A 40,843-nucleotide genomic window follows, 5' to 3' on the forward strand; every position below is an offset into this window, starting at 1 on the left:
CCGAAGGGCTTGATCCCAACCAATTAGGCATCGGATTCACCTAAAATAACGGGGTAACTTCTCGGTGTGTTTTGCCCTGATTTATAATCGAACTCAGGTTAGAAAGACATATTTAATTCTGATTAGGCCCCGACCGGTCACCTATCAAAACTGAAATTGGAAACTTCCGGACAAACCGAAGTACTCTTCATTATCATCAAATTGAGCAAGTGCATTTACCTGCAGGCTTATGACTGAAGTAGCCTGGTGATTCCATCCAAGCACAAACAGATTTGAACTGACATCTGCCTCGCTATAGCTGATATGGTCTACCCGTGCGAGAAGCTGATCTTTTTCGGTTACATTGTTTCCAACGGTCACGTATGCGCCTGAAATCGTTTCATCATTTGGCAATTGGTTGGTTTCAAAGGATGACATCAGCAGTTCTGCCGCACCAAACCAGTTATCGCTTTCGTAATCCAGAAAAGCTCCGTAAATGAGACGATCGCCTTGACTCGTCAAAAAGCCGACAGGTTCATTTTCGGTTCCGTTCAGCCCTCCATTTGCTCCTAAGTAAAGCGTACCATCATTTTCAAGGTCAATTGTAAAAGCGCCCTTCGCCGCGAACATAAAGTGGTCGTCGTTACCCAGCGACCGTCCTGTCCCGTTAAATACAGATACCGTATAATCGAAGTTATCGAACGCCCCGGAGGCCGATACGCCAAGCTCACGAGAGTCTAAAATGGTGCCGATAAGACGGGCACGGTTAATAAAATCAGTATTTCCCGGATTAGGCTGAAGATCGAGGCCTATATCCGGTTTCTGAAGTCCCGCTTTAATGCCAAAACCTTCCGACTTCCTGTAGCCGATCGCTGCATCAAACACGCTTGCGGATCTGCGGAAATCCATCTGCAGATTATAGTTAAAACCCCCATCTACATTACCATTTATTTTCAGGCGAGTTGCACCGAGACCAAAACTATTCCCGCCATTGAAATTATCGTCTTGTAGCGTAAAATCAGCCGTTGACTGAAGCAACAGACCCACATTAAACGATTCGCTTTTCAGAAGGTTTCTCATTTCATCTGCAAGTGGTTCGTTCTCCTGAGCTTGGGCATTCTGAGCGGTTAGAGCTCCAACTGAACAAAGAAGAAATGATAAAATCGCTGTTAAAATTTTTTTTGATCGGTAGATCATCATTGTAAATATTTTTTTGATTGAGGTGCGTGATGGTTTATACACCTATTAAATTTAAAGTACACAGTTTGTTTTGCCGATAAATACGTGATCCTGCTAATTAAACAAGACGGTCTGACCTTAACGTTCAGGCGCACAATCTGTTACTAAGGCAATCATTGAAGATAAAATAAAATTTCTTCCTTAAACACCCTAAATCAGTACATCGATGTTGTCCGATTAGATTCTATAGGCATTGTATCGTACCTTTCACAAAATTTCTTAACCCGCAATCAACACCTGTTCAATGAATACGATTTCTTTCGGCACCGATGGATGGCGCGCTATCATCGCAAAAGATTATACATTCGACAATCTCTCTGTTGTGGCTCAGGCAACCGCCCGCTGGATTCTCGATGAAAAGGTTACCAAAAACGGGGTCGTGATTGGTTATGATGCCCGGTTTATGGGACGTGAATTTGCCGAACACGTTGCATCTGTTTTTGCGGCGATGGAGATTCCTGTTCGAATATCATCAGCCATCTCTCCCACCCCTGCCGTTAGCTGGGCAGCGCTGCACTACGACGCTGTGGGAGTTGTGATTACGGCAAGCCACAACCCACCAAACTATAACGGATATAAACTGAAGGCACCATTTGGCGGATCTGCCACGCCCGATCAGATTGAAGCCGTTGAACAGCGTCTATCCGACTTCGATGACTCTCTAAATGTTCTCCGGTTTGATGAGTGCCTGAAACTTGGGCTAATTCGGGAAATGACACTTACCGAACAATACCTCAATGTATTGCGGGAACGCATTGATATCGACGCCATCACGAATAGCGGCATCCGCATTGGCCACGACCCAATGTTTGGATCAGGCATGGGAGCGATCAAAAAACTCCTGGGCGACCAGGTATACGAGCTTCACGGAGAAGTGAACCCGTCATTTAAAGGAATCCCGCCGGAACCAATCGAAAAAAATCTGGATGAGTTTTCTGAATTTATCCCTGAAAATAACTGCCAAATAGGAATTGCCAACGATGGGGATGCCGACCGGATTGCTTTGTTTGATGAGACCGGATCATTCGTGGATTCTCACCGGATTCTGAGTCTTCTCGTTAAATATCTCCACAAAGAAAAAGGCCTGTCGGGCACCATCGTGAAAACGTTTTCCACCACAGATATGCTCAACAAGCAAGCTGAAAAGTACGATCTGCCGATTGAAGTGACGCCCATCGGGTTCAAATATATCGCCGAATTGATTGTCAACGGCGATGTGATAGCCGGCGGCGAAGAATCGGGCGGACTGTCTGTGAAAGGACATCTTCCTGAACGTGACGGACTTTATATTGGCCTGCTGATGACCGAGATGGTGGTGAAATCAGGCAAAAAACTAAGTGAGCTAGTGCAGGAGCTATTTGATGAATTTGGCGAACACGCCTACTATCGAAACGATCTGCATACCGAGGAATCCAAGAAACAGGCGATGATTGAACACTGCAAGCAGAAGAAACTAACCGAAATCAACGGGAAAAAAGTAGCCGATTGGCAATTTACGGACGGCATCAAACAGATTATGGACGATGGCTCCTGGCTGCTGGTACGAGCCTCAGGTACGGAGCCGGTTCTCAGAATTTACGCGGAAGCACCCACTGCCAAACAGGCAAAAGCGATGGTTGAGGATGTGTCAGAGATGGTGGATCAGTTTTAGGGTATTGGACGGGAGACGGGGGACGGTGGACCGAAGTTTAACACGAAAAAACTCGGAATTTCGGAATCCGCTAATCGCCTTTTCGTTTATTTACTTATGAACTACCAGCTTCCGTTTCAATCTAAGCTGATAATTTCCTTTCTTATTTACACTCTTCAACAGATTGTTGCGTTGTGAGTTTGGTCTACCTATTAACTTTATATGATTAATGTTATATGCGATTAATTGTAACCAGGGCTTTATCGGTATCATTACTTTTCCTTTTTATTCTTGCTCAATTTAATCCACTGCAAAGCCAGGTTCAGGAAGAACCTCTTCAGTATCAAAGTCTGCAGCACGCACTGTTTTCAGGCGGACAGCTGAGCGGTGAACGCGGCCCGCAAAATGTCCAGTGGATCGAAGGCGGAGATCGGTATTCATATATGGTTCAAAACCCGGAAACAGGGACGTCTGAAATCCGGGCTTACAGTCCGGCTGACGACAGCGATGAACTGCTGTTCGATAGCACTGAGCATACATTTCCCGCCACAGATAAAGCATTTCAGTTCCGGACGTTTCAATGGTCGGCTGACTTTCGCTACCTGGTTTTTCAAACCAACTTCACGCCCATCTGGCGCTATTCTGGTAATTCAGACTATTATTACTACTCCATCGAAGACAGCACGCTCGAATTAATCGCAGAAGATGCGTTCACAGCAGAATTATCGCCTGACGGCCAAAAAGTCGGCTACCACCGCAACGGAGAGATGTTTGTGTTTGATCTGGACTCGGGAGAAGAAACTCAGCTTACATTCGACTCTGCCGAAAACCTGTTTAACGGCCGGTTTGGATGGGTGTATGAAGAGGAATTTGGTTTGGTACAGGCATGGAAATGGTCGCACGACAGCCGGTACATTGCATTCTGGCAGAGCGATGAAGATCATGTCAAACGGTTTGAATCCACGAATTACGAGGGTCAATATCCTGAGTACACGAATATTCCGTATCCAAAAGTAGGTGCCGAAAACCCCTATGTTAAAATAGGTGTTATCGACACTCAAACTGGCAATAAGCAGTGGATGGACCTTGATATCGGAACCGGACTGATCCCCAGAGTTTACTGGACCCGTAACGAACAGGAACTCGCCGTTGTATGGATGAACCGGCAGCAAAATGAGCTTAGGTTATTTTTTCATGATGTGGCCGATGGTTCAGGCGAACTCATTTTAGAGGAATCGAGTGATGATGGCTGGATTGATGTATTTAGCTTCTCTGCCGGCATCGATGACTACTTCTTTTTTCCAGATTATAGGCAAGAGTTTATATGGATTTCCGACCGGGGCGGATTTCGGCATCTCTACCGATACGATTACGACGGCAACCTCATCAACCAGATAACCGATGGTGCATGGGAAGTAACGAATGTGCATGCCATTAACCCCGACAGCGAGAAAATTTACTACGAATCAACAGAAATCAGCCCTCTTGAACGGCATCTATATTCTGTTTCATTTGATGGTTCCGAAAAACGTCAATATACGGAAGATCCCGGCAATCACTCCTTTAGTATGGGCCAGGATGGTCGCTTCTTTATCGATACATGGTCGAACATCGACACGCCGACCCAGGTTGATCTCAGGACCACTGACAACGGAGGTGAGCTTCTCAAAGAGCTTGTGAATAATGAATCTGTTACTGAGTATATCAACGAATACAACTACTCGCCACGCGAACTCTTTTCATTTACACCTGGAAGCGGCGTGGCACTCGACGGATACATGGTTCGTCCGCCTGACTTTTCACCCGACAGCACATACAACCTGATCATGATGATCTACGGCGGCCCGGGCTCTCAGGGTGTGTATAACCAGTTTGAAACAAATCCCTGGGTTCAGTATCTCGCACAGGAAGGATATGTTATTGCAAATGTGAATAATCGCGGCAGTGGCGGCTACGGAAAAGAGTTTGAAAAAGCCGTGTATAAAAACCTGGGTGAGCTGGAAGCAGCCGATTATGTGCAAACAGCAACTTATCTCGCCTCAAACGACTGGATTGATTCTGATAACATCGCAATTCGGGGGCACAGTTACGGCGGGTATATGGCAGCTCTCTCAATGGTTCTTCACCCTGATGTATTCAATGTAGGGCTTGTTGGAGCTCCGGTAACAGACTGGCGTCTCTACGATACGATATATACCGAGCGATATATGGGCCTTTTGGACGAAAATTCTAAAGGATATCAAAACAGCTCAGTCATGTCCCATACAAGAAATCTGAAAGGAAATATGCTGGTCGCGCACTCATCAATGGATGAAAATGTACACATACAGAATACCATGCAGATGGTGACAGCCTTCACCAATGCCGGAAAAGATATCGACCTTAGAATATATCCACCGGGAGCCCATGGCGTAGCTTATAACCAGCAAAGCTACCTGCTATTGCACCAGGTATACACCAGTTATTTGAATAGGCATTTGAAGTAGGCAATGTTCAGGGTTCAGGGTGTGCAGGGTGCAAGATGTAGGACCCAGGACCTCCAAGCGTGTGATTCCGCGAACCGTCTGTAGAGCTCCTTGAAGCATCCGAATTCAAGAGCAGGGTGCAGGGCTCAGTGTGCACTTAACGCTTATCTACACTTTGAATATACTTGTATATCATTTTTCCAGTTTGATCCAGTTTTTCTGAAATTCTATTGAACTCTCTTTGATCGTTAAATGAGCCGGTTTCAAAAAGTGTTTCAAGGTGGTCTCGAGTTTCATCTACAGATGAATGAGCATAAACCAGAAATCTTATAAAATCTGCTTTATATCTCCTTCTTCCATACCCTTCAACTATATTTGAACGAATAGATTTCGAGGATCTCCTGATTTGACTACCCGATTCGTACAATTCAAATTTTGGCAGCTGCATTGTCATCGTATGAATTTCTACGGATAGCTCTCTTGCTAATTGCCAGATTTTTAACTTTTTGTAGCTCATGACAATTGGATTTATACTTACTATTTATATGAGTAAGAGGAAAATTCTGAAGATACCTTACACAAATTATCCACGATTTTTTCGCTTTACCCTATCTTGCAGCTTGCACCCTGACCCCTGTACCTTGAGCCTTGCACCTTGTACCCTGCTCCCTGCTCCTTGAACCTTTAATTCTCTTGCTGTTTTTCCTCAGTGGTTTTCTCTGGTTTCTTTTCGGCGTCTACGGCCGGGTTCACCATAGAGATCAAGATGTTTCCGGGTTGCGGGTCTGGTGGATTATCTGTTGTGAATGGTCGAATAGATTTATTATCAGTCACTAAAAATAGAGGAATGGCATCTTCGCCATGCGTCTCTTTGAAATTCTGAAATGTAAATTTCTCTGTGAGCTGTGTAGACTTGATCACTTTGCCTTCTTGGTATTCTTGAGTCAGAGAGTCATAATTTGCCTCTTCATCGAACAAAGTGCGACCCGTTTGTAAAATTCCATCTTCTTTATCATCTGAATCAACTGATTTCTTTTCAAGACCCGGTGGAAGCTTATAAACCAACGAACGGCCAAACAGCTCAGAAAAGCGTATAACAGTCAGCGCGTTAACCTCATCATTTGGAGTAACAGAAAGTAGTTTACCTATCCCGTCCAGGTTCAGACGGTCGAGAGCGTACTCAGACAGGACGTCTCCATAAAATGTCTCAAGGCCCTCGGATTTCGCGTTACTAATATTATTCCAGTTAGAATCTGCAATCGTAACTTTTACATCATATTTCTCCAACTCCTTAGCTATGTCAATAGCCCAATCTTGTGCTCCGATAATCAGGAATCCACGGGGCACCGGTTTAGCAACACCTAACTTTCTGGCTATCCACGGAGCTGTCAATCCATAAATAGCCACGGTGATTATGATGGTAATAAATACAATTGAAATAAGTTGATTTGCCTCCGGGTATCCATTTTGCACCAGAGAAATGGCAAAAATTGATGATATAGAGGCAGCCACGACACCCCGGGGGGCCATCCAGCAAAGAAACAGTTTTTCCTTCCAGCTAAGCGGGGAAAAAATAGTTGATAAATAGACTGCTGCCGGTCTGATCGCGAAGATTAATACCGCCAGAAATGCCATCATATTCAGGTTAAGATTACCCAAAAGGTTTGCAAGTTCAACTCTTGCCGCAAGTAGTATAAAGAGTGCGGAAAGCAATAAAAGCCTGATGTTTTCCTTAAATTCAATGATATGGTGGATTCGGGCGGCCTTTTGATTGGCCAACACAACCCCCATAAGTGTGGTTGCCCAAAGGCCCGACTCATGTTGAAAAATATCAGATATTGTGAAGATAAGAACAACAATCATCAGGCTAACCGGATTTTGAAGGAAATCTGGCAGCAGGTGTTTTTTAAGTAAAGCATATAAAACACCCGCACCGGCCAAACCTAATACAGAACCAAACAAGATGGTCTTGAAAATACTCATAAAAGCCAGGCTGGTTGCCTCAGAAAAACCGCTAGTTAAAATCACTTCATAAACTAAAACGGCAATCATCGCGCCAATAGGATCAATAACAATACCTTCCCATTTCAAGATGGAACCTACCTGACCTGAAGGCCTCACCTGTCTCAAAAGTGGTACAATTACTGTTGGGCCGGTTACGATGAGAATAGCCCCTAATAAAACAGCCAGCTCCCATCCAAACCCAAAAAACACATATGCTGATAAAGACGTTAATACCCAGGTGAGCAACGCGCCAATACTAACCAGGTTTCCAATGGCACCGCCCACATTCTTAAGTTCAGAGAACTTGAGGCTTAACCCCCCTTCAAATAAAATTATAGCAACTGAAACGTTTATAAAAGGCGTTAACAGGTCGCCCATCAACTGGTCAGGTTTTACCAATCCTAATACCGGGCCGGCCAGAAGTCCGGATAGCAACAATAACAAGATGGCCGGTAATTTAAACTTCCAGCCAACCCACTGAGCACCGACACCAAAAAAAATAACGCTGGTTATTCCAATTAAAATACTTTCTGTCATAAAAAGAAGTCTGGTGGTAACCTGGTGAGATTAAATATTTGTAGACTTAACTAAAAACCGAAGATAAACAAACTATATCACAAGTGATGAAATGTCCCCGGATAATATAACTACCTTTTGGTTTTTTATATTTGGTTAGAAGAGTATGGATTTTAGTGCCCGTTATGTTATCATTAACTTGTAATTAAATATTATTCAATGGACAAAAGTGATTCCAAAACATTATTAAGAGAATTGATGTGGCTTGGCGCCATTATTGGTATCTCAGCACTCATAGAATTCGCAATAATTGAGAATTTTGAGCTGCATCCTGTATTAAGCATAAAAATACAGGTACTGATAGGCTTGATAGTAATAGGTTATGGCATCAGAATGGGTGCCAGGTTATGGAAAAACTTTAGCGATTCCGAAGAATCTCAACCGGATCAAACCCAATCGCCTGATTAAGTGTTAAAGTCCAATTCTTAACTTTTCTAATAACGATTTTAACATGACTGAACCATTTTTACAGCACATGAAAGCTGCCATAGAAATAGCTGAAAAATGTGAAACACCTTTCGGTGCGGCACTGGCCATGGGGGATCAGCTTTTTGTTGCGGCGGCAAATCAGACCAAAAAATTGCATGATCCAACAGCACATGCTGAAGTAATGGCGATGCGCAAGCTGGGCGATCATCTCAAGAAAACAGACCTCTCAGGTTTTACGCTTTACTCTACGTGTGAACCCTGCCCGATGTGTATAAGTGCGGCACTGTGGGCCAAGATTGACACCGTGTTTTATGGATGTACCATCCCCATGATTTCTAAATATCTAGGCCAGATACATCTGCGAGCAGATAAAATTGCAGATTCAGGCTTTAAAGATACTTATATCAAAGGTGAGATCATGGTCAGCCAGTGCGAGCTGCTTCTCAAGAAATATAGCTAACGGGCAATAGCCGATTTTCATTAAATTGTAGTGATAGGCCACTGAAATAAATTTGGGCTAAAAATACAATCTGTTTGGTATCAAAGACCTGCCTCTCCCACCTTTTTATTATTTTGGCGCAGCAATCGTTGATGTCAAATATATCCTGAACCAATTTCGCCAAAAACTGTGTTAGTGTACAGTCTACACATTTGTTACTACCCTGATGCTTCAATCTGATTCGTAGAGTAAAATATGCGGTTTAAAATTCCTTATCACTGGCAACGAAAAATCCTGGGTTGGTTTGCACAGGTCAAAAACTTTTTTCGCTGGGTATCAAAGAAATTCAGCCACTTCCAGGATGATCTGTATGAATTTAACCGTAAGGCTAACCCCTGGCTCCACGGCATATCCATTTCGCTCAGCGTTGCCGTGATATTATCGTTGCTGATACCCCTATTTTTTGAGGATGCGTCCAAGTATAGATCTTTGAATAAAAGCATAGATCAGGCACTACTCATTGGTTTTGGTGTATATTTTTACATCCGTTTGATTCTTACAACCGATCGTTCCGGATTCTTGCTTTCCCGATGGCCGGAAGGTATTGCCGCAACACTCGCCTTGCTGTTTGGAATCGACCTGATGATGACAGGCGGAGACTATGTGATTAATTTGCTGGAAGCATTAGGCATATCAGGTGCAGAGAATACACTTCTTATCATTGTACAGGCATACCTTATTTTCGTAGTCGGTGTAAAAATTATACAGGCTATACCCAAGATTATTTCTTCAAATACCAATCCGGCCCGATTGGTATTAACGAGCTTCTTACTGGTAATTTTTGCGGGTATGCTTCTGTTGATGCTTCCGGCTGCGACAACAGACGGAGCCGGTTTGGGTTTTGTTGACGCACTCTTTATGGCAACCAGTGCTGTTTGTGTTACAGGGCTTATTGTCGTTGATACAGCCACTCATCTAACGACATTCGGGCAGGGCGTAATCCTTGTGCTGATACAGTTAGGGGGAATAGGTATTATTACGTTTGCCACGTTTCTGGCTATGTTTTTATCGGGAGGCGTCACTCTTGTCGGACGCAATGCCCTGCGTGAAGTGATTTCAGGTGAAGACGTAAGCACCATTGCTAAAACGATGAAACATATAGTTTTGCTTACCTTTACCATCGAGTTTATCGGGTTTATCGGGTACTATTTTAGCTGGACAGAAGCTATTCCGGACCAAGGCGAGAGAATTTGGTTTTCTGTTTTCCATTCGGTTTCGGCTTTTTGCAATGCCGGATTTTCACTGTACACCAACAGTTTAGCCGACCCAATAAATGCAACAAATCTCCCCGTTAATATCACTACGATGATACTTATCATTTTGGGAGGAATAGGATTTACCACATTGTGGGAAACCTTAAATCGAATCAAAGGCAAACCTTACAGTAAACAGTATTCAATTCACAGTATCATCGTTTATCGAATGACTGCTTTTTTAATAATAGCAGGAACAGTTTTAGTCGCAGCTCTTGAATGGAATAGTTTACTGGCTGATTACACCGTCGGTGACAAGCTTTTATTCTCTGTATTTCAAAGCGTAACGGCACGAACTGCCGGGTTCAATACGCTGGATACAAGTTCGCTTGGCGCAGGAGTGACACTGATTATAATCGTGTTAATGAGCATAGGAGCATCCCCCTCTTCTACAGCTGGCGGCCTGAAAACCACAACAATTTACGTCCTATTTAAATCTGTGATTGCAAACATAATCGGTGCTGATAATATAGAAATTTCAAATCGCACAGTTCCTACCAGGGTAGTTTTTCGTGCACTAACATCTGTATTTCTTGCAACCTTTGTTTTGATTTCCGGCTTGATTTTACTGACAATTTCTGAAGATTTTCCTTTTTTAGATATTCTGTTTGAGCAAGTTTCAGCGTTTATGACTGTAGGACTTTCCAGAGGTATTACAAGTAGCCTGAGCGACACCGGGAAATTAATCCTCGTCTTTTCAATGTTTGCAGGAAGAGTTGGCATGTTAACTGTCGCGGTTGCATTTGCCAAGAAAGTACTGACGCGCAATTATAAATATCCTGAAGAGTCTGTAATGGTAGCTTGATTAACCTAATCCAAATTATTAACGAATTATCCAGTTATGATATATAAATCCAGTCCTCAAATTGCCGTAATCGGTTTAGGTGTTTTCGGCATGTCTTTGGTAAAAACACTCGCTAAAGAAGATGCTGACGTCATTGCTGTAGATATTAACATGGAGACTCTCGACGAGGTGAAAGGAACCGTCGAACATTCTATTTGTTTTGATGCGACCGATCCGGATCAGCTAAAATCGCATGGTATCACGGATGTAGATATTGCAGTAATTGCAATTGGTGAAGATTTCGAACCTGTCGTTTTGATTACAATGGAATTAATAAAAGCGGGTGTAGACAGAGTTTATGCACGGGCAAATTCAGATACTCAAGAGCAAATTCTCAATAAAATTGGCGTGTTTGAAATCATACATCCGGAGCGCCAGGTTGCTGAACGAATGGGCATCTCGCTTCATCGCCAGGGAATGAAAGACTTATTGGAATTAGGTGACGATTTATCGGTTTTGGAAATTGATGCTCCCGAATCGATGATCGGCGAGACACTCAACAGCTTAAACCTTCGGGAACGGTATGGAATAAATATTCTAACCATAAAACGTCAAAAAAACGATTCCTCAGATGAATCAGAAGAAAAAGAAGAAGAAAAAGAGTACCACTCTATAGGCATACCGGATGCAAAATCAAAGATAAAGTCCGGAGACAGGCTTGTTTTGATGGGACACAAAAAGGACTGTGAAAAAATCATAGATCTTGACTAGTTAGTCAGACGATAGATGTAAAAGGCTGATTGGGACCGTTAGTCCATTAGCATTCAGGAAGAGCTGGACACAATAGAGTGATGGTCTCTTTTGTATATACTTGTTTCATATGGGTTAAATTTTTGGGATGTTCTAAATATCCTGCTTCACATCTAACCAATAAAGTGATACCTTTAGACGATAATTTTTAATTGAGGTAATCACGGTTTGAAAATACTTGTCGCCGGTGCCGGTGAAGTAGGGTACGAGCTTGGAAAAGTACTGTCCGAAGAACAACACGATGTCACTATTCTTGATATGCGACAGTCGTGTCTGCAGAGAGTTGTCCAGAACCTGGATGTTCTCACAGTTGAAGGCAACGCCACATCCCCGAATTCACTTGTGGAAGCCGGGGCGCAAACAGCCGATTTGATGGTGGCCGTTACCAGTGTGGACGAAGTAAATATCATCGCCTCAATGATGGCTAAACGCCTGGGTGTAGGCAAAGTGATAGCAAGAGTTCGCAATGATGAACTTTCACAAAAAGATTCTCCACTCTCCCCGTCCGAACTTGGTATTGATGTTTTAATACATCCCGAAGAAGCTGCCGCATCCGAGATTCATCTGCTGGTAAAAAGAGCTTCTGCAAGCGATGTCGTGTCTCTTGCTGATGACCGACTTCAATTGGTAGGCCTCAGAATCGAAAAGGGGTCGAAAGTTACCGACCGTCCGTTGCAAGAGCTTGCCGCTGAATTTGATGATCTCCAATCGCGCGTGGTCGCTATATCCCGGCGGGGAGGAACCATCATTCCGAGAGGGAGCAGCATTTTAAAGGCAAATGATCACGCGTTTTTTGTTACAAAAACGGAACATCTGAAACGACTCATTACCGTTACAGGACACGACGATAAAGCACTCCGAAGAGTAATGATTGCAGGAGGAAGTGAGGTTGGACGCCTGCTGGCGAAAAAAATGTGCGAGGACAAACAGAAATGGCAGATAAAACTCATTGAGCCTGATGAAGAGGTTGCAAGCAAAATCGCCAACAATTACCGGGATATACTTGTATTGAATGGAAATCCAACCGATCCAAATTTGCTTGTGGTTGAAGGCATCCAGGAGATGGACGCGTTTATTTCTGTCACGGATGATGAAGAATCAAATATCATTTCTTGCCTGATGGCCAAGCATCTTGAAGTGAAAAAAACGGTAGCCCTGGTATCTAAAACACAGTACGTTCCGTTAAGCCAAACCATCGGAATCGACGCGATTGTAAACGTTAAAGCATCGGCATCAGATGAAATTCACCGTCAGATCCGACAGGGCATGATGCTTACCGTGAAAGCACTTCAGGGAATCAAAGCCGAAATTATCGAAGTTGTTGCCGGTAAAAACTGCAAAATGCTGGACATACCGGTTCGAGATCTTTCCCTTCCGGAAGGGGCCGTTCTTGGCGGTATTCTGCATGAAGGAAACGTTGAAATTGCCGTTGGAGATTCAATCATCCGTAAAGGTGACCGCGTTATTATCCTCGCTCTTCCAAGGGCTATTGAAAAAGTAGATCAGCTCTTTTAATGATTGAATTTCTCGAATACAATAAATCACGGCCAAGAATCGATATTCGCCTGGTAAGCGGAATTTTAGGAGGGTTAATTTTCTTTCTTGGAGCATCATTGATACTACCTGCAATCATAGCCCTGATTTATGGTGAACCCTCCTGGTCGGCATTTCTGATCACTGCGGCCGGGTCTATGATACTTGGAGCCGCATGTTTCTGGGCGTTTCGCCCCCAGGAAGAACTCCGTATGAGGGAAGCTTTTTTGATCGTAACTCTTGCGTGGTTTATCGGGTCGCTGGTTGGGGCAGTACCTTTTGTTATTTCCGGAGCCCTCGAAAGCTACACAGATGCTGTTTTTGAAGCTATGAGCGGACTCAGCACCACCGGAGCCACAATTCTTGGAGGTGTAACGAGTGACGGCATACAAAATCCGGCAATCGAAGATCTTGACAACAGTCTCCTCTTCTGGCGCTCGCTGCTCCACTGGCTTGGTGGGATGGGAATTATAGTCCTTACACTGGCTCTTTTACCGCTTTTGGGAATAGGCGGAATGGAACTCTACCAGGCTGAATACTCCGGTTCAACATCCGATAAGCTCACCCCGCGCATCCAGGAAACGGCATTTCTGCTTTGGACCGTATACATAGGCCTGACCGGCGCCCAGTTTCTGATGCTTTGGGCCCACCCCTCCATGGACTGGTTCGACGCTATCAATCATGCGTTTTCCACACTTGCTACAGGTGGTTTTTCCAATCTGAATGACTCCGTTGCCGGGTTTGATTCCGTTTATGTTGATGTGGTGATCATAGTGTTTATGTTTCTCGCTGGCATCAACTTTGCGATGCATTTCAAACTGTTTTCAGGCGATGTAAATAGCTTCCTTAAAAACAGGGAAATTCGGTTCTATACTGTCATCACCCTTTTATTCGTCATCGGCGTGTCAGGCGGTCTTTGGCTTATAGATGATCAATCGTTTGGTGATGCACTTCGATACGGCAGCTTTCAGGTCGTCTCTATTGTTACGACAACAGGTTTTGGAACAGATGACTATGCCCTATGGATGCCGTTTACATCATTTTTACTTTTCATCCTCTTCTTTACGGGTGGCTGTGCAGGTTCTACAGGTGGCGGCATTAAAATGATTCGTCTGATGATCATTGCAAAAAACATTGGTCGGGAATTTAAGCAAATTATTCATCCCCAAGCGGTACTGCCCATTCGGGTTGGACAACGGGTGATCGAGTCTTCCATACTTAAAACGATTCTTGGCTTTTTTATGGTTTACTTTCTCATTTTTGCAGTTGGAGCACTAATCATGAGTTTCCTCGGATATGATTTTATGTCAGCCATGGGAGCGAGCATTGCATCTCTTGGAAACATCGGCCCGGCCTGGGGTGATTTCGGGCCCACTGACAACTTCGCGGGCGTGCCCTATTTTGGTAAGTGGGTACTGCTCATACTCATGATGATCGGACGCCTTGAGTTGTTTACTGTACTTGTGATTTTCACGCCGTGGTTTTGGAAGAATTAGGTTCGCCCCTACGAGCCTTCCAAGGGTTGGGAACCCTTGGAGGGTTGGAATAGCTTGATTCACAAGACATAGCATGTCTATTCAATCTCAGCTCACAGATCTATTTCGTAGTTGATTTCGATTCAGATCGATGTTCGACAAAAGACAGACATGCAATGTCTCCTGCCTGAGAATCCTCACCTACTCGTTTCTGTTGTTGATCTCTCCTGTAAAACACGTCCTACGCTCAAGAAAGAAACCCCTTGCTGACCTGATGTACTGATATTAATAGCTTCAAGTACAGGTGGAATGATTGATTCTTCGGATTCCCATTTAACCAGAAAACTTGCCCCCACTCCTCCCCGCAGATCACGCTCTTCAATGACATAAGAAGTGGAAGCTAATGGATCTATTACAACTCCTGAATCAATGTACTGTTGAATCAGATTGCCCTTAGAATCGTAATAATTTACTTCTACTAATGTAAATGAGCGGTATGGATCAGCATTTCGAACACTCAATGTGGTAGTCAAATTAAATGTTCTCTTTTGATCTTGCTGATAGATATGCGAATACACAGGCACATAAACCAATTGCCCTATACTAGTTGTATTACGAATGAATGAGTCGGACTGCCCTATCAAAATGGAATCAACTATCGTATCCTGTAGAATTGGTTCATCAACAGAGGCAGGCTCCTGTCTATCAGTACAATTCATAATAAACAGTGCTAGAAATAAAACAGCAGGTATAAATTTCATGGTATTTCAATAATAATATTCAACAGATGTAATGGGTAATATAAAGGTCTCATGGTTTTATTGAATTAAGATCTATAGGAGCATCCCCGCAACTAAATAACAACTTTCTATAAGCTTGCAGTGTAATTTTTTTAAAAGGTAAAAGATGATGATAGACTATGTTTAGTTTATTTACTCATTTAATACAAATACTATTTATAATCGTAGAAAAGTACTTTATAAGAGTTTTAGGCATATGATCAAACTATTAAAATTCAAGAACTATTCAAGACTAAAAGTACTGACATAGGAAATTTTTTAACATCTCAACTAAGGCAAATCATATCAAGTGATGTTTCATTGATGTAGCGTCTGGAATAGTAGATGTAGGTCTTCACCAAATGGGATATCAGGCAATAAATAGTACAAGTAAATATCAGTTGAGATCTCAGTATAAATTTGTAGCTTTGAGTGAATTTATTCTTCTCATATAACAAATATATGGCTGACTTACGACGAGAACTTGGTTTTTGGGATGCACTAACGATTGGTGCGGGTACGATGATTGGAGCCGGTATTTTTTTACTTGCGGGTGTTGCTCTTGAACTAACCGGTCCAGCCGCCATCTTTTCATATATTGCCGCTGGTATTATTTGCATTATCACTGCCTCGAGCGCGGCTGAACTGGCTACCGGAATGCCGACATCCGGCGGAGATTACTTTTTTGTATCCCGGTCACTTGGACCGGCTTTTGGAGCTATTTCCGGCGTAGGCATCTGGCTCAGCCTTACTTTTGCCATCTCTTTTTACCTTTTTGGACTTGGCGAATACCTGAGCCAGTTCATGCCCTTGACACCCTTCTGGGGAGCTGTACTAGGTGGCGTATTACTAATTATTCTAAACATTATAGGAGCTAAAGAATCAGGGCGCACACAAGTAGTTGTAGTCCTTACCCTTTTTGCCATTCTTGGCGGATTTAGCTTTTTCGGATTCTTTAATATCGAAACAGCTAATCTCAATCCCTTTTTCCCATTAGGTATGGAGCCCATTTATACGACTACGGCCCTGGTATTTGTCTCCTTTTTGGGATTTGTCAAGATAGCAGCCGTTGCCGAAGAGATTAAAGATCCGGCCAAAAATCTTCCTCGGGCACTTATAGGATCGGTAGCATTGGTAACAGTCTTATATGTTGTGATCCTTTTAGTGATAGCCGGAATGTTTCCTCAGTCAACTATTAGTGAAGTTAGAGACCCTCTTACCACTGCAGCCAGGCAAATGCTGGGTGGATTTGGCGGAGTAGCAATCATCTTTGCGGGACTTCTTGCTACGTTGTCCTCAGCAAATGCAAGTATTATGGCCTCTTCACGTATCAATCTGGCAATGGCACGCGACCGCATGGTCCCCAACTGGCTTAGTAAAATCCACAAAAAACTACTTACTCCTTATCGCGCCATCTTATTAACTGGCCTTTTGTCACTTGGTTTTCTACTAATTGATAGCCTCGAAAATCTCGCAAAAATTGCCAGTGTTCTGCAATTATATAGTTATGCCGCTCTTAATATCGGTTGTATTGTTCTGCGTGCCGCCAATCCCGATTGGTACAAACCAAGTTACCGCACGCCCGGCAATCCCATCGGGCAGCTTTTCGCCGCTATTGGATGTTTAGGCGTAATTATCTATTCCGGTCCTTTTGCACAAATTGCAGTTGTTGTGCTTATTGTAGCCAGCTTAGCCTGGTACGGTATCTGGGGACGAAACAGGGTATCCATAGACTCTGCTATTCCAGATTTTAAAGTACGGTGGGCTGAGCATGGATGGAGTCTCTTTTGGGTGCAGCCTGAAATAATTGAAAAAGAAGAAGTCGAAGAGTGGATCCCCACCAAACGTCCACTCAACACAAAGCCACCGCGCCATATTGTTACTGCATTGGCCAATCCTGAACACGAAACTGATTTATTAAGACTTGCACAATTTATTTCTGCTGGTGAAGATGAGCCGGGTATTGTAGAAGGCATGCATTTAATTCATGTTCCATACCAAACCCCTATTTCTACTATTCGTGAGAAGCTGGAGCAGCGACCTTCCATCCAACGAAAAATCGATAATATTCTTGACCAATCCAGTAAAGCATCGGACCATATCAAAAGCAGATATAAGGATATTCTGAAAAAGACCGACTTCCGTTCAGTTACCGATGCTGCTCACGATGTTTTTGGAGCTATGATTTCAGAAACCCATAACCGTGAAGCGGATATTTTATTAATGGGTTGGCAGGGAGGGTTTAGTGTAGGACGTATCTATAATTCTCCCGTTCAGCGTATCATTAAAAACTTAAAGGCTGATGTGGGAATCCTTAAAAATCGCGGACTTGAAAAGATCGATTCTATCCTGCTACCATGGGGTGGTGGACTGCATGCCTGGTTGGGTCTTGAACTTGCTGTTCGTGTCGCACGCATCCACGATGCCGAATTAAAAATCTTGCGACTTGTTAGAGAAGGAACCGACATTGACGATGAGCGCAAATCGCTTCTAAAGTCTATTGATCCGTTAGTAAAAGACTTTGATAAACTGAACCTGGATATACATATAGCAGAAGATGTAACTTCAGGAATTATGGCTGACTTTGAGGATGACTCTCACGACTTAGTCATTATCGGAGCATCGCGCGAATGGGGCATCCGCAATGTACTTATTGGTACTATTCCTGACATTATTGCCGACAGAGCTCCATGCTCAGTGCTTATGGTGCGGCGCCACGTCTCGGAGCACTGGAAGGTTAAAGCCAGCGAAGGATTTAAACAAATCAGAGAAAACCTTGGGCTTAGTTCCTCACCAAATGCCGGCCAGGAGTAATGTTAATTTGTGAATGATACTTGAAAAAATTGCCGACTGAGAAATCATGAGCTTGTAGTAATGCAAACTCTTCTATTTAGTCAGTATCACCTAATAAACTATGGCAGAACAGTCTGGATTTAAGCGTGATGTAGGCTTATTTATGGCCGTAATGATTGGCATTGGTGCCATGATGGGGCCCGGAATATTTGCACTTCCCAGCGAAGTGGCCGAATCAGCCGGTCCGCTTGGTATTATCGCCTATCTTGCTATGGGTTTGCTGACGTTATTTACTGCATTCAGCTATAGTGAACTGGGTGCGGCAATTCCTATTGCCGGCGGCGGGTATTCCTTTACAAGCCGAACCCTGCCACGACCTGTCGCTTTTGTTACCGGTTGGTTTTTCTGGATTGGAAATACACTGGCTTGTTCCCTTTACGCCGTCATTTTTGCGCTGACTATTAAAAACTATTTTCTTCCAGATATTAGCGTCATACTAGTGGTTTTTATTACAACACTGGTCTTTACGCTCATTAACCTGCGGGGACAGGCTGAAGCGCTAAAGTTTATTGCGGTAATGAATATCATTGAACTCATCGTGCTGGTCGGTGTGGGAGTCCTGGGTGCTTTTCATGTAGAACCGGTTAACCTTGATCCAATAGCTCCGATGGGATACGGTCCGCTGATCCCCACCATGGGATTAATCTATATCTCGTATGTCGGTTTTGATCTTATTACCGTTGCTGCGGAAGAAATTATAGAACCTGCTAAAAACATTCCTCGTGCTATTTTCATCACCCTTGGAACCGGTATTGCTATTTATGTACTTTTACTTTGGGTGATGATGGGCGTCGTGAATTACACAGACTTAGCCCAGACGAGCACCCCCTTCATTTTTGTTGCTGATCATCTGTTTGGCGCATGGGGGCGCTGGGCCGGTATAATTGCCACAATTATGGCAAGTTTATCTGCCTTTAGCGTTACATTGGGTGCCAGTTCCCGTGTATTGTTTGCCCTTGGCCGTGACGGGCATTTTCCGGGTTTTTTTGCTCGTCTGCATTCAACTTATAAAACTCCACATATTGCACTTTTTGTTTGCGCTGGCTTAGTAGCACTGCTTGGAGCATCAGGCATAGTTCGATTGCTGGCATCCGCCAGCAGTTTCGGTTATCTGATCGCTATTGGGATCGTCAATTATGCGGTGATTGCGCTTCACCGAAATATGCCCAACCTGCGACGTCCGTTCAAAATCATTTTATATCCTGTTGTACCGATTTTGGGGATTATCACCTGCTGGTTTTTTGTACCAACACTGGATCCGCAAAGTTTGCTGCTGGGTGGTGTTTTGACAGTCATTGGCGGGATACTTTATCTTCTACAACCGGGTAACAGGGACGATCTGCGTGGATTTCCTGAATTTATACAGCGTATTAAAATTAAAATTCAAGCTTACTGGAGACCTCATATGAATGTACTTATTATCGGCGGCGGCAATCAGGGCAGTAATATTGCTGACCGATTGCTAAAACAAGACGAATTTCGGATGGTCTTTCGATCGTCGGAATATCAGATTACTTTTATAGAACAGGATGAAGTAAAGTGCGAAAAACTGGAGCAGCGCTACAATGTGCCCATTTTTCAAGGCGATGGCACCAAGCAAGAGGTACTTGAGCAGGTTGAACCTCAAAAAATGGATGTGGCTATTGCCGCTACTAACGATGATCAGCGTAATTCTATCATAGCACTTCAAGCCAAACGTTTAGGTATTAAGCAGGTTATTGCAATTGCAAGAGACCCTGCCTACGTCTCTTTATTGGAAGATAGCGGCATTGTATGCATCAGTGCTCCTTACGCTACTGCCGCTATGGTAGAAAATTATCTGGATCGACCAGGGGTAGCTGATCTCTTCGAGATTGAAAACGGTGTAGCAAGTCTTATTGATATGGAAGTTCCTGAAGGGGGAACAGTTGTGGGAAGTCTTATTCAGGAAATAAATATTCCGGATCAATGTGTAGTAGCAGCATTAATTCGAGATGACAAATTTGTTGTTCCCAGAGGACATACTGAAATAAAAAGCGGCGACCATGTGGTGTTTGTAGGACCAAGCGAATCTATACAAGCTGCGCATGAGATTTTTTCAGCTACGGAGCAATGATATTTAAATTCTGCTACGTGCTATTTTCTCTTTTCCAGAGTTAAAAGTTGATGGGTTTCACGACATGGCATGTCTGTTCAGCCTCAGAACACAAATTCATTTCGTATTTTGTTTCGATTCAGATCGGGGACTGGCAAAAGATAGACATGCAATGTCTCAAGCCTACGACTTGATATAAATGTCATTAAAAATCTTTTCTCCCTCTGATTCGCCAATCAGAATCAGCTCCTGATCTGTTGTCATTTTTATTTCCGGGTCCGGGTTTATCGTCATCTCCCCATTTTCCCGAATGGCAAGAACCGTACATCCTGTCTTTTTCCTGATATCTGTTTGTATAAGATTATTGCCTGCAAGTGTGGAACTAACTTTGTGATTGAAAATATTCAGCCCTTCTGCGAGCATCATCACATCCTGCCCCTCAAGAATGTTAAAGATCGTATTGGCTCCCATTGAAGCGTAACTCATCACAAAATCAGCTCCGGCCCGGTGAAGTGTATTTACGTTTTTTTCGTAATTAGCGCGACTGATAATTTCCATTTTTGGAGAGAGCCGACGGCAGTAGATTGTTAGAAATATGTTCGTATCGTCATCGTGTGTCGTAATTAGTGTGGTGTGTGATTCATGAAGTCCGGCTTTCTTGAGTACCTCATGATCAGCTGCATCCCCTAAAATATATTTCTCATTATCCCGAATGCGGTCCGGGTTTTTATCAATGATTCTGTAATCAATCTGCCGCTCCTTTAGTGAATTAGCAGCTGCACGGCCTACGCGGCCTGCACCGATTATCACAACAGGCTCGTCTGATACATGATAAATGCTTACCAGCTCATCATAGCCACGCAACTGTTCTACAGATCCTGCAAGCACGAGAACTGTTTTGTCAGAAATCTGTGTCTCAGGCAATGCCTGCATAAATTTACCTCTCTCCCAAACCCCCACAATTGAGATCCCAACTGTTTCGCGCAGTTTACTTTCTTTAATTGTTTTACCCACAAGTGGTGTTCCCTGCACCGTAGCTTCTCCAATCACAAGTTTATCGATGTGGCCAATCACATGAACACGGGCGTTGCCTCCCAATGTTCGCCGTGCCAATGAGCGGCCAAGAATTTCTCCCATTCGAAGCACATGATTCACACCGGCCAGTTCCAGGATATCCACAGAGTCGGCTGATGCTGCGGTGGCTACAATCTTAATATCTTTATTATATTCTCGAATCGTAAAAGCTACGTTGGTATTAATCGAGTCACTTCCTGTAGCCACAACCAGAGATGCCTTCGTAATATTCAGATTCTTGTAGGTATCGTAGTCTACAGGATCGTTGTTGATTACGCTGTACCCCTGATCTGAAAGATCAAGTGCTTTTTGCAAATCGGGTTCAAGTACTGCGTAGTCTATTTTATAGGAATCCAGTTTTTTTATGAGGGCTTCTGTTACAGCATCAAGATGGGTTATCACTACGTGATTTCTAATATCTTCATCCAGCTTTTTTGGGGCTCGGGCCTGATTCTGAGCTTTAAGCCAGGGGGCATAGAAAAACTCAATAAATGTAAAAGGAAGCATGATTAGCAGAAGCAGTACCCCTGAAAAAAGAACCAGCATCGAAAACAGGCGCCCGAGGTCGGTATAGAATACGATATCCCCGAAACCAAGGGTGGTCATAGTTACTAGTGTCCAGTAGAAGCCAGTCAGCCAGCTCACATTTTCCTGCCCCTCATATTCCATGATATAATGAAAAATAACAGCATAAGCCACGAATAAGACTACAATTAGACCAACGAATTTCATCAGCTTCCTGATGTTGGTTTTAGCCCGCCGGTTGGCAAAGAAATAAGAGAGTTGTGATCCTAAAAACTTCAAGTCTGCTACCTATAATTTAAATTGTGGTCAAAATTATCTACTCGCTCACGTAATTCCTAATCGTATGTTAAATAGTGTGAAGTCTCAAAATTAGTTGAACTAACATCTAAAATAGAAGCGGTTTTGATTGGAATTTCAAGCATGGAAATGGTTATTTTTAAGGCTTTCTAATGTTACGTCAACTAAAGCCTCAACTAAATCTTTTGAATTTGTGATCCGATCTGCAGCCGGTTTTCTTTTTCTGCTACTGTTGCTACCTGCTCAGTATCTGTATGCTCAGACCGGGTCCGGTTTAGATCCCATTCCAAACGTATATCTTGACTGCAACGCGTGCGATGTCACCTACATCCGGACAAATATCACATTTGTGAATTACGTCCGTGACCAGGAAGACGCCTCTATATATCTTAACATTACCGATCAGCGAACAGGCGGAGGCGGACGGGAATTCACGCTCATCTTTTCAGAAATTGACAACCCGGATGGAAGGGTTGATACACTTCGTTACAGCTCACCCAGTTCCGATACAAATGATGAGCGACGGATTGGCCTGAGCAGGCATATCAAAATTGGGTTAATTCCATTTGTCACACAAACTGTTGCCGTCCGCAACCTCGACATTTTCTATGAGGCACCTGAGGTCACTGAAGAAAAGGGAGAAATTGATGACCCATGGGACAATTGGATATTTGATATAAACCTGAGATCCAATATGAGCGGGGAGGCATCGGAATTTAATTTCGGGCTATTTAGTGGACTGGAAGCAGAACGGACGACTCATATCTGGAAAATAAGGGCACGTGTTCGCGGTGAAATTAGAAGAAGAAATGTGGAACTCACTGACCGCACGCTGAATGTAAACCGTGATTGGGGAGATTACTGGGGAATGGCGGGATACAGTATATCAGATCATGCGACCATAGCACTTTTTTCCCGTGCCCGATTCTCTAAGACAAATAATATTGCACTGGAATCATATATCGCACCGGCAATTGAATATAATTTTTTTCCATACGATGAATTTCAGCAGCGCCGATTTGTAGTTCAATATCAGATTGCACCCTCTTACCGAAGGTATTTTAATACCACCATATTTTTAAAAGATTCAGAATTGATCATGAATCAAGAGATATCCACACGTCTGAGATATGATCAGCGATGGGGACGCATCGATGTGCGAATGTCCGGAATGCATTATTTTCATGATACATCCATCAACAACTTCGAAATAAATCCTTCATTTAATATTCGCATTATCAGGGGGCTTTCCGTAAGCCTGTCAGGCCGTTACAGAATTATTAACGATCAGCTTTCGCTTGAAGCACAAATTGATCCAAGTGATCCCGATAATATCATCCGTGGTACACAGCGTCCAACCTCATACGACTATTCAGTGTCGTTTGGCCTTTCTTACACATTTGGCTCTATATACAACAACATCGTAAACCCCCGGTTTTAGCCATTTGGATTTTACGTGATGTTATAGAATTGTGAGCCCCTTTTCTATCCAGGCTCATTATGTTCCTTTTTGTAAAACTAACCCACTCTTATGAATACAATAAAGTTACTGCTTCCACTTCTTCTCATTATAACGGCCTGCACGGCCCCCGCTCCTGATCTTGGATACGTCCCCGGCGACGTAATGGACATTGAGCCGCTGATTATCGGCGAAACCATTCCTGATATCACGCTTCAAAATCACCAAAGTGAATCGGTAAACCTGCTTGATGATAATGCTGAAAATACGCTATTCGTCTTTTATCGCGGCGGCTGGTGCCCATTCTGTTCCGCAGAACTTGCCGAGCTCGCCTCCATTGAAAATCAGCTTTATAACCTTGGCTTTAATATTGTGGCCATCAGCCCCGACAGCCCTGAGTTTCTTCGCCAGACAATGAACGACACAGATATAAATTATACTCTGCTTTCCGACAATATGATGGAAGCTTCTAAAGCATTTGGAATTGCATACAGACTGGATGATGACACCTATCAAAGGTATAAGAGCAACGGAATGGATCTTGAAGAACGATCCGGCCAGCAACACCACTTGCTGCCTGCCCCGGCTGTTTATCTGTCAAACCCGGAAGGCATCATCGAGTTTGAGTATGTAAATCCCGATTACAGGCAACGAATAGATAAAGATGTACTAATGGCGGCCGCTCGATCGTTGGTAGAGTCTCAGAACGAATAAATATCATATTCTATTCAAACTCACTTATCAATTAAATCAGTATTGGTACGGCTGTAGTTTTCAGGCTATAGTTCGTACCTTTTAAGTATGGAAAAAGAATTACAAGTTGCAGAAAAAACAGATCTTAAATCGTTAACCACAGCCGAGTTAAAAGAATTTACCGATGAACTTGGCTTGATGGGCTACCGAGCCGATCAGCTTTACCAGTGGCTATATCAGAAAGGCGCGTCATCATTTGATGAAATGACCAACCTCTCCAAAGATTTGCGCTCAGAACTCGATAAAATAGCACAGGTTCGGCGAATTTCTATTCATAGCCAGCAGCAGTCGAAAGATGGCACTATCAAGTTCCTTTTTCAGCTCGACGGCCCTGAAGAGTACAAGGTTGAAGCTGTACTCATCCCTGATTTTTATCCTGATGGCGCTCCGAATAGGCTCACGGTATGTGTCTCATCACAAGTGGGCTGCATGTTTGGCTGTTCGTTTTGCGCAACCGGTAAAATGGGGTTCTTCCGAAATCTGACTCACGGAGAAATCGTAGACCAGGTTCAGATTATCAACGAAGTTGCTGAAGAAACCTACGGCAAAAAAATTACCAATATCGTCTATATGGGAATGGGCGAGCCGATGCATAATTTTAAATCAGTTGTAGAATCAGCCAGAATTATCTCCAATCCGCTTGGCATGGATATGTCTCCCAAGCGTATAACAATATCCACAGTAGGCCTCACAAAACAGATCAAACAGCTGGCCGATCTCGATCTGGGCGTCAACCTGGCAATTTCACTTCATGCTGCTGATGACGAGAAACGAAATGAGATTATGCCGATCAACACCAGCCTCAACCTCGAAAAACTCGAAGAGGCTGTACGATATTTTTACGAGGAGACCGGACTATCCGTCACATACGAATATCTCTTGTTCGACCATTTTAACGATGATGTTGTCGACGCCAAGAAACTGGCCTCAATCGTCCGATGGATTCCATCTAAGGTAAACATCATCATGTACAACAATGTGGATGGTGTGGCCCTTCAGCGTGTAAAAGAGCAGCGGCTTGATCGGTTCATGAAACAGCTTGTCAGCCAGCGCGTAACAGCCACTGTTCGCCGTAGCCGTGGTGATGATATTGATGCGGGATGTGGCCAGCTGGCCATCAGAGAGGGACAGGAAAAGGGGAAGAGTATGGCGAAGTAGGTTATAGTGTTGAGTTTTTAGTGTTGAGTTGTAGTTTAAAAACTAAACACTCATCACTCTTCCCCTAAACGCTGATAGGAACCTTCGAAATGCACTCAGGCACGCTGTCAGGTTTAATCTCAAGACTCACTTCTCAAGACTCACTTCTCAAGACTCACTTCTCAAGACTCAAGACTCAAGACTAATGTATCAAATTAAAGATCCGGTTAAACCGGGGCAGCCATCGTTCGCCGTCCCATGAGAAGTAGATCAGGCTGGCTTTTCCTACAATATGATCATCGGGCACAAACCCCCAGTAGCGGCTGTCTTCACTATCGTCGCGATTATCGCCCATCACAAAATAATAGTCCTTCTGAATCGTGTATTGATTGGTTTCCTCTCCGTTAATCACGAACTGGTCGCCATTTTTACGGACCGTATTTCGTTCATACCGCTGGAGTATATCCTGGTAAATGTGCCAGTTATCGTTGTTCAGAGTCACCTCCTCACCGGCTTGAGGTACCGAAAAAGCTTCCATATTATCATGGTTCATAAAACCGCTGGAAAAATTAAATGGCCTTCGGCTGAATTCATCAAAATCATCCGGCAGCACAAATGGCTGAACAGACGTAACTTCTGCCCATCCTTCTACCGTTGCTGCAATATCGGAGGTCATGTTGACGATATGCACGCCGTTGCCGCTTTGAACAATCCTGCCGCCAATATCGCGAACTTTTGAGGGACTCAGTCTGATCCGCTCACGAACCTGAACACGATAATGCCGCATCAATGTATCAAATCCTTCAGCTTCAGATCCATTAACATAAAGTACTTTATCGTCCAGTCGAAGACGATCTCCCGGCATACCTACTGCACGTTTGATATAGTTGGTCTTCATTGAGATAGGAGCCACATCTATCGGGTAGTTAAATACCACAATATCATTGCGCTCAATGTCTGTGTATCCCGGAATTCGGAACCATGGCAGGTCAACACCTGGCAGGTATATCTCCGTAAATGGCACGGAGAGCGTCATGGGTGTACGCGGCCCGTAAGCCAGTTTGGATACAATCAGGAAATCGCCGGTAAGCAGCGTTTTTTCCATAGAAGGTGTAGGAATTCTATAAGCACCAAAGAAAAACGTCCGAAGAATAATCGCGGCAATAGCGGCCCAAAGCAATGCATCGAGCCACTCCCTGGCCCAGCCTTTTGCTTTACTTTCTTCCTCTTTTGTCTTTTTAGGGTCGCTCGACCAGAAACTTTTTTTCTTGTTTGTACCGGATTTTTTTTTGCTCAACGTAGATCGTGATAATTAGTTAAAACTGGGTCTGTCAATTATTTCCCGATTAAACTCACCGTTATTATACGTTACTTCATACCATTGATCGCGCTCAGGTGAGTAAAAGTAATCGCTGAAAGATGCGAGAGAATCCCCCTCGTTCATAAGTAGTCGGGTGAACGTTCGTTTAACCTGTGGCATCAAATCAATATAACGGCTCGCACCTACATAGACCAATCCATTTTCAAACGGCCCATCGAGATCGAGCACCATCATCGGAATTTCTTCATCAATAACAAACCAGTACTCGAATTGCACGGCTTTTCCCGGACGGTAGTTCGCAGTGTTTATCAGGTCTCCGATCGTTTGGGTCGGATCGCCAAATACAGCTTGCAGCCGAGAGCGCAGCTCAATAGTTGGTATACGATCAATCGTAGTCGGGTTATACAGTCCCTGGCCGGTCCAGTTGATATTAGCAAACCGTTCCTGGAACTCAGCACGGTTGGAGTGCTCGACCTTTACAATCTCAGGGTCTTCAAACTGGGCTGAAGCCTGGAGTGGAATAATGAGGGCGAGCAGTACAATACTTAGAAAATAAACTATACGTCGTTGCTTCATAGGGTAAATCAGTCTTCGTCCATTGATAAAACGGCCAGAAATGCTTCTTGTGGAATTTCCACCGAGCCCACCTGTTTCATCCGTTTTTTTCCTTCTTTCTGTTTTTCAATCAGTTTTCGTTTTCGGCTGATGTCACCACCATAACATTTGGCGGTTACATCTTTGCGCAAGGCACGAATGGTGTCTCTCGCAATCACGCGTGATCCAATAGCGGCCTGTATTGCTACTTCATACTGTTGCTGGGGAATAAGTTCCTTAAGTTTCACACAAACCTTACGGCCCTGCTCGTAAGCGTTATCTCTGTGTGTTATACTTGAGAGTGCATCCACAGGATCACCGTTCAGCAGAATATCTAAACGAACCAAATCGCCCTTTCGGTATTCAATAAATTCATAATCAAGAGAAGCGTATCCCCGGGTGCCGCTTTTGAGTTTATCGTAAAAATCGAATACAACCTCTGCCATCGGCAGTTCATACGTGATGTCGACCCGATTCCCTTGCATAAACAATTGGTTGACATAAACACCGCGACGATTTTGACAAAGCGTCATCACCGGGCCAATATATTCTGCAGGCGTAATGATGCTGGCTTTGATGTAAGGCTCCCAAACTGTTTCCACTTTTCCGGCATCCGGCATTTCGCTGGGGTTATCAACCTCTACCCTTTTCTTCTCGCCTTTGTAGTCGGTTTCAACTTCGTACTGCACGTTGGGAACTGTGGTGATGATATCGATATTGAATTCACGATCGAGACGTTCCTGTACAATTTCCATATGAAGCAGTCCCAGAAACCCGGCCCGAAACCCAAATCCAAGCGCTTTGGATGTTTCCGGCTGATATGATAAAGACGCATCATTGAGCTGAAGCTTCTCGAGTGCAGATCTCAAATCTTCAAAATCTTCTGATTCTGTCGGAAAAATACCGCTAAAGACCATCGGTTTCGATTCCTTATATCCGGCAATCGCTGTATCTGCTCCCTTTTTTTGATGAGTGATGGTATCTCCCACGCGAGCATCCTGCAGAGATTTTACACTGCCGATTACATATCCCACATCTCCGGCTTTGAGCTCTTTACAGGGACGTTTTTTCAGTTCAAGATATCCGATTTCTTCGGCATCATACTCTTTTCCGGAAGCCATAAACAGAATGCCATCCCCTTTTTTGAGCGTACCCTCCATCACCCGCACGTAGGCAATAGAGCCGCGATAGGTGTTAAAAATAGAATCGAAAATCAGGGCTTTAAGCGGTTTGTCAACCTCCTGTTTTGGTGCAGGAATTCGGTTTACAATGGCTTCTAACAGCTCTTCAACTCCCACTCCCGTTTTACCGGACACATGCAGGATATCGTCCTCTTCACACCCGATCATATCGATTATCTGTTGCCCCACCCCTTCTACATCGGCACCGGGCAGATCAATTTTATTCAGAACCGGGATAATTTCCAGATCCTGGTCTACCGCTTGGTAGAGGTTTGATATTGTTTGAGCCTCAATGCCCTGGGCAGCGTCTACAACTAAAATGGCGCCTTCGCATGCTTTCAGAGCACGGGATACTTCATAGGCAAAGTCAACGTGGCCGGGCGTATCAATCAGGTTAAAGACAATCTCCTCTTTAGTAGGACGTGTATAAACCATCCGAATGGCGTGGCTTTTAATTGTAATACCACGTTCTCGTTCCAGGTCCATATCATCAAGAACCTGTTCCTGCATCTCCCGCTCGGTTATGGTACCCGTCTTTTCAAGAAGACGGTCCGCCAGGGTAGACTTCCCGTGATCTATGTGGGCAATGATGCAAAAATTTCGAATCTGGGTCATAATTTCAGATGGGCTGAATTTAAAGAAGCCTTAAATATACGGATTCAGAACGGCGATTGCACTCTTTTCGTGCGCTGTCTCTTGAGATTTTCTACTCTTTGGTGGGGCTAAGCAATTCTACATGAAATCGGAATTGTTCATCTTCAACGGTCATGGTGTCGTAAACTTCCCGGATGAGGGCAAACACAACGTCAGTGTCTCCTTTCACACTTGTTGACAAGTAGTTCACATCAACCTCCACGTCATGCTGGGCCACAAACTCCAGAAGGTCCTGTACTTTTTCTTTTGGATGATCGGTGTAAAGCGGGATATAGGTTAGCTGAGCAATGGTCTTCATAAAGCTGATCTGTAATGGTTTAGAATAATAAATAATAATGGTGCTCCAACGCCCCCATTTTTGGAGATTTTTTTGATTTGGAACATAATTCAACTCATAAGATAAAACAGACTTAATACACCCCAAAACACAAAAGAAAAAATTTTCATGAGACAAATCATTTTTTATACGACCGCTGCACTTTTAATCGTGCTGACAACCATTGCATGCGACCCTGCAGAAAATTCATCTACCGGAACACTGCAGGTGATGCTTACAGATGCACCGGCAGATTACGAATCGGTAATCATTGATATTGAAGAAGTTCGCGTCCACATCAGTTCCGATTCGGATGAAGATGATGACGGATGGCAAACCATCAACGAACAACCGATGCGAGTTGACCTGTTAGACCTTACAAATGGAAATACAGAAATACTTGGAGAAGAAGCGCTCGAACCGGGTGTTTACAGCCAGATGAGATTTATCCTTGGTGATGAAAATGAACTTGTGATTGACGGTGAAAGTCAGCCACTGACAACTCCAAGCGCACAGGAATCCGGTCTTAAATTAAATATAAACGCAGATATTGAGAGCAATTCAACATATACCCTTCTGCTCGATTTTGATGCCTCACGATCAATCGTTCAGGCCGGAAACTCTGGTATGTACCTGCTAAAACCAGTCATCCGAACCGTAAACTTAGCTGAAACAGGTGCCATTAGCGGCGACATAAACCCGGGAAATGCACAACCCTGGATTTACGCTATTGCCGAAGAAGATACGGTTGCCGGCACTCAGGCCTCCATCGATGGCAACTTCCTTTTGATAGGCCTCACAAGCGGAACCTATGACCTGTCTTTTGTTCCAACGAGTGATGAGCTGAATCCAACCTGCGTTCCTGAAGTAACCGTGATCGCCCCTGATACCACATCCGTTGGAACTATAAATCTGGAGGATATCCAATAGCGAATATGTTTAGTTAAACAGACATTGAGTCATGTAACAGATAGATCCGCAATGTCTCAAAAAGACATCGCGGATCTTTAGGGTTGGCAACTCTTTCAGCTTTCGCCAGACATGGCATTTCTCGGGTTAGCTACGGCGTTAAATTGCAATTAATCAATTCTGGCAATCACAGTATCATTTATTAGCAATAGAAATGCTATGTCTCCACATATCCCACATCACAAAAACACCAGACATGGCATTTCTCGCAGCAGCATCTGCATCCATCTACTTTTCATCGCGCCGCATTAACCCGGCAATATTCAAAAGCAAAAGAAATGCAATGTCTCTTCACAAACCAAATCGTGCCACAAGCAGACATAGCATTTCCAGCGTTAGAATCTGAGTTCCAATATTTTTCATCGCTATCATTAATCACGACGATCACTCACCGCAATAGAAATGCCATGTCTAACGCATAAAAAAATCCCGCCTCCGTAACCGAAAGCGGGATTTTAAATACTGTCTTAAAGTATCTCAGAAGACTACAGAATCTTGTTTACAAGTTCGGCAGTTCTGGCTGAGTAGCCGGCTTCATTATCGTACCAGCCAATCACTTTCACAACGTTGCCATCCACTTTCGTCATCTTGCTGTCGAAGATGCAGGAGTGCGGATTACCAATGATGTCGCTGGATACCAGCTCTTGCTCGCTGTATTCCAAAATGCCTTTCAGGTCACCTTCGGCGGCATCTTTAAAGGCTTTAAGAACATCAGCTTCCGTCACTTCCTCGTTCAAGACTGCTGTAAAGTCGGTAAGCGATCCATCCGGTACAGGCACGCGGACTGCACCACCATCAAGTTTACCATCCAGATGAGGCATAACGAGACCCACAGCGGCAGCTGCACCTGTGGTAGTTGGCACAATATTGGCAGCAGCAGCACGGGCTCGTCTAAGATCCTTATGAGGTCCATCAACGATTTGCTGATCGCCGGTATAGGCGTGAATTGTGGTCATAAAGCCCTGTTTGATGCCAAAAGCATCATCCAGCACTTTTGCCATCGGTGCGAGGCAATTCGTTGTGCAACTTGCGTTTGAGTAAACGGTCTTGCTTTTATCAATCTCATCGTCGTTTACACCCAGCACGATTGTTTGCAAATCTCCTTTTCCTGGAGCGGAGATAATTACCTTCTTGGCTCCGGCTTCAATATGTTTTGAAGCACCTTTATCGTCACGGAAAATACCGGTTGATTCAATAATAACTTCAGCACCACGCTCTCCCCATTTCAGGTTGGCAGGATCTCGCTCGGCGGTAATACCAATTTTCTTTCCGTCAATCACCAGATTGTCGCCATCTGCAGATACATCACCGGGGTAAGTTCCGTGAACTGAGTCGTATTTGAACAAGTGTGCCAGTGTGTTGGCGTCGGTCAAATCGTTAATTCCAACAACCTCAATTTTATCACTCTGATGCTCCAGGATAGATCGCATCACCAATCGGCCAATGCGTCCAAACCCATTAATTCCAACTTTTACTTTAGCCATATAAATAACTCCATTGTAATTTTAGATTGACTGTTTATAACAGCTTTTCTATTCAGTTAGTTTAAAATAAAGGTTTCCGTTCACTCTATCCATTTTAAGAGATCATTAATCAAGAAAAAACAAAGGTTTTTGCGTGTAAGCGCTTTTATCAGGCACTAGCCCGAATTAAACTCAAAAATTCTTTTTTATGAAGGCCGCTGCCCATAGTACAGTTACCTACCGGTCGTCATTATCGAGATCAATGTCTTCATCTATATCCTCATCGCCAATCAGATCTTCCACCTCAGCATCAGTATCTTCCCCGGTTATTTCTGAGTCATCATCGTCTTCATCAACAGAGGGAACCGGTGGAGCTTTTTTAATCTCCGCTTTTGCCCCGGCACGTTTCAGACGCACAGCAATGTCAGTATTTTCATTGTCATTCGCGATATTGAGAGCTGTATCTCCATTTTTATCTTTCAAACGAACGTTTGCACCGTTTTCAATCAGTAAATTCACGCACTGATCATGTCCTTCACGGGCTGCGAGCATCAATGCTGTTTGCCCCCATCGCTGACGAGCGTTTACGTCGGCGCCGGCTTTCAGGAGAAGTTTTACAGCAGAGACATTACCCTCGCGGGCTGCTACAATGAGCGCCATATCGCCTACGGGTGTACCTGAATCAAGCAGATACTTAAGTATCTCAGTGTTCTCTTGTTCAGCAGCCCGGCTGAGGGCCGTGCCACCCATTTTGGTTGTAACTTCCGGGTCGGCACCGTTTTCCACAAGATATTTAACAACATCCAGATGGCCATTTTCAGCGGCGTAAATGAGGGCACTCGCACCATTTTTGTGTGTTTCATTCAAATCTTGGCCTTCCTGGTGAAGACTTCGCACGCGGTCAAGATCACCTTCTTTAGCGGCTTGTAAAAGGGGGGATAACTCCATTATTGAAAATATTTATTCTATTTAAAAAGATCATTACTTGTCTAAATTATTGATCGGTATATCTCAAATTAATTGGTTTAAATCAACCCATATATTTCAATCAGATTATTTAAGATCTTTCGACAGATCAAAACCATTTGCGAATTCACGGCCGCTCATCCGTTTTCTACCGGGCAGCTGAAGCTCCAGCAACTGGATGGTCCCGTCGCCGGTTCCAGCAAATACGCCCCTCTCATCTGCTTGTAATTCGCCGGGGCGAAGGTCCATCTGAGGCCCCACTGCTGTTTTGTACAGGTTCATTCGTTCACCATCATACGTGCACCAAGCCAGAGGAAAAGGATTGAGTCCTCTCACGAAGTTGTGCACATCCTGTGCCGGCTGCTTAAAATCGATTTCTGTGTTTTCCTTGAAAAGTTTGGGTGCCGATGTAGATTGGTCATTATCTTGCGGAGTGACGGTATAACTGGCTTCGGCTATAGAGTCTAAAGACTCAACTATCAGGTCAGATCCAAGGTGCTTCAGCCTCTCATACAGCTCTCCAGTTGTTTCGTCAGGTCCAATAGGGGTTGATTTCTGTCGGATGATTTTCCCGGTATCCACCTTTTTTTCAAGAAAAAATACGGTGCACCCGGTCTCTGTTTCACCTTTAATAATAGCCCAGTGAATAGGAGCCGCTCCCCTGTATTTTGGCAGTAGAGACGCATGAAGATTAACCGAACCCAGATTGGGGATCTCAAGGAGAGATGGTGGTAATATTTTAAAGGCTACAACAACAAAAAGGTCAGCTTTCAGGCCGCCGAGATAATCTTTGAGTTCCGCATCTTTCATATCTTCCGCATCAAATGTGGTAAGCCCGAGCTCTTGTGCACATTTTTTAACGGGGGTTGGTTCAGGCGATCCGCGTCGGCGGCGGCGCTTATCTTCACCACTGATGACCGAAACTATTTCGTGGTTGGAGTTGTGTAGTTTCTCAAGGCTTGGAACCGCAAAATCGGGCGATCCCATAAAAACAATCCGAAGCGGTTTCATAAATTATGCCGTGCTTTTTTAGGCGCCAATGGATATTCCGCCTCAATCTCACCTTTGTCTATCTTTTTAAGTGCCGACCGATGCAGCCGTTTTTTAAACGCACTCAGATAATCCAAAAACAAGATGCCTTCCAGGTGATCATACTCGTGCTGAATAATTCGTGATATCCAACCTGAAAATTCATTTTCCTGTTCATTAAAATTACGGTCCAGATAACGGATTTTAACGTTCAGCGGACGCTTCACATCGTCTCGCACATCGGGTATACTCAGGCAGCCCTCTTCCATTTTAACCTCATCGCCACTGAGCTCTATTATTTCAGGATTGATAAAAACCATAGGCCCAAGGTTCACTTCCTCCAGCTCATCTGTTATGGCATCTGCATCCATCACAAAAAGCTGAATCAATTCACCTACCTGGGGAGCGGCGAGACCTACACCATTGGAATTATACATCGTTTCAAACATGTCGTCAATCAATGTTTGAAGGGAGTCGCTATTCTCTATTACCGGTTCTGTTTTTTCTCGTAACACACTATCGTCGTACGTCACGATCGGTAGTATCGCCATATTAAATTGCTCAGTTAGATTCTAAAAATTGCTGTAAAAGGTACGCTGCAACGGCTTGGTCCACACGGCCTTTTTCACTTCGTTTCTTTTTCGGAACGCCCGATTCTACTAAAATTTTCCGGGCATCCCGTGAAGAAAACCGTTCATCGACCATAAATGTTTCGATGTCGGGAAATTTTTTATTGAGTTTTTTTATGTACTCCTCAACAAGCCCGGTGGCGTGGGTACGATCTCCCTGCGGGGTAAGCGGCCAGCCAACAACAAATCCTATTACGGGGCCTGCGTTTTCGATCTGCCTCTTTATCTCTTCGAAGCTTTCATTTGGTGAAAACGTGCCAATAGGAGATGCAAATGATTTAAAAGGATCTGAGCGTGCCATGCCAACGCGTTTGCCGCCGACATCTATTCCTATCATTCGGCCTGGTTTCTCAGCCATTAATCGTTGTCATTTTCAATTTCTTTCAAAGGTTTCTTCAGAAACTTTTTCAACCGCTTGCTGGGTTTGAAATGAGTTTTACGATGTGCAGGCACAAATATCTCTTCGTTTGTTTTCGGGTTTCTCGCCTTCGGTTTGGCTTTTGTTTTCTTTACTTCAAAAACTCCAAAATCACGAAGTTCAATTCTACATGTTGGATCTGCTTCCATCATTTTACCGCGTAACGCGCCAATCACCGTTTCTACCCACGGTTCGGCTTGATTTAATGGAACATCCATCTCGTCTGCTACAGCTCTTACGATATCTCTTTTAGTATAAGTAACCATCTTAATAGATTGTTTTTTAATCAGTTATTCCTACGTACCAAAGCACTTTTAAGATAACAGATGAATAGAAAAAAAATTATTTATTATTTACGGTCCGTCACAAATGCAGGTTGAAAATCAAATTATTCGTACCGCATGACAGTTTTGACACCATCAACCCGTTCAAGACGGTTTATAACGCGTTCAAGGTGTTTGAGGTCGTTAATGTAGACTGCCAAAATGCCTTCAAACATTCCGCCTTCGCTGCTTACGTTGATACTTTTCATGTTTGTCTGGAGCGATTTTGAGAGCACTTCCGTCAAATCGTTCACCAAGCCAACTCTATCCTCCCCAATTACTTTCACCCCGCCAAGGAACTTAGTATCAATATTTTTCGACCACGTGACGTCCACAATTCTTTCGCCATCCGTTTTCAACAAGTGATGTGCATTCTTACAGTTCGACCGGTGGATTTTCACATCGCCATTCCGGCTGATAAATCCAATAACATTATCTCCCGGAATAGGATTACAACACTTCGCGTACGAGTACTTCACATTGCTGAGCTCACCCTCCACAAGCAGGGCTTTATCCTCACCTACAGAGCGCGCCGTTGATATATATTCTTCCTGAATTTCTTTGTCAGAAATTTTTTGCTCTTCTTCCGGCTGTTCATTTTCAAGGCGGCCTTTGCTTTTGTACTCTTTTACCTTTTTAAACAGCTCATTTACATCAAATGCTCCGTTGCCGATTTCGTAAAACATATCCTGGGTAGCATCAAACCCAAACCGGTGGGCAATCTTGGTGAGCTCCTGGTCTGATATTTCAATCTTACCTTTCTTCGCTCTCTTCTCCCACTGCTCACGCCCCTGGTCGGACACTTTCCGTTCTTTCTGCTTAATGAACTGCCTGAGGCGGGCTTTTGCCTTATGCGTCACTACATCCTCCATCCAATCAGGATTGAGGTTGATTTTATTCCCGGTAATTATTTCTACCTGGTCACCAATCTTCAGCTTCTGTCTCAGCGGCACCATCTTCCCATTCACCTTGGATGCAATGGCGCGTTCACCGATTTCGCTGTGAATTTCAAATGCAAAGTCTATACACGACGCACCCTTGGGCAGGGTTTTGAGCTCGCCATCGGGTGTAAACACATAAATCTCATCCTGGTATAAATTTAGTTGGAAATCCTTCACAAATTCCGTCGCCGCATCTGGCCGCGGATTATCGAGCACATCCCTGACCCAGTGCACAAATTTATCGAGCTCTTTACTGCCGCTGTCTTTGCCTTCCTTATATTTCCAGTGCGCTGCCAGGCCGTGTTCGGCAATATCATCCATTTTTCGGGTTCGGATCTGAACTTCTACCTTCCGCCCTTTTTTGGTAATCACGGTTGTGTGAAGCGACTGGTATCCATTGGCTTTCGGAACGGAAATAAAATCGCGAAACCGCTTGGGAATAGGCGTGTACCAGTCGGTTATAATCGAGTAGACTCTCCAGCAGTCCTCTTTGGTGTGAGGTGTTTCAAGAATGATGCGAATTGCAAACAAGTCGTATATTTCTTCAAATGGCTTCTGCTGATTCTGCATCTTACGGTAGATGCTATAGATGTGCTTTGGCCTCCCCTTGATCTCAAAATTAAATTCGTAATTTGAGAGCTCATCTTTGATAGGGTTCATGAATTCATCAATAAACTCTTCACGCGCTTCTTTCTTCTCCCTGAGCTTACGGGCGATAAACTTAAAAGAATTCGGGTCGATAACCTTAAAACAGAGGTCTTCAAACTCATTCTTGATCTTAAACAGACCAAACCTATGTGCAAGAGGCGCATACAGATCCATTGTTTCTGTTGCTTTTTTGAGCTGCTTCTGCCTTGGAAGATGGCTGATGGTCCGCATGTTATGCAGACGATCAGCAAATTTGATTAGCACTACCCGAATATCTTCCGCCATCGATAGCAGAAGCTTCATGAACGTTTCGGCCTGCTTGGAATTTCTGTTCTCGAAAACACCGGTGATTTTCGTCACGCCGTCAATCAGGTGAGCAACTACATCGCCAAAATCTTTTCTGATGTCATCAAGTGTTACGATCGTATCTTCAACGGTATCATGCAGAAGTGCTGCAGCAACAGATTCATCATCAATCGTAAACTCGGCCGCCATTATTTTGGCTACCTCAACGGGGTGTAAATAGTAAGGCTCGCCGGAGGCTCGCAGCACATCCTTATGGGAGTGATAGCAAATTTTAAAAGCGCGTGTGATAAGATCATCATCTGTTTCATCAAGATGCTCATGGCATAGGCCCAGCAGTTCATCAAGCGTACTTTGCTCGAGCTTTCCGAGTGAAAGCTTATCGATATAACCGGTGATGTCTGTGTCCAACTTAGCCATTGTCTTTCAATAGATTACTGCATATAAAAACTAAACCTGATAGTGAAACGTATAGCGCCTGAAAATAACGTATCATGAAGTAGTTACATATTAAAAAAGGCGATCAATGAATGATCGCCTTTAACTGGTTATACACAATATTCATTTCTGTGATCAAAAACGCAAGGAGACTCCCAAAGCCAGTCGGCTTACGTTGTCAAGATCAATGTCATCGCGACCCGTGATTTGGGTAAATCTGTACTCTATAAACGGATTCAAGATAGGAATAATTGTCACTTCTGCACCAATAAATCCATTCCAGTAAAAATCGTCTGCCTCAAATTCATCACGAATATCAGCACCTATATCCCCCGCATCTGCAGAATACTCGAGGCTCGAATTGTCCCACCCGATACCCAACCCAACGTAAGGTTTTACCAGGCCGACTGACACGCCTCCTGTTGCTGCAAGACCGAAATCATAACTCTGGATTGTCTGGTCAAACGTCACACCTTCACTGGTAAGATCGTTTGATTCATTAAAATAGCTGAAATGGCCGCGCAGGCCGAGATCTACAATCGGGACAGCAGAGAGAATTCCACGCTCGATTCTAACGCCAAACCCGTTTGTAGGATCTTCATCACGAACTTCATAAGAAGCCCCGATGGACCACTGCGCATTGGCTGTGTCGGTTAGCGTAAGTGGAAGCAATAATAGTGCGGATAGAAATGTAAGGAGTGTTTTTTTCTTCATAATTTTTTAGAGATTCTTTTGATGTTATTGTTTCAAAGATAACAGATAACACTAAATTGATTAAATATATTTTAAAGAATAAATACCAAATTTTGCAAAGCACATAATTATCTTCATGTATAAACTGAAAATTTAAAGGATAACTATCAAGGCGTCATTTTTCGATCTTAGGATTATCTAAGGCACAGAGTAAAAAGTCGCACTTGTCATAGATCGAGTAATAAAATTATTTTTAGTTATGTTGTGTGACTTTCAATCCTGGTTTTTTAAAAATCTTTTCTTGTAGAATAATCCCATAATTTGCGAAATAAGTGAGCTTAATTCTTCAAGGGTTTCGAACTCTTAGGAGGCTCTTTAAATTTGACTTAGATTTATAATAAGCTTCGGAGCTTCGACCATTCATCGGATGAAAAAGACAATGGTCTAACGAAAAAAATCATCGCCCAAAATCATCCTCTACCCGAACGATATCCTTTTCATCTGACGGATTCTGCGGATCCGTATGCTTCCATATTTCAGCCAATACGCCCCATTGATCGAGCCCTACAAGCCGGTGGCGTTCGCCCTGTTCAAGGCTTACCAATTCACCAAGCTCAAGTTCTTTAACAGGAGTTTGTTTATCAGTGTCGCTGACTACAACACCGGCCTTTCCACCAATTACCCGCCAGATCTCTGCCCGCCGATGGTGGTATTGCCAAGACAGTCGCTTACCGGGAGCCACCAGCAAAATTTTCGGGCTCAGCTTTTCAAACCCTTTGAAGTCATCTACACTCAATCCGGGAAAAAAGGTTTTGATAAATTTTTCGGCCTGACCTTCTTCGATCACCAGGAATCCCCCCCAGGGTCGCTCGGCGTCTTTATCAACGATTGTATAGCCTTTGTCGGCCAAAAATTGCTCTACGGTTTGAAATACATCATCTTCTGAGACGTCTTGAGGAATATTGATCATTGAATAGAATTGATTTGTTGTTTTGGGAATTAGTGAATTTATTGATTCGTGTGTTGGATAAATCGTATACAGAGGTATCCTGCATAAATGCTTATCAATTTAAGATTTGTCTCCTGAAAACAGAAATAGCAAAACTGACGAAATCTCACACAGTCTTCCTTTATCAAGATGGAGCTGTTTGCCAATCAGCTTGTCGCAAATCCATTAACGCTTCGGCAAACCGGTACCCTAATTCAATATACGTCTGGCTGTCATAGTGCCAAGCGTCGATAAATCCGTGATTTTCCGGTGCTGTGACTAAAGCTGCATGTTTGTCCTGTTCTACAAACAGTCGCTGTGCTGATTTCAGTATGTCACCAAATGGGTAGGTCTGTTTGCGTTTTCCACGGCCCATCATCGAATCTGAAATCTGCCCGACCGCTATCGGCAGCGATCTGTTATTCAGTTGCTCACGCATCTTATTCAGCAATACGGACAGGTTTTCACCATACGAATCTGCTATAGAGCGTGTATGTGATGCATCACTTTCACCCTGGTGCCAGGCAATACCGGCAGGCACTATACGTCCAAACTTTCTTTCTGCCGTTTCTCTTGCACGTTGGAGATGATGCTGAAAATGGGTCCACTGATTGATTTGATTACCACGAGTATACTCTGGATGCCAGCAGCCCCAGTCGGTTGCTGCATCGGAATGAATTGACGAGCCGCCCTTGGCATATTTATAAATTAAAATCTTATGCTCCGGACTCTTCTCCAGCACTCTTGATGCAAATGAAAGCTCAGGACCAAACCTATTAGAATAATAACTCCTGCTGCCGTCGGTGCGATAACCTGACCCATGCCCCGGTTTAAGCTTCTCCCAAAAACCCTTGTTTTCAATAGGCTGCTGGTCATCCCGCCGGTTGGGATTATAGATCCAAGCATTTTCAAAAACTCTCTTCAGGTGAGGCGGCAGATCATCCACGTATCCTTCGCCGTCCATATTCGATTGGCCGGCAAGGATAAACATACTTGCATCAGTTGAATAACTTTTTTGGCTCATTGTCAAACATAACCATTTCCCTGAAATTTTTTAATAGTATAGCAATTCAACGACTAATTTAAACTGCATCCTTCTGCAAACACCTTTATTCCGTCAGATAATCATTTGTCACCATATTTGAAGATATCACTTCATGTTCACAGCTTATTTTTAATGGAAGTGTTATTTTGTCGCCTGCAACAGTATCAGATCCTATGGCTTGAAAGGGACGTCATTCTTAAAACAATGACCATTCAAAGGCGGGATAGATAAAGCTCCGGGTAGAGCGGTTCGTTACCTCCCCGCTCCCCCACAGACCCGTACGAGCAGATTTCCCGC

At 43.8% G+C, this 40,843-nt stretch carries 33 protein-coding genes; 14 read left to right on the forward strand and 19 right to left on the reverse strand.

Features of this window, described 5'->3' with window-relative positions; genetic code table 11:
* Positions 1–144: 144 nt before the first annotated feature.
* Positions 145–1,179: a porin gene (locus AABW11_RS18610; RefSeq protein ID WP_340106844.1), complete on the reverse strand. Its 1,035-nt coding sequence runs from the start codon at positions 1,177–1,179 to the stop codon at positions 145–147.
* A 283-nt stretch (positions 1,180–1,462) separates the two neighbouring features.
* Between AABW11_RS18610 and AABW11_RS18615 the strand changes: the two genes are divergently transcribed.
* On the forward strand, positions 1,463–2,869 hold the full coding sequence (locus AABW11_RS18615) for a phosphoglucomutase/phosphomannomutase family protein (protein WP_340106845.1): 1,407 nt from the start codon (positions 1,463–1,465) through the stop codon (positions 2,867–2,869).
* 215 nt (positions 2,870–3,084) lie between these two features.
* A complete protein-coding gene (locus AABW11_RS18620) occupies positions 3,085–5,334 on the forward strand; it encodes a S9 family peptidase (protein WP_340106846.1) in 2,250 nt (749 codons plus the stop codon).
* Between the two features lie 136 nt (positions 5,335–5,470).
* On the opposite strand, the gene AABW11_RS18625 is transcribed toward AABW11_RS18620, so the two are convergent.
* Positions 5,471–5,830, reverse strand: a complete 360-nt coding sequence (locus AABW11_RS18625; protein ID WP_340106847.1) for a four helix bundle protein — start codon at positions 5,828–5,830, stop codon at positions 5,471–5,473.
* Positions 5,831–5,997: 167 nt separating this feature from the next.
* Positions 5,998–7,854, reverse strand: coding sequence for a cation:proton antiporter (locus AABW11_RS18630; protein WP_340106848.1), 1,857 nt, complete (start codon positions 7,852–7,854; stop codon positions 5,998–6,000).
* 198 nt (positions 7,855–8,052) lie between these two features.
* On the opposite strand from AABW11_RS18630, the gene AABW11_RS18635 reads away from it, so the two are divergent.
* The 6 genes from AABW11_RS18635 (at position 8,053) to AABW11_RS18660 (ending at position 14,697) form a co-directional block, all read left to right on the forward strand.
* Positions 8,053–8,301 (forward strand): hypothetical protein, encoded by a 249-nt coding sequence (locus tag AABW11_RS18635; protein WP_340106849.1) that lies wholly within the window; start codon positions 8,053–8,055, stop codon positions 8,299–8,301.
* 43 nt (positions 8,302–8,344) lie between these two features.
* Complete coding sequence (locus AABW11_RS18640) at positions 8,345–8,782, forward strand: nucleoside deaminase (RefSeq protein ID WP_340106850.1); 438 nt, start codon at positions 8,345–8,347, stop codon at positions 8,780–8,782.
* A gap of 234 nt (positions 8,783–9,016) precedes the next feature.
* Complete coding sequence (locus AABW11_RS18645) at positions 9,017–10,879, forward strand: TrkH family potassium uptake protein (protein ID WP_340106851.1); 1,863 nt, start codon at positions 9,017–9,019, stop codon at positions 10,877–10,879.
* 36 nt (positions 10,880–10,915) lie between these two features.
* On the forward strand, positions 10,916–11,629 hold the full coding sequence (locus AABW11_RS18650; protein ID WP_340106852.1) for a potassium channel family protein: 714 nt from the start codon (positions 10,916–10,918) through the stop codon (positions 11,627–11,629).
* Between the two features lie 207 nt (positions 11,630–11,836).
* A complete protein-coding gene (trkA, locus tag AABW11_RS18655) occupies positions 11,837–13,183 on the forward strand; it encodes a Trk system potassium transporter TrkA (RefSeq protein ID WP_340106853.1) in 1,347 nt (448 codons plus the stop codon).
* On the forward strand, positions 13,183–14,697 hold the full coding sequence (locus AABW11_RS18660; protein WP_340106854.1) for a TrkH family potassium uptake protein: 1,515 nt from the start codon (positions 13,183–13,185) through the stop codon (positions 14,695–14,697). Before trkA ends, AABW11_RS18660 begins: the two co-directional genes overlap by 1 nt.
* A 176-nt stretch (positions 14,698–14,873) precedes the next feature.
* On the opposite strand, the gene AABW11_RS18665 is transcribed toward AABW11_RS18660, so the two are convergent.
* Positions 14,874–15,437 carry a DUF3124 domain-containing protein gene (locus tag AABW11_RS18665; protein ID WP_340106855.1) on the reverse strand — a complete coding sequence of 188 codons (564 nt, stop codon included), beginning with the start codon at positions 15,435–15,437 and terminating at the stop codon, positions 14,874–14,876.
* 480 nt (positions 15,438–15,917) lie between these two features.
* Here AABW11_RS18665 and AABW11_RS18670 point away from each other — a divergent pair, with 480 nt between their 5' ends.
* Positions 15,918–18,269, forward strand: coding sequence for an amino acid permease (locus AABW11_RS18670; RefSeq protein WP_340106856.1), 2,352 nt, complete (start codon positions 15,918–15,920; stop codon positions 18,267–18,269).
* 142 nt (positions 18,270–18,411) lie between these two features.
* The gene (locus AABW11_RS18675; RefSeq protein WP_340106857.1) at positions 18,412–20,403 is read left to right on the forward strand and encodes an amino acid permease; all 1,992 of its coding nucleotides are present in this window, start codon (positions 18,412–18,414) and stop codon (positions 20,401–20,403) included.
* A 162-nt stretch (positions 20,404–20,565) separates the two neighbouring features.
* On the opposite strand, the gene AABW11_RS18680 is transcribed toward AABW11_RS18675, so the two are convergent.
* Positions 20,566–22,188: a potassium channel family protein gene (locus tag AABW11_RS18680; RefSeq protein WP_340106858.1), complete on the reverse strand. Its 1,623-nt coding sequence runs from the start codon at positions 22,186–22,188 to the stop codon at positions 20,566–20,568.
* Between the two features lie 283 nt (positions 22,189–22,471).
* Between AABW11_RS18680 and AABW11_RS18685 the strand changes: the two genes are divergently transcribed.
* The 3 genes from AABW11_RS18685 (at position 22,472) to rlmN (ending at position 25,648) form a co-directional block, all read left to right on the forward strand.
* The gene (locus tag AABW11_RS18685) at positions 22,472–23,719 is read left to right on the forward strand and encodes a hypothetical protein (RefSeq protein WP_340106859.1); all 1,248 of its coding nucleotides are present in this window, start codon (positions 22,472–22,474) and stop codon (positions 23,717–23,719) included.
* A 90-nt stretch (positions 23,720–23,809) separates the two neighbouring features.
* Entirely contained in the window at positions 23,810–24,451 is a 642-nt protein-coding gene (locus tag AABW11_RS18690; RefSeq protein ID WP_340106860.1) for a peroxiredoxin-like family protein, read from the forward strand.
* 87 nt (positions 24,452–24,538) lie between these two features.
* A complete protein-coding gene (rlmN, locus tag AABW11_RS18695) occupies positions 24,539–25,648 on the forward strand; it encodes a 23S rRNA (adenine(2503)-C(2))-methyltransferase RlmN (RefSeq protein WP_340106861.1) in 1,110 nt (369 codons plus the stop codon).
* Positions 25,649–25,829: 181 nt separating this feature from the next.
* Here the strand turns inward: rlmN and lepB are convergent, their stop codons facing one another.
* The 4 genes from lepB to AABW11_RS18715 form a co-directional block, all read right to left on the reverse strand.
* On the reverse strand, positions 25,830–26,924 hold the full coding sequence (lepB, locus tag AABW11_RS18700; protein ID WP_340106862.1) for a signal peptidase I: 1,095 nt from the start codon (positions 26,922–26,924) through the stop codon (positions 25,830–25,832).
* A gap of 15 nt (positions 26,925–26,939) precedes the next feature.
* On the reverse strand, positions 26,940–27,524 hold the full coding sequence (locus AABW11_RS18705; RefSeq protein WP_340106863.1) for a hypothetical protein: 585 nt from the start codon (positions 27,522–27,524) through the stop codon (positions 26,940–26,942).
* Between the two features lie 8 nt (positions 27,525–27,532).
* Entirely contained in the window at positions 27,533–29,338 is a 1,806-nt protein-coding gene (gene lepA, locus AABW11_RS18710; RefSeq protein ID WP_340106864.1) for a translation elongation factor 4, read from the reverse strand.
* Positions 29,339–29,429: 91 nt separating this feature from the next.
* A complete protein-coding gene (locus tag AABW11_RS18715) occupies positions 29,430–29,675 on the reverse strand; it encodes a thiamine-binding protein (RefSeq protein WP_340106865.1) in 246 nt (81 codons plus the stop codon).
* Between the two features lie 147 nt (positions 29,676–29,822).
* On the opposite strand from AABW11_RS18715, the gene AABW11_RS18720 reads away from it, so the two are divergent.
* Positions 29,823–30,623, forward strand: coding sequence for a DUF4382 domain-containing protein (locus AABW11_RS18720; protein ID WP_340106866.1), 801 nt, complete (start codon positions 29,823–29,825; stop codon positions 30,621–30,623).
* A gap of 524 nt (positions 30,624–31,147) precedes the next feature.
* On the opposite strand, the gene gap is transcribed toward AABW11_RS18720, so the two are convergent.
* The 10 genes from gap to AABW11_RS18770 all read right to left on the reverse strand — a co-directional run bounded on the left by gap (position 31,148) and on the right by AABW11_RS18770 (position 40,525).
* The gene (gap, locus tag AABW11_RS18725) at positions 31,148–32,146 is read right to left on the reverse strand and encodes a type I glyceraldehyde-3-phosphate dehydrogenase (RefSeq protein ID WP_340106867.1); all 999 of its coding nucleotides are present in this window, start codon (positions 32,144–32,146) and stop codon (positions 31,148–31,150) included.
* Between the two features lie 216 nt (positions 32,147–32,362).
* A complete protein-coding gene (locus tag AABW11_RS18730) occupies positions 32,363–33,073 on the reverse strand; it encodes an ankyrin repeat domain-containing protein (RefSeq protein WP_340106868.1) in 711 nt (236 codons plus the stop codon).
* 105 nt (positions 33,074–33,178) lie between these two features.
* On the reverse strand, positions 33,179–34,102 hold the full coding sequence (gene fmt, locus AABW11_RS18735) for a methionyl-tRNA formyltransferase (protein ID WP_340106869.1): 924 nt from the start codon (positions 34,100–34,102) through the stop codon (positions 33,179–33,181).
* A complete protein-coding gene (def, locus tag AABW11_RS18740; protein ID WP_340106870.1) occupies positions 34,099–34,671 on the reverse strand; it encodes a peptide deformylase in 573 nt (190 codons plus the stop codon). The genes fmt and def overlap by 4 nt, the downstream gene beginning before the upstream one ends.
* Before the next feature lie 10 nt (positions 34,672–34,681).
* Positions 34,682–35,107: a Holliday junction resolvase RuvX gene (ruvX, locus tag AABW11_RS18745; protein WP_340106871.1), complete on the reverse strand. Its 426-nt coding sequence runs from the start codon at positions 35,105–35,107 to the stop codon at positions 34,682–34,684.
* Positions 35,107–35,433 (reverse strand): HU family DNA-binding protein, encoded by a 327-nt coding sequence (locus AABW11_RS18750; protein ID WP_340106872.1) that lies wholly within the window; start codon positions 35,431–35,433, stop codon positions 35,107–35,109. The genes ruvX and AABW11_RS18750 overlap by 1 nt, the downstream gene beginning before the upstream one ends.
* A 122-nt stretch (positions 35,434–35,555) precedes the next feature.
* Positions 35,556–37,802 carry a RelA/SpoT family protein gene (locus tag AABW11_RS18755; protein ID WP_340106873.1) on the reverse strand — a complete coding sequence of 749 codons (2,247 nt, stop codon included), beginning with the start codon at positions 37,800–37,802 and terminating at the stop codon, positions 35,556–35,558.
* A gap of 153 nt (positions 37,803–37,955) precedes the next feature.
* Positions 37,956–38,534 carry an outer membrane beta-barrel protein gene (locus AABW11_RS18760; protein ID WP_340106874.1) on the reverse strand — a complete coding sequence of 193 codons (579 nt, stop codon included), beginning with the start codon at positions 38,532–38,534 and terminating at the stop codon, positions 37,956–37,958.
* Between the two features lie 436 nt (positions 38,535–38,970).
* Positions 38,971–39,483 carry a phosphoheptose isomerase gene (locus AABW11_RS18765; RefSeq protein ID WP_340106875.1) on the reverse strand — a complete coding sequence of 171 codons (513 nt, stop codon included), beginning with the start codon at positions 39,481–39,483 and terminating at the stop codon, positions 38,971–38,973.
* Between the two features lie 163 nt (positions 39,484–39,646).
* The gene (locus AABW11_RS18770) at positions 39,647–40,525 is read right to left on the reverse strand and encodes a sialate O-acetylesterase (protein WP_340106876.1); all 879 of its coding nucleotides are present in this window, start codon (positions 40,523–40,525) and stop codon (positions 39,647–39,649) included.
* Positions 40,526–40,843: the final 318 nt, after the last annotated feature.

The organism is Rhodohalobacter sp. 8-1 (assembly GCF_038150125.1).
Classification (GTDB): domain Bacteria; phylum Bacteroidota; class Rhodothermia; order Balneolales; family Balneolaceae; genus SW132.

Bases quoted from the DNA above. Each gene is read 5' to 3' on its own strand.
- ruvX (WP_340106871.1), bottom strand. From the start codon at position 35,107: ATGGCTGAGAAACCAGGCCGAATGATAGGAATAGATGTCGGCGGCAAA.
- AABW11_RS18610 (WP_340106844.1), bottom strand. From the start codon at position 1,179: ATGATGATCTACCGATCAAAAAAAATTTTAACAGCGATTTTATCATTT.
- AABW11_RS18760 (WP_340106874.1), bottom strand. From the start codon at position 38,534: ATGAAGAAAAAAACACTCCTTACATTTCTATCCGCACTATTATTGCTT.
- rlmN (WP_340106861.1), top strand. From the start codon at position 24,539: ATGGAAAAAGAATTACAAGTTGCAGAAAAAACAGATCTTAAATCGTTA.
- AABW11_RS18720 (WP_340106866.1), top strand. From the start codon at position 29,823: ATGAGACAAATCATTTTTTATACGACCGCTGCACTTTTAATCGTGCTG.
- fmt (WP_340106869.1), bottom strand. From the start codon at position 34,102: ATGAAACCGCTTCGGATTGTTTTTATGGGATCGCCCGATTTTGCGGTT.
- AABW11_RS18630 (WP_340106848.1), bottom strand. From the start codon at position 7,854: ATGACAGAAAGTATTTTAATTGGAATAACCAGCGTTATTTTTTTTGGT.
- gap (WP_340106867.1), bottom strand. From the start codon at position 32,146: ATGGCTAAAGTAAAAGTTGGAATTAATGGGTTTGGACGCATTGGCCGA.
- AABW11_RS18755 (WP_340106873.1), bottom strand. From the start codon at position 37,802: ATGGCTAAGTTGGACACAGACATCACCGGTTATATCGATAAGCTTTCA.
- lepA (WP_340106864.1), bottom strand. From the start codon at position 29,338: ATGACCCAGATTCGAAATTTTTGCATCATTGCCCACATAGATCACGGG.
- AABW11_RS18705 (WP_340106863.1), bottom strand. From the start codon at position 27,524: ATGAAGCAACGACGTATAGTTTATTTTCTAAGTATTGTACTGCTCGCC.
- AABW11_RS18715 (WP_340106865.1), bottom strand. From the start codon at position 29,675: ATGAAGACCATTGCTCAGCTAACCTATATCCCGCTTTACACCGATCAT.
- AABW11_RS18670 (WP_340106856.1), top strand. From the start codon at position 15,918: ATGGCTGACTTACGACGAGAACTTGGTTTTTGGGATGCACTAACGATT.
- AABW11_RS18635 (WP_340106849.1), top strand. From the start codon at position 8,053: ATGGACAAAAGTGATTCCAAAACATTATTAAGAGAATTGATGTGGCTT.
- AABW11_RS18640 (WP_340106850.1), top strand. From the start codon at position 8,345: ATGACTGAACCATTTTTACAGCACATGAAAGCTGCCATAGAAATAGCT.
- AABW11_RS18620 (WP_340106846.1), top strand. From the start codon at position 3,085: ATGCGATTAATTGTAACCAGGGCTTTATCGGTATCATTACTTTTCCTT.
- AABW11_RS18690 (WP_340106860.1), top strand. From the start codon at position 23,810: ATGAATACAATAAAGTTACTGCTTCCACTTCTTCTCATTATAACGGCC.
- AABW11_RS18650 (WP_340106852.1), top strand. From the start codon at position 10,916: ATGATATATAAATCCAGTCCTCAAATTGCCGTAATCGGTTTAGGTGTT.
- AABW11_RS18660 (WP_340106854.1), top strand. From the start codon at position 13,183: ATGATTGAATTTCTCGAATACAATAAATCACGGCCAAGAATCGATATT.
- AABW11_RS18665 (WP_340106855.1), bottom strand. From the start codon at position 15,437: ATGAAATTTATACCTGCTGTTTTATTTCTAGCACTGTTTATTATGAAT.
- AABW11_RS18750 (WP_340106872.1), bottom strand. From the start codon at position 35,433: ATGGTTACTTATACTAAAAGAGATATCGTAAGAGCTGTAGCAGACGAG.
- AABW11_RS18625 (WP_340106847.1), bottom strand. From the start codon at position 5,830: ATGAGCTACAAAAAGTTAAAAATCTGGCAATTAGCAAGAGAGCTATCC.
- AABW11_RS18765 (WP_340106875.1), bottom strand. From the start codon at position 39,483: ATGATCAATATTCCTCAAGACGTCTCAGAAGATGATGTATTTCAAACC.
- AABW11_RS18675 (WP_340106857.1), top strand. From the start codon at position 18,412: ATGGCCGTAATGATTGGCATTGGTGCCATGATGGGGCCCGGAATATTT.
- AABW11_RS18770 (WP_340106876.1), bottom strand. From the start codon at position 40,525: ATGAGCCAAAAAAGTTATTCAACTGATGCAAGTATGTTTATCCTTGCC.
- def (WP_340106870.1), bottom strand. From the start codon at position 34,671: ATGGCGATACTACCGATCGTGACGTACGACGATAGTGTGTTACGAGAA.
- AABW11_RS18615 (WP_340106845.1), top strand. From the start codon at position 1,463: ATGAATACGATTTCTTTCGGCACCGATGGATGGCGCGCTATCATCGCA.
- AABW11_RS18680 (WP_340106858.1), bottom strand. From the start codon at position 22,188: ATGAAATTCGTTGGTCTAATTGTAGTCTTATTCGTGGCTTATGCTGTT.
- AABW11_RS18730 (WP_340106868.1), bottom strand. From the start codon at position 33,073: ATGGAGTTATCCCCCCTTTTACAAGCCGCTAAAGAAGGTGATCTTGAC.
- AABW11_RS18645 (WP_340106851.1), top strand. From the start codon at position 9,017: ATGCGGTTTAAAATTCCTTATCACTGGCAACGAAAAATCCTGGGTTGG.